Source organism: Lysinibacillus sp. SGAir0095, assembly GCF_005491425.1.
In the GTDB taxonomy this organism is placed as follows: domain Bacteria; phylum Bacillota; class Bacilli; order Bacillales_A; family Planococcaceae; genus Ureibacillus.
The window spans coordinates 586,372-641,642 of sequence record NZ_CP028083.1; the positions used below are offsets into that span (position 1 = coordinate 586,372).

Sequence of the window (55,271 nt, forward strand, 5' to 3'; positions counted from 1 at the left end):
GAGAGTATCAAAAAGCAGCTCTCGATATACTTGAAAAAGTAAAAAAGACGCTCACTCCTGAAGATATGCCATGGCTAAGCTCTTTAATCGTTAATAAGTCATGGTGGGATACAGTAGATGTGCTCTCTCCTAATATAATGGGCCATATGTTTAATTCTTTCCCGGAGCTAATCGCCCAATATGCAGACCAGTGGATGATGGATGAAAATTTTTGGCTACAAAGAGCGGCGATTCTATTTCAACTTAAGTATAAGAATAGAACGGATGAAAGTCGCTTGTATCGATACATTCTCTCTAGGGCTGATAGTGAGGAATTCTTTGTCCAAAAAGCGATTGGATGGGTGCTGCGGGAATATGCGAAAACAAACCCTACAAGTGTAAAAGTGTTTGTTATTTCAAACAAATTAAAGCCACTTAGCAAGCGCGAGGCGTTAAAGAATTTATGAGCTATGTAGTGTGTGGTGAGTTGAATATTAATGTTAAAATGGATGTATAAAAATAATTACTGGAAATGAATTTCAAGTAAAGAATAGTACAGAAAAGGGATAAAAATGACATTACAACAATTAAAATATGTAATAGAAGTTGCTAGAAGTCGGTCGATTAACAAAGCGGCACAAAACCTGTTTATTAGTCAACCAAGCCTTTCCAATGCATTAAAAGAGTTAGAGGAAGAAGTAGGGATTACAATTTTTTTGCGATCTAATAAGGGGATACAGATTACTCCTGAAGGATCGGAGTTTCTAGGTTACGCTAGGCAAGTAGTTGAGCAGGCAGAACTTCTGGAGAATCGTTATACGAAAACAAATTCTCCACAGCAACATTTTTCTGTATCTGCTCAGCACTATGCTTTTGCGGTTAGTGCCTTTGTTCGTCTATTAAAAGATTATGATATAGAGGAATACGAGTTTAGTCTACGAGAAACAAAGACATATGAAATCATTGATGATGTCAAGAATCTCCGAAGTGAGATTGGTATTTTGTATGTCAATGAATTTAATAAAAAGGTCATTCACAAATTTTTAAGAGAAGGAAATTTACAATTCCATGAGCTATTTACAGCAAAGCCACACGTTTTTATTAGCTCAGCAAATCCACTCTCTGCAAAGGAGTATGTTACCTTATCGGATTTGGATCCTTACCCGTATCTTTCATATGAACAGGGGGATTACAATTCATTTTACTTTTCGGAGGAAATTCTCAGCACTCTAACTAGGCCGAAAAATATCCGGGTTACGGATCGTGCAACTTTATTTAACTTACTGATTGGGTTAAATGGCTATACCATTTCAACAGGTGTTATCAGCCATAAATTAAATAGTAAAGACATTATAGCTGTTCCCTTAATGGTAGACGAGCGGATCCATGTAGGGTATATTACGCATAAAAATGTGACAAATAGTACGTTGGCGAATACTTATATTCAATATCTAAAAGAGTCGATTGAAGAAGAACTCCATTAGTTATAGGTAAAAGCTATAGTGAGGAATAGTTTTTATATGTTACATTATAATAATTTCCCTATGCTACACTAACCTTACCTTAAGAAAAGCGATTTTATAGAAGGAAAGAGGGAGATTAGTAATGACGAAAACACTAGTAAAAGCTCCATTTAGAGCAGATCATGTTGGAAGTTTATTAAGACCTGAAAGAATTCATAAGGCTAGAAAGGATTTTCAAGAAGGCATCATTACGAATCAAGAACTGCATGCAATCGAAACTGAAGAAATTACAAAAATCGTTGATAAGCAAATCGAAGTTGGACTACAAGCTGTTACGGACGGCGAATTCCGCCGCCGATTCTGGCATACAGATTTCCTTGAACATTTAAATGGGGTTGAGGGTTACATTCCAGAATCAGGCTTCGCATTCAAAGGGGAAGAAACAGAGCGATACGATGTACGAGTAATCGGGAGAATCTCGTTTAACCCAGATCACCCACATATCAAAGAATTTATCGAGTTTAAAGAAATTGTTGGTGACCGTGCTGTTGCAAAACAAACAATACCGAGTCCAAACCAATTATTTAACGCGGGTATTCGTAATCTAGAAATCTATCCGGACCTTGAAGAATATACAAAGGATGTCATCCAAACATACCGTGAGGCCATCAAGGCTTTCTATGATGCTGGCTGCCGTTATTTGCAGCTAGATGATGTCTATATTGCGGGTCTGAATGCTCCAGACATTCCATTCAATGATAGCGGCTATTCTCGTGAACAATTAATTGATTTAGCTCTTCGTGTTGCCAATGGCGTTCTAGAAGATAAACCAGAAGATCTAATCATTACGACTCACCTTTGCCGTGGGAACTATCGCTCTAAATGGGCATTTGAAGGCAGTTATGCGAAGATTGCGCCAACATTATTCGCAAAAGAGAAAGTAGACGGCTTCTTCTTAGAATATGATGATGATCGTTCTGGCGACTTCGGACCACTAGAACATATCCCAAATGGTGGCGCACAAGTGGTGTTGGGGGTATTCACATCCAAACACGGAGAATTGGAAGATAAGGAAAATATTAAAGCACGTATTGAAGAGGCAACAAAATATGTGCCATTAGAGCAATTATGCATCAGTCCACAATGTGGATTTGCTTCTACTCATCATGGAAATATTTTGACTGAGGATGAGCAATGGGCGAAGTTGAAGTATATTGTCGATATTTCGAAAGAGATTTGGGGATAAGCTTTTTAACTAAACTTCGATTCATCGCTGTTTTGGAAAATGAAATATGCTAGTCAGAATCCATTTTGATATTCTTTCAAAATGGATTCTTTTAATTTTCTGAATGCAGATTTAATACTGTATAATACTTAAACTCTACTTAAAAACTACCACTTGACCCTAAAAAGAAGGGGGTGTCACTGAAAAGAGAATACTGACTTGCTCGTCGGCAGGATTACTCCACATATGCAGAGCTTGGGCTGGAATTTTTACACTATCACCGGTCATTAAAGTATACTCATCTCCTAAAAGTGATAATTGGATAGGTCCTTTTACTACATAAGCAACTTCTTCTCCCTTATGAGACATGGGAGTTTCCGAAGAGGATTTACCTGGCTTTAAATGCATGATCGCAGTAGCTATCTGACTAGTAAAGTCAGGGGATACTAATTCATATTCTAAACCATCGATTATGATTTGCTTACGTTCCTCTTTTCTCACCACAAGCTCTCTTGTATCCAATTCGTCCATTAAAAATGTAAATACAGGTACATCTAATACCTTCGCAAGCGATTTTAATGTCTGTATCGATGAGTTACTATGTCCTTTTTCGATTTGACTCAGCATGGATGGCGTGATGTCTGCTTGCTTTGCTAGTTCTCTTAGGGAAAGCCCTGCATTCTTCCGATATTGTTCAACCTTTAATCCAATAAACGATTGACTCATTTTTACCTCCATTAATTAATGTAATTTTCTAATTTGTATTGTACTTATCACAGTTTAGATGTTAAATTTAATTTAACATATTAAATTAAAATGAACAATCGATTGGGGTGGAACTATGATTTCATTTATTTTAATGACATTATTTGTCGTGATGAGTCCTGGGGTTGATACAGCTTTGATTACAAAACGAACAATTTCAGGGGGGAAGAAAGAAGGCCTACTGATGGCTTTAGGAATTACGGCTGGTTCACTTGGTCATACGCTTGCTGCAACACTTGGGCTATCAGCTTTGGTTCTACAATCGGCAGTAGCTTTTTCTATTTTGAAGTGGGTAGGAGCAATCTATTTAATCTATCTAGGTGTTCAATCACTTATAGCTCGAAAAAGCCCAGAAAATGTGACGACTGCGGATCGTAATGCGAAAGGGTCACCATGGAAAGAAGGATTATTATCAAATCTGCTAAATCCAAAGGTTGCCGTCTTTTTCATCACGTTCTTGCCTCAATTTGTTAGCTCGAAAGAAAATGCGATGATGGAACTTCTTGCTATGGGATGCTTTTACTCGATATTATCGATTCTTTGGTTCGTCTTCTACGTTTTCTGTTTAACTTATATTCGTGAGTGGCTATTATCAGCGACTGTTCAAAATTATATGGAAAAACTAACAGGCATCGTACTCATTGGTTTCGGGGTAAAGCTACTGTTTACGCAGAATAAATCATAAAGATTTTTCTTAAAGAGGTGTATGAAAATGTACAAAACACTAAGTAAATTAGATTTTCAATATTTTATTGGCCAAGAGGTTACAGAGGTAAACACCGAAAAAAATTATCCATTTGGAGTGTCTTTTGAAAGAGGAGTTTTAACCATTGAATGCCCTTGGAGATTACGAGTTTCTAGCGAAGTGGCAATTGGATATTCAGATTGTCTGCAAGCACCAGGACAATACTCGCATAAAGATGTTGAAAAAATTCTCATGGGAAAACGAATAACGAATATCTTCCATTATGAAGAGATTTCAGATTTAGTGGTAGAATTTGAGGGCAAAATCTATCTTGAATTATTCCATGACAGCAATTATTTTGAGGGATGGCAGCTGCGAGGCGAAAATGGAATGTATGTATTCACCTTACCGGGAGGGGCTTATTCGGATTAGATAGCTTTTCATTTTTAAATTTTAGAAAAACCTTCTATAGAAAGTAACCGTATTTTTTAGAGTGCCTCATGAGCGTTAATTCAAAAAGGATTAAGGCTCTTTTTTGTTGAAGTAATTTAAAAGGTCCCTAAACATGGCCTTAAAAAACTACGGAATTGAAATAAGGGGCTTGGTTTATATGGGTTTTGAATCTTTTCGCTTTATTGTATTTGTTAATAGCATAATCCTTTTGTTAATTATGACACTGGTATTAAAAAAGCCCTTTCGAAAATGGGGCTTTGCTATTATGCTCGTTTTTACGATTGTCTTTGCTGCCATTGAAATAACAGCTCCGTTAATTAGAGAAAAAAACTATGAAGCTTTTCTAGTAGAGATTGAAAATCAATTGATTGAACAATATCCAACAAATAATTGGACTCTGAATAAAGATATTGATTTTTATAGTTTTCCTTATGATTTTTTAGTTGAGGTAGCATTTGAAGAGGATTCTAATGTGATATATGGATTTGTATTGGATGAAGATGGCAAGTTACATGAATATTATCGGAAAGAACAGGACTAGTTGCTTGGTATTATAGATGATGAATAAAAAGGAGCTAAACAATATGCAAGAATGGCAGGGTGCTTCAGGAGTTTGTATAAATGAAAATGGACAAATCTTAATGGTTTTACAAGGGAAGCCTGATGAAAAGAAGACTTGGTCGATACCTTCTGGTGGAAGGGAGAGTAACGAAACCTTTGAGCAATGCTGTATCCGGGAAGTTGCAGAGGAGACGGGATACAAGGTCGAGATTGTGAGAAAACTTCAGGTGAAAAAGAAAAGCTATGATGAAGCTAATATTTCCATTGAAGTTCATTATTTTCTAGTCAGGCTTCTTGGTGGAACTAAAACCATTCAGGATCCTGACAACTTGATCTATGATATTGCATGGAAATCTATAGATGAAATACAAGATTTAGAGCTTACTTTCCCTGAAGATCGAAGCTTTTTAAAGGACTACTTGGTGAACATTGTGTGAAAGCATCGTAGCTCTTTTGGGAATCTTTAGAGGAGTAACCTTCTTTGCTGTTCTTTAATAAAATAGCATAAGGAGGTGTTTTCACATTGACTAAAAATGCGAAATTACTTTACTGCCTATTGGGAAGTGCTGTACTGGCATTATTAAATAGTCCTATTCTTGGTTCAGCTTTAGTGGGCGTATTCAGCGGTGGCGGAGCTCTCGAAGAATTTATTTTGCTGGTTGCAGATATCTTGTCATTTGTCGGGTATATTCTATTAATCCTCTTCTCGCTTATGTTGATATATTATAATTCAAAATCAAAATTTAAAGGATAATATATACAATCAATTGAATATTAAGATACAGAGGACATTAGTGAAAATAAACTAATGTCCTTGTTTTAGCTAAGGTTAAAATTGTGGAGGGATAATTTATATTGAATCAAAAATTGATACGACGGATGATTCCTCATTAGAAATGTTAATGTTCTTTCTTTTTCTCCAGCACCAAAATTATTGACGTTTCAAAAGAAGAGGAATTACTGAAGAGGTGGACAATTTTGCTAACTAATTTGTACTTTGTACGACACGCACATTCTATATATACTCCTGATGAATTACGAAGACCTTTATCTGAAAAGGGATGCATTGACGCTGAAAAAATTAGACAAGCTCTTGAAAATGAAAACATAGACATTGTTATTTCAAGTCCTTACAAAAGGGCAATCCAAACTGTCGAGGGTATTGCAAATGTTATAAATATGGAAGTTATATTGGAAGAAGATTTTAAGGAACGGACGTTATCTATAGAACCTGTTGAGGACTTTAACCTAGCAATAACAAAAGTTTGGGAAAATGCTACGTTTTCATGGCCAGGTGGAGAGTCTAACATTATGGCACAAAAACGAGGGATAAGGGCTATGGATAAGTTGTTAAATACCTATGCAGGTAAAAACGTTGCAATAGGAACACATGGAAACATAATGGTACTAATTATGAACTACTTCGATAAAAAATATAATCTTAGTTTCTGGGAGAATCTTGATATGCCTGACATCTATAAATTAACTTTTGATAATAAAGTTCTAAAAGATGTTAAGAGGATTTGGAGTAGATCTTGTTAGAGAGAAAATTTTGTATAGGAGCTGCTACATATGGAGTTTTATAGATTTAATAAAGAATGTGGTAAGACAATCACACAATTTAATTCGAATTTTGTTATGTCACGTATTTTGCAAACGGAAAAAGGCGTGCACATAGGTTGTATGTACTTGGAGAAAAACGGTATTGTCGGTTTTCACCAAGCAGTTGTTCCTCAGCTTTTGTTAGTGTTGAATGGTGAAGGATATGTGCGGAATGAAAAAGAAGAGTACTATAAAATTCAGCCGGGTGATGCAGTATTTTGGGCAAAAAATGAATGGCATGAAACAAAGACTGAAACAGGATTAACGGCCATGGTTATTGAGAGCGAAGCTTTAAATCCATCCTCTTACATGCCATTAAAGAAAGAGTAGCTGTTTTGATAGAAGAAATGTGAAGGAACCTTAAACAAAAATGGTTCTTTTTTATTTTTCAAATTTATATTTTTTTCATATTTACAATTTACTTACTGAGGAGTAGAATGAATCCGAAATCAAATAATCAATGGCCAAATCTCTTAATGAGAACGGAGGACCCGATCTTTTGGGGTTAATTCTGCAGGTTGCAGAAAGGATGATTTTAAGCTTCTTCGCCATCCTACCCGTCAGCTAACTTCGTCGGCTAAAGCGGAGGAGGTCTATATGACCGCCTAATTCAAGGTGCCCTTTTGTTGGTAAACCCAACGAATAGCTACTTGTTTTAAATGCGGTCTTTTCTTATGGAGAAAAGTTAAATGTAATGGTAATAAGTAATTTATTTATGGGAAAAACAACCCTATAAAAGAAGTAGATTTTAAACTTCAAAAATTGAGGAGAAAGAACATGAAAAATATACTTTTAGAAGGACTAAATCCTTCTAAAATTTTAGTGCTAGGATTTGCTTTTGTCATCTTTGTAGGAGCATTTTTACTTACGCTACCTATAGCAACGGCAAATGGAGTCAGTTTATCTTTTTTAGATGCTTTGTTTACAGCGACATCGGCTACATGTGTTACAGGTCTTGTCGTTGTTGATACCGGTAATACATTTTCTATGTTTGGTGAGATTGTCATTTTGGTACTGATTCAAATTGGCGGTTTAGGATTTATGACCTTTGCGACGTTTTTATTTACATTATTAGGTAAAAAAATCTCACTTAAAGAAAGACTACTTTTAAAGGAAGCTTATAATGCAACATCTACTGCCGGTATGGTGAAATTAGTGAAAAGGATATTGCTATTTACCTTAGTTACGGAAAGTGTGGGAGCCTTTTTACTCGCAATGCGTTTTTCAATTGATATGCCAGTTGGTGAGGCAGTGTATTTCGGCATTTTCCATAGTGTTTCAATTTTTAATAACGCGGGCTTTGATATTTTAGGGGATTTCAATAGTTTTACGGGCCATGTGGATGACCCATTTGTTGTATTAACATTAAGTTCTCTCATCATTATTGGTGGTCTTGGATTTGTTGTAATCAATGAATTGTATGAATATCGTGAAACGCACAAACTTTCACTTCATACCAAAGTTGTCTTAACTACAACAATAATTTTGATTATAGGGGCTTCTATCTTAATCTTCTTATTTGAGTATGGAAACGATAAAACTCTGGGTCCTCTAAATTTAGGTGGAAAAGTACTAGGTGCTATTTTCCATAGTGTAAGTCCAAGAACAGCAGGCGCTAATACATTATCCATAGGTGATTTAACATATGCGACACTTTTCTTAACCATTTTCCTTATGTTTATCGGGGGAGGTTCAGGTTCCACAGCGGGAGGAATTAAAGTATCGACTTTTGCAGTTTTAATGGCGACAGTAATTTCTCAGATCAAAGGAAAAGATGATGTAGTTTTATTTAAACGTCGAATTGTTGAAAAAACAATATTAAAATCACTCACAGTTGCTGTAAGTGGAATGATGATCGTGATTACGGTTACTTTCTTACTTAGTATCACAGAGCATGGACATGATTTCATGATGTATTTGTTTGAAGCAACCTCAGCATTCGGAACGGTTGGTCTATCAATGGGCTTAACACCAGAATTATCGCCACTCGGACGAATCTTGATTGTACTAACGATGTTTATAGGAAGATTAGGACCGTTGACGCTTGGATTTGCTATTACGAAAAAGCAAACAAAAGAAGCGTATAAACGTCCAAAAGGAAATATGATGATTGGTTAATCCAAAATAGGGAGAGTTTAAAAATGGCAAAGTATCAATATGCAGTAATCGGCTTAGGGAGATTTGGAACAAGTATAGCAAGAAGATTGCATGAAGCTGGGCAAGAAGTATTAGGGATTGATCTTGATGAGGAAAGTGTGGGAAATGCAGAACCATACGTAACGGATAGTGCTATAGCAGATGCTAGTGAAGAAAAAGCACTTACTTCCTTAGGAATAACTAACTTTGATTGTGTCATTGTAGCAATTGGAGATGATATTCAGTCTAGTATTTTAACTGCAATGCTTCTAAAAAATCTAGGAATCAAAAAAATCATTGCAAAAGCTACGAGTAAGCGTCATGGGCAAGTGCTGGAAACGATTGGTGTACACTGGGTGATCTATCCTGAAAGAGATATGGGGGAACGTGTTGCCAATCAGCTGCTATCGCCAAACATGCTGAATTATATTGAACTATCCAAAGACTATAATATTGAGGAAGTACTTTTACCTAAGAAAATGGTAGGTAGAAGTTTAAAAGATCTTGATATTCGAGCAAGGTTTAAGGTCAGTGTCATCGCCATTTTAAGAAATAGCGAGATCATTGTTTCCCCATCTCCAGACGAATTACTTCAAAATGATGATATTCTAGTAACAATAGGAAATCGACAAGATTTAGCTAAGTTTGCTAGTTTGGAATAGATAAAGATGATTATAAGCTTAGAAAGAGGCCTCATCAGAGCGCCTCTTTTTTATCTATCGATAGAGAGGTTAAAAGAGTGACTGTGTAGAAACAATATTCATAAGACACAATTTGGGAGGACGAAATGAGCAAATTTAGTTTGTATGGCAAGTTTACGGTACAAGATGGGGAACGAGACACAATGGTAGAGATTTTGCTGGAAGCTGCAGAATCAATGGCTAATCTTGAAGAATGTGAGATCTATCTCGTAAATATTAATGAAACCGAACCGGATTCAGTGTATGTCTATGAAGTATGGAGTAGTGAAGAGGCACATCAAGCATCCTTATCGCTAGAATCCACTCAAAAATTAATTCAACGAGCAAAACCAATCATAACGGGTATGGATAGAGTTAGCACCCTAACAACAATGGGTGGAAAGGGTATTTCTTAGTTCTAAGAGTGCAAGTTTTTGTGAAAGGGGGGAGTTTTTTGAAGAAACTACCGTTGATATTGGGTGTAGTAATGGTTATTATCGCGGTATTTGTGTTTGTAAATAAACTATACTACCCCCCACTGCCGATAACGGGAGTGTCCCCAAAGGAAGCAATGGATGCCTTCAATGAATCCAATAGCAAAATTGTCCAAATAGCGGAGGAAGGTGGTAGTCTCTGGTATATAACAAAAACTGAAAACAATGGTATAGAGACTACTGATGCACACATAAAACAGTTGATAGCAGCTGAAGGATGGGAATTTAAAGAGAAAGAGGGGAGCGGTTTATTCTTTGAAAAAAACGGTGAAAGATTAATTGCCACTACTCAAATGTGGACAAAAAACTATGTCATCGTTAATATACCTGAGTTTAATTCTTCTACGAAAGAGTGATGAAAGTTGAAGACGAATTATCAAACACAAATAGAAAGAATCGTAAATGCATTATCAAAATCATGGTCCATCAAATCAAGTTCTAAGTGGAGTATAGAAAACCCGGCAAAGGGCCATTGCGGTGTTACCACTTTGGTTGTCAATGATTTATTGGGTGGGGAAATTTTGAAAACGAGTCTACCTGATGGATGGCATTTTTATAATTTTATTGATGGGAACAGATATGACTTTACATCATCTCAATTCATAGAACCTATCGCTTATTTGGATATTCCCTCAAATAGAGAAGAAGCATATTTGGATACGAATGAAAAGCAATACACTTTTTTAAAACAAAGGGTATTAATGAACTTGGATGCTTTAAAATCCGTTTGAATAAGAACAGTACTTATTTCTATCTTATCTGTTCACGAATTTTCTGAAGCTCCTCAAAAGATAGATCGCCAAGAGATTTTTTGATTTCTTCCTCGATCAGCTTCCTGTTTTTTTCTTGATATTGCTTACGCCACTCTCGAAGGCCTTCCGTTTTATCGAAAAGATATTCAATATCGATTTCTTCATTTTCTTCATCAGCCAAATAATCAAGTACCGCTGCTAGCATCCGTGAAACATTCTCCATTTCACTTTGCAGGTTATTTGGCACTTCTTCTATTTTCTCATTTTCTAATTCTTCGTTTGTTTGAGAAGACTTTCTTGGCATAGTGTCGCTCCTATTTTAAAGATTATCTAGCCTTAATATGCCCAAAAATTTGAACCTCATAAGCCTATAAGCTTTAATGTAATACAATATAAGAAAAAATCGTTTTTCTTGTAACGTAACGCTAGGTTGGGAGTTATATAAATGAGAGGAGGGAAAGGATGGAGTTTGAAGAAATCTATCGTGAATATTTTAAAGAAGTATACCTATATATCAAATCCCTAAGTCGCGATGAAAAAATAGCGGAAGAAATTACCCAAGAAGCATTTTATAAAGCGTTAAAAGCAATTGAAAAGTTTGATGGTTCCAAAGATATTCGAGCATGGCTTTTTACAATTGCCAAAAATACATACTTTTCTTACTACAAACGAAACAAAAAACAGATTGATTTTGATGATGAACCAGATACAGGAGTTCAATTTGTTAGCAATTTGATGGCTGAAGAAAGTGCTTTTACTGTTCACGAATTTCTTCACACGATGGATGAGCCGTACAAGGAAGTCTTTACACTGCGGACCTTTGGTGAACTGCCCTTTGAAAAAATCGGAAAACTCTTCGGAAAAAGCGCGGGGTGGGCCAGGGTGACTTTTTACAGGGCGAGAAAGCAAATATTGGAGCATATGGAGGCGATAGATCATGAAAGAGATTAAATGTACAATCATCCAAGATGTTTTACCTCTTTATATTGATGGAGTGGTGAGTCCAGATACAAAAGAGATGGTAGACGAGCATTTAAAGCATTGCGAGAAATGTCAAAAAGAGTTGGAGTCCATGAAACAAGAACTCTATTTACCTGTTGAAAATAAAGACTCTCTTCTAAAATCATTCAGTAAAAAGTGGCGCAATAAAAAAATAATGATTGCCCTTGGTTCCATTTTAGGAACGGCCATCCTTTTATTCGGTGCGTTCTCGTACGTCTTTTATTATGAAAAGGTTATACCCTATTCGGAAGATCTGATTAAAATCGAGGCTCCAAATAATCAACAATTGGTATTGCATTATTTTGGGAAAAGCTATGCTGGTGTACACGAAACACATCCCATGTCTCTTGAAATAGATGGGGAGAAAAAGAATGTGAGTTTTATTTTTTATACACAAACCATCGCGCATTCACCTACAAGAAATCTTTTGGATGATGATGGCCAAAATGAACACAACTATATCTCTGTACTTCCCGAGAGTGAAAAAATTGATGCTGTGTACTATGCTGGTTTTGATGTAGAAGACATTAGTTTTGGAAAAGATTCATGGGACGACATACTTGAAAGGGCTGATTTAATTTGGGAGCGAGAGTAATTTAGTAAATTGGTATGAAGGGATGATCCGAAAAGGATATCCTTTTTTTAATTTTTCATATAAAGCATGTTTTGTAAATGGTAAAATAGGTAAATAATGTTATTTTTTGAGGAGGGATTGGGTGATAAAACAGATATTAAATATTTGTATGGTTTTATTGTTGCCACCAATAGTTGTTCAATTGTTAGTGCTTATTTTTTTCAAGATAGAATTCAATTGGGAATATATGTACCTTATGACGCTATATACTCTAGTAACGTCCATTATTTTGATAAGAAAGCACGAAATAAATGAAAAAGGTAAAAAGCAGACTAGATTTAATTATGTTGCTTCAGTAAGAAGCGGCCCAATGATTTTTCTGCTTGTTATCTTTGTATTTAACACAAGTGTTACAGTCAGTGGTCTAGAAAAAGAGGCATTGGTAATAAGAATCGTCGCCATAGTAGCAATAATTATTTTGGCTTTTGTAAGATTCAAGTTCTACATCGAAGAAAACACACTTACCTATGAAATCATGCTCTTTACGATTCTACTTTATAAAAGAAGAGTTTTTCCTGATGACATTAAACATGTAAAATTTGTGCGAACTGGTTGGGCTAAAAAGGCCGCCATTATTAAAGTCAAAAAGGGAATCAACCTACGCATCATTAATTTTGAACCGACACATGTATGTCCGGACTTAAATAAGTTTACTGACAAACACTCAATCTCAATTTCAAAAACAAATGATTACATTTTATTAGATAAATCATCTCGTCAATCAGCCTTAAAGGGGAAAGAGGAAGTCTAATGTTTTTTTTACAAATGTTAGATACATATTTAGAAGATGTAATTGATTACATATTGGATAGGTGAAACTATCAAAAGCACTAGGAAGGTTAGGAGAAAACAATGGTTATTTATAAAAAATTAGTTCGAGATAAAATCCCTGACATAATTGAAAATAGTGAAAATACGTGTGAGGTTGCAACATTAAATCAAGAGAAATTTATCGTAGAACTTAAGAAAAAGTTGCAAGAAGAAGTTACTGAGTATCTAATTTCATCAACTGATGATCATGCAATAGAAGAACTTGCAGATATCTTAGAGGTAGTTCATTCGTTAGCTAAAACGCATCTCAGTACTATTGAAGAAGTTGAAAAAATACGCCAAAGCAAGTTTGAAGAGCGTGGGGGATTTGAGAGGAAATTTTTGTTGGTTAGTACAGGTGAAGAATAGTATTTTAGTTGTGATGTATTGTAAAATGGAGGAGAGAAGTTCAAATTAAATAAGGCAATAAAGCGTATCCATTTATAATAGGGAATACGCTTTTTATAATGAGCAGCTATGCTTCTGCTCGTTTAACTTTCTTCCACTTCGAGTATATTTCGAACACTGAAATTAGAATCATGACCCAAAGAGCTCCACTTTCAAAGGAAATGCCGGAAGAAGATTTGCCTCCTAAAAGCGGGAATAGTACCAATAATGCTAATATGTATAGTGTTAAAACTATTTGCCATTGAATATCTTTTTTAATGTCTGTAGCATCATGTTTTTTGAATACAAACCTAAATAAAAGGGCTCCTAAAATTAGGATAAGGAGGACTCCTGTGGGAATTGCATTAGCAAATGGAACCTCGGGGAAAAAGTCATAAACAAATAAAAGTGTTATAGCCAAAATGAAAATAGAGTCAAATGACTTGAAAAACTTCATTAGAATACCCCCTTTGTTAAATTATAGCATAAATCTCAATCGGTTTAATTGGATGGTATTACAATAATGGTAGTGGATAGACAAAAAATAAACCCAGGTTACTCATAATTAGTTTGAGTAACCTGGGCTATTTTTACTTATATCAGTCTATTCTGGTTGAACAGGTTCTTTCATTTGTCCTCCGAAAGGGAGCTCAACGCCGAGTTCAGCCAGTTGTGTTTGGGCTTCTTCTTGTGTAATTGTGCCGTTTCGTTGTTGTTCCATAATACTTTGGACTTTTGCTTTTGTTTCTTCATCCAAATCTGCAAACATGTCGCCACGGCCTCCACCTGGATTTTCGCCTGTGCCATCAGGACCACCCATTGCGCCATTACCGTCAGCGCCTTGTCCAGGTCCTCCCATTCCACCAAATCCATTGGAACCTGCTTCTGTAATCCCTGACTCATTTAGCCATGTCACTGTATCAGAGATTGTAAATTCGACTTCATTCGTTCCATCCTGATAGGCAGCATCCGTAAACAAGCCGTCATTTTCAGTTCCAGTTGCCGTTCCACCAGATTGAAGAGTGTAAGTAGCATCCTTAGTAACTAATGGCGAACTGATTAACACGGTTTGATAATCCTTGTCAGGTGAGAATGTTACCACTGGTTCACCATTGCTATCTTCAAGCTGAATGGCAGTTCCTGCCACTTGTGTTTCTGTAAAGGTCATCATAAGAGCATTTTGAGATGCATCTTCAGAAGTAGTCATGGCCATGCCTGAGCTTCCTGTAGCGATAAGTAAACCACCACTTATATCAAAGCTTTGATCATAGTCTAGAGCCCCGTTGTTATTATTGGTTGGACCGCTAACGATGACTGTTCCGTCCGTCATAGTAATCGAACCATTGGAATCGAGTCCATCCCCGGCAGAGTTTACATAAATATAGCCACCATTAATGGAAAGGACATTCTCTTCAGTGTCTTCTGTTGCTGCAAAGTCTCGACCTGAAGCATCATTTCCGCCACCAATGTTGATCCCGTCATCTGACGCATTTACATGAATCTCTCCATCAGCTATCGTGATGCTTTTACTTTCGATCCCTTCATAGCTTTTTGTAATATCGATTGTTCCACCTTTAGTTAAAATAGAAGTGTCTGCATGGATTCCATCATCACCTGTAGCTAAATTTAACTCTCCGCCAGTGATGGTAATTGAGTTATTACTGTGAACGGCATCATCCAAGGAATCAATTGTAAAACTTCCTCCACCTATTGCTACTTCAACAGCGGCTTTTAAACCCTTGGTACTTTCGGATTCATCTTGCGTACTTGTGCTCGTCGTAGTATTCGTTTCACCAGGCATGCCAGGCATTCGATTATTATCATTTGTGTCTACTGTTTCAGGGCTGCCTTCACCAGATGTAATCGTAAATTCCCCAGCGGCTATGAGAAGAGAAGTCTCTGCTTGAATTCCATCATTAGCTGACGTAATGTCAAAGGTACCACCTTCAATTGCAATAAGTGCCTTAGATGCATCCTTGTCATTTGTTGATTTGACTCCGTCGCCACCAGCAGTAATAAGAATTGACCCATCTTTTACGGCAACGAGATCTCGTCCCATTAACCCATCATCTACAGCATCAATTTGGATTGTCCCACCAGTAATTCTTAATTCATCTTTTGAAGCAATCCCATTGTTGTAATTTCCGTTTACCACTAAAGTTCCTTCTCCATTGATTGTCAAATCGTCTTTACTGAAAAGGGCTGCGTTGGGCTCATCATCCTCTGAATTTTCATACACATAATTTTCGCCATCTGTTAAAACATTTTCAGTTCCTTTTTCTAAGGAAACCACTGTCTTTTCTGCTTTTTCTACAAAAATAGGTGCACTAGTAGATGAATTGATTTCCACTCCATTAAGAACAAGTCGAACAGTTCCTTCATCTTCTGCATTCACGATAATTTGTCCATCATTGAGCTTTCCACTTATTTCATAGACACCAGAAGTTCGAATCGTGATTGTACTGCCATCAATGACAACACCACCGTTACCTTCAAAGCTTGCAGTTTCACCATCTAATTTAATAGAAGTAGCATTATCCCAATCTGTGTAGAAATCCTCATCCGAATAGGAAACTTTATCATTAATAACACTTAGTATCTCCTGATTGCCAATGGTACTTAAGCTCTCGGCTTGGACAACTGCAGGATCACTTGAAGACGCAACCTCCGCTGTATCATCACTACAAGCAAATAATAACGCACTACACATCATAAGAGGTGTTGCTACTTTTATAAGTTTAGAATTTTGTTTCTTCATAAAATTTTACTCCTTTTCATTTCTCATTTTTTAAGGCTGTTGTTGCGTATGAGCCTATTATTAAAGACCAACCTTAAATCAACCTTAAAAAAATAAAAATTTGCAATTCTAGAAAATGGACATATAATCAAACGTAGAAAATTAACAGAGAAAAGGGGGAGCGGATATATGAAGCTACTAATTATTGAAGATGATAAATATCTCTCAGATTCGATATGTGAAACAGTAAAAGACATGTTCATGGCAGAGCAGGCATTCGATGGGGAAGAGGGGTTATTTCTAGCAGAACAAAATATTTTTGACGTCATTATTTTAGATATTATGCTGCCTTCTATGAACGGATATGAGGTACTGCAAAATCTTAGAAAACAAAACATTATGACCCCTGTCATTATGTTGACGGCAAAAGATGGCATTGATGATAAGATTCAGGGATTTAAGGTAGGAGCAGATGATTATCTGGTCAAGCCATTCCATAGGGAAGAGTTGTTGCTCAGACTTGAGGCAATGGTCAGAAGGTCTGGTGGATTGTTAAAGGAGAATGTTATTACCTTTAAGGATTTAAAATTAAATATTAAAAATAAAACTGCGGAGCTTAATGGAGAAATTCTTAAACTTAATGGGAAACAGTTCGATCTTTTGGAGTACCTAATTAATAATAAAAATGCGATTTTAACTAAAGAACAAATCTTTGATCGAATTTGGGGATTTGAATCGGACACCTCGACGACAGTTGTGGAGGTGTATGCGAGTAATTTGCGGAAAAATCTTAAAAAATATGGCTATGACCAATTCATTAAAACGTTCCGAGGTTTAGGGTATATGCTTACGGATAGTGGTGAAGAAAATGTTTAACCAATCTATTTTTAGGAAGCAGCAATTCAAGTTTATGCTCCTTAACTTATTGGCCTTTACAGTTATTTTCACGATTTTTAGCTTCATCATTTTTGGCCAGGTCCAAAGTACATTATACTCGCAGGCGGATAAAGAACTAGAGTCATTTAAAGAGAGGCTTACGGACAATGTGAATGTGGGGGAAGATCACGGACCGCTGCCTGGAAAAGAAAATCAGGACTTTCCTCAAATTGATAATAAAAGAGAGAATCCGAATCCCCGAATCGTTGTCATTAATTGGGACAAAGCTGGCAATATTGTCAATGAACGAGAAATTGGCTCCTTATTTTATGAAAATTATCTGACTGATTACAAGCTTGATAAGACAAAAATAGATGAAATCACAATGACCTCAATTAATGAACAGTACGAATTTCGATATCTTCTTTTTGAAGATACAAATGAAGCGGATGATATTGCTTATACACAGCTTCTCATTAATGTGAATGCTGAACAAGCTATTATCTCCAATTTCGTCAGATTGGTCACGATTTGTTCGGTGATTTTCATTATTCTCTCTATATCAGCGAGTATCCTTTTATCTAAAAAGATGATGAAGCCAATTATTCAGTCCTGGAATAAGCAGGCGGAGTTCGTGGAAAATGCATCACATGAACTAAGAACACCCTTAACCATCATCCAAAATAAATTGGAGTTACTCCTTAGATCACCACAAGAAAGAATTGCTGATAAATTTGAGAACATTGCCCTGAGTCTTTCGGAAACACGCCGATTATCTAAGCTAACTACAGACTTATTAACCTTAGCCAGAGCAGATTCGGCAGAAACAGAGCTGACTCTGCAGAATGTCGAAGTGGATGCATTGGTACGAGATGTTTGTGCACCATACCAGGAAATTGCTGAATCGCAGGAAAAGCATTTTTGGCTAAATTTAAAATGTCCTATTTCCATAAAGGCAGACGCAACCCGTTTGCATCAGCTACTCGTTATTTTGCTTGATAATGCTCTAAAATACACAGGAGAAAATGATAGTATCGGTGTTAAAACATATATAGAGGATCAGCGAGTAGTAATCGAAATGAGTGACACGGGCATTGGGATAAAAGAAGAAAATATGCAGTATATTTTTGAACGTTTCTATCGTGAAGATCGAGCTAGATCCAGAGAAACTGGTGGGGTGGGTCTAGGATTATCGATTGCCCAATGGATAGTTAAAAAGCACAGAGGCTCCATTAAAGTAATGAAAAACCAAAATAAAGGAACAACCTTTATCATTAAGCTTCCGAAGTAGGAGATTGCAGCAATGCAATCTCTTTTTTTGTACTCGCTTATTTTTAGTGATCGAAATAAGCTCTAACGTAAAAAAGTGCTTGTCTATAAGAAGATTTGCTGTAAGCAAGTTGAAAAGTAGAATAGCCCCCATAATCGAAAATGTGTTGAACTTAAATCCGTTTCACCAAACAAATATTAACGAAGAATTTTATTTTTTTTTCTAACTGATTTTCTTTTAAGGTTTGTTTAAGGTTTGTCCTTAATAATGTGATTCATAAGATAACAAACAGCAAAGGAGAAAAGCAGATGGAAGGCAGACGCTTAAATGGTGTTATGGGGCGAACAGAACTCAAACATGAAATTACGAAGATGGATTGCTATCTTCTAAGAAATAAATTAAAGCATTTCATGAAAGTGGATCCTTACGCGAAGGAGGATGGTAAGTACCTAATTCGTAGTGTGTACTTTGATAACTTCGACAATAAAGTACTAACAGAGAAAAAAGAAGGTTTTTATCAACGGGACAAGTTTCGTGTAAGACTCTATGACTACAATACGAATTTCCTTAACCTAGAGAAAAAAAGTAAGAGAAATAATCTTACATATAAGCAAAAATGTACGATTACAGCAGAGGAATACGAAAAAATAAGAATCGGGGATATCGCTTGGATGGAGTACGATTCAAGATTACTTATTCAGGATTTGTACATGCAAATGACTTTGTTCCAAATCAAGCCCATGACGGTAGTGGATTATGTAAGGGAAGTCTTTATATACGACCAAGGGAATGTGCGGGTAACCTTTGACAGTGATATCAAAACTAGCTTTCGGAATCCAGATTTATTAAATCCAGATTTAGCAATGGTTGAAACAAACCCGGAAGTTGTCATTCTTGAGGTGAAGTATGACGAGTTTTTACCGGATGTCATTAAGTACTTATTGCAGCTTGGAAACCGAAAAAAAGGAACCTATTCGAAATATCAAATCAGCAGAATGTTCGGGTAATGTAGAAAGATAAATGGAGGAATTAAAATGGAAACTGTAAATTTTGATGATATTTTTAAATCAAGTATTTTAGAAAAAACAAGTAGTTTTTCAATCATTGATTCAGTTATAGGATTATTGGCTGCCTTTTTAATAGGATTGTTTATCTATTATGTATATAAGAAAACTTTCTCGGGCGTCATCTACTCACACACGTTTAATATTTCCTTAATTATTATGTCGATGACAACAGCTTTAATCATTATTGGAATCTCATCTAATGTTATGTTGTCACTAGGAATGGTAGGGGCATTATCGATTGTGCGTTTCCGTACACCAATTAAAGACCCAATGGATATCGTGTATCTATTTTGGGCGATTGTTGCGGGTATCCTATGTGGAGCTGGATTCATTCCACTAGTAATTATTGGTTCGATTTTAATTGGGCTAGTATTGATTCTTTTTGGTAATCGTATAAAAGTAGAAAATCCATATCTATTAGTCGTACGCTATGATGAAAAATCAATTGAAACATCAATGGATCACGTCATTTCGGAACATGTCAAAAAACATTCAATTAAATCAAAATCCGTCATGCCTGGAAATGATTTTGAAGTAACATACGAAATTCGTGTCAAAGAAAATGATATGAGTTTTATTAACAACATTTCAAGTATTGAAGGCGTAAAATCAGCCATCATGTTAAGCTATGACGGAAACTTCACGGCGTAAGAAAAGTAGAATCATCTCCACTTAGTAGGTGGGGGTGATTTTTTAATTGCGTAGTAATTTTTCAAATTAATCAATTATGTAATAAAATGTATTTCGTGTATAATTTATACATAAACGAAAAGAGAGTGAGGTACGATTCATGACATTTCCGATAAGAGTTAGGGCATGTGCACTCATTATTGAGAACGAAAAGATTCTATTAGTTGAATTTGAGGATGAACGAGGAGTGCATTATAACTTGCCAGCAGGTGGAGTTGAGGCGAACGAATCCGTGGTTGAAGCTGTTAAACGAGAAGCCTTGGAAGAGGCATCAATTGAGGTAGACGTAGGACCATTAGCTTTAGTCTTTGAGTATGCTCCCCACTTAAACGATTATAGATATGGAGAAACTCCCTCCTTGCAGTTGATTTTTGATTGTAAGATTAAAGATGGCATGGTTCCTAAATTGCCAATTAATCCAGATCCAAATCAAATTGCTGTGAGATGGATTCATTTAAACGAGTTGGATAAGATAGCTCTATATCCCAATATAAAAGAGCAAATTTTAACATATGCAAAAAGCCCACAAAATATAGAGTTTATTGAAGAACATCTCCTTGAACTATTAAGTTGACGGATATATTCTCCTATTCACGGATATTTAAAAAAGTGTAGATTTCTTATAAAGTCAAGTCTCCCATAATAAATAAAATCCCTATAACAGCATCAAATAACTAATTGCATAAACCGGTATCGCTATGGTCGTAACCAGATACATAGTCAGCTCACCTTTAGTAAGTTTTCTTTTCCATTTCGTTAGCTTCAGCTGTCTTCGATAAATAACGCAAGAAATAAATATTATTAGAGTAGCCAATTCCTTTATGTTTTCTAAAAAAGTTATTGTCATGTCATCTAAAGCTCCTATCTATCATCCTTAGTAGAAATTCTCTTGCCAATATATATGTAAGAAGCTTTGTTCCTATTCGTATATGGTTTTTTCTAAAGAGAAATAGCAAAAAGAGCAATTACAGTAAAAAGTAGTTGCTCTCTTTTAATAGACAGTGACCCCATTTTATCAATCCCTATGTGTTACACTTACCATCAAGAGGTGATTATCGGTATGCAACAATTACAATTTGAAGCATCTTGGGACAAAGCTTTGGCTGCTAAGGACCGACTAAATATAGAAAAAATTTTTGATGAAACTAAACACCAGGATTATTCCGGTGTTCTTTGTACCCCTATAAGAGAAGCCATCAACCATGAAGAGGCATTACTTGTGACTGTATTGGTCCATAATTTTACGGACGATCCGCTCCGGATAAACAACACAAGATTACTTTACAGCATTCATGGAGAGGCTATTGCTGACGAGGTTTTCACTCTACCTGCACTTACGATTCCGCCCAAGATGAGTATGCCCTGGACATTTATTTTTACAAAGGGTAGTTATAAACCACAATCTTCTTTTAAGGATGGGCAATTAGAAATCCTGTAAATCTTACAATATGGATTAGAGGATTTGTTTAAAATGGGAGAATATTATTAAATAATAAATTGAATATTCGTAAGAACTGATATATTCTTTTAATACTATTAACTATTAAAGTGAGGCAGTAAGATGCATCCCATCTATGATGATTCATCAGCTTTATTTGCAATATACAAATCCCTTTTTGAATCAAATCCTGACCCTTGCTATGCTTTAGATAGAAACGGAAAGTTTATTATTATCAATAAAATGGCGAGGGACTTAACAGGATATACAAATGATGAGTTTTCTGAATTTTATTTTGCGGAGATATTGGCAGATGAATACAGAAAGACCATGAGTGAAACGTTCGCAGATGTATTAGCCAATGGAACAAGAAAAAGCTTCGATGTTTCAATTAAACATAAAACAGGTAAAATAATTGAATTGTACGGAACCTCAGTACCTATCATTGTGGAAAATCAGATTGTAGGTGTTGCGGGCATCGTAAAAGATATGACCCATAAAAATCAGATGCAAAGAGAGTTAGAGAAAACAAAATTCGAATTAGAAAGCGTATTCAATAACATCGATATCTGTGTATGGTCAAGTGATTATAAACATGAAAAGCTTTTTCAAATCTCTTCAGCATGTAAGAAAATATACGGCTACTCTCAGGAGGAGTTTATAAAAAATCCGAATCTCTGGCTGGAAGTTATTCATCCGGATGATCTTTCTGACGTTGTGAAGATGCAACCTAAGTTAGCTGAGGGGAAGACCCTTAATCTAGAATATCGTATAATTGATGCCCGCCAAAATGTAAAATGGGTGTCGAACTATACAACGCCTATCTTCGACGAATCAGGAAAGATTATAAGGCTTAATGGAATCGTTGCAGATATTCAACAACGACGTAAAGCAGAAGAACAACTTGAATTTATGGCTTTCAATGATGAACTCACGCAACTACCGAACCGCAGGCGTTTTGAACAGCTTTTAAATGAATCAATTTTGAATGCTAAAGAAATGGGAACCAAAATGGCAGTGCTATTTTTTGATCTTGATCAATTCAAATGGATTAATGATACACTAGGTCATACCATAGGGGATAAAGTATTAAAGATAATAGCTGGGCGGTTGAGGGATTTTATAGGAGAAGAAGGCATTGTTTCAAGAGTGGGTGGGGATGAATTTATCATCCTATTACCTGATATTGAAGAATCTAAATTAGTGGAAGAAAAAGCTCAAAACTTAATTGATGAGATGGTTCAACCTATTATTTTAGGGGAAAGAAGTTATATCTTGACTGCAAGTATTGGAATAAGTATGTTCCCGGATGATACAAGTGAGGCAGAAAAGCTGATAATATATGCAGATCAGGCGCTGAATGCGGCGAAAAAAGATGGTAAAAACACCTATAAAGTGTATCATACTGACTTTTCAGAGGGAATAGTCAGAAAATTGGATATCTTACAGGCGCTGCGACAAGCGATAAAAACCAATGATTCTTTAACATTAAACTATCAGCCGATTGTTGATGCGCGTGAAAACAGAATTGTGGGCTTCGAGGCACTTCTAAGATGGCATGATCCAGCATTAGGCGTTCTTTCTCCTGCAGAATTCATTCCGATAGCAGAAGAATCGGGCCTTATTATTCCTCTTGGTGAGTGGGTTATCAAAGAGGCTTGTACGAAATTTAATGAATTATACAAGAGTAGTGAGTACTCGCCGTATCTATCTGTAAATGTATCTACAAGACAATTTGACAATGAGCAATTCGTTACCAAGCTATTAAAGATTCTAGAGGAGACGAATTTTAATCCTGAATATCTTAAAATAGAATTAACGGAAAGCATTATGATGAAAGATGTAGAGAATATTATTGAAAAGCTAAATCAACTAAGAGCATTAGGAGTTGGCGTATTTCTTGATGATTTTGGAACAGGTTATTCTTCACTCAGCTATCTGGGGATACTACCAATTAATACCCTTAAAATCGATCAATCCTTTATACAAAATATCAATGGTAAATGTCAGGAGGCCATTGTACGTACGATTATCTCGATGGCTGACAGTTTAGAAAAAGGAATAATAGCTGAAGGTGTTGAGGAAGAGCACCAATTAGCATATTTGCATGGACTTGGCTGTCATCAGATCCAGGGCTATATCTTCGGAAAACCGGTACCTTTTGAGAAAATTCCTGAAATATTAAAAAATCTCTCATAAAAGATAACTATCTTATAGAACTCTAAAAGTGGCGGGTGCATGAAAAGTGCAGTCGCCACTTTTTTTGTTAAAGAAGGATTTATAAAGATTGAAAGAGAAGTTCTAAATATTGGATAATTAGATTCCTAGGAGGGGGATTTGGTGGAATATACATTAGTTAAGAAGAATTTTAAAGTAGTGGGTATTAAAGGGAATGGAGCCTTTGAAAATTTTTCCGAGGAAGTCCCGGCATTAGCGAGGCAAGTACTGAGTCGGTCAAACGAAATAGCTAATCATTTGGGGATAGAAGTAGCGCTATTCGAACCTAAAAGGGAAAGTGCTCATCTAGTAGGGGAATATATTGTAGGGTTACTTGTAAATGATGCCTTAAGCGCAGTACCTGACGGAATGGAGTTTGTTGAAATAAATCAACAGTTTGTCTCTGCTAGAGATAAAGTATCGAATATTAGTAGCCTTCACTCAAATTTATTGAAATGGGGGGACGAAAAAGGGTATACGAGAAACCTAGAGTCGTATATTGTAGAGACATATCACCCGATTGAAGAAGCGGAGGAAGAAGTACAGATCTATTTGCCGATTTTTTAGAACTTGGTACTTGGTGTAGCACTTTGGATTGAACTATTGATTGCTCAGCCAATACGGATAGTTTCCTTTAAAAAATGCACGAAAGACAGACATCCCAACAAGAGAACTGAAATTGTAGCATCTGGATTTGTGTTATAAACAAAGGCAGATGCTTTCCATTGTTTAATGGATTGTACATGACATAAAGGAACGATAGAAATATCGAGTGAACTGGGAAAAGGTAGTACGCTCCTTGCTAATATACCCCAAAACATGTGATAGGTTATTTAGCGTTGATCCCGAGAAAAAGGGATCAACGCTTTTTTGTTGAAGTTATTGGGCGGACGAGTTATCAGATCATAATCACAGCTTACTTCTTACTATCATGTGGGGAATTTTAGTGAAACAAATCATACATTAAAAGAAATAATAGGTTTGACGGAGCCAAAAGACATGATGCCGATTAAAATTATGCTTAAACGATTTTTAAGTGAGCCATTGTGGTTTAAATTAATATCTCTACAGCCTTACTAAATTGAGTTGCAGCTGTATTCTTTTTGGCTACGGTATTAAAATGATTTTATATCCTTGGCATCTATGTGATCTCTTCTAGCTATCCTCGAATTTTATTGGTGACATAACTTTGAATGATAGTATCATGGTATAGCGTATCCTTTAATTTTTTGAAGTTTAAGAATACCGGAGCAAAGTAGAAAAGGAGATGTTGAAATGGCATTTGGTGTAGCGATTTTCATCTTAATTGTAGGATTGGTATTAGCTTTTTACTTTACGTTAGGTAAGTCGATTAAAAGGAAATTTATCATTTGGGGCATAACAACAATGTTTGCCATAGCCCCTTTTTTCACATGGTTAGTCAGTATCAGCTTTGCCATTATGGTCGGAGATGGATTTGCTGGAATCGGTTTAATGCTGATTATGTTTCCGATTATACTTTTGATCGGGATTGTTCTGCTTTTAGTAGGGATTTTTATTAAACCTAAACAGCTGCAACTAAAAGAGCTTTAATTCGTTGGAATCAGCATTACCTGTTTTACTCTTTCACACGGTCAAACAAGTTAATTTTTAACGGTAGAGAAATTAAACAATTTCATGATATATTATTTAAATATACTTTATATAGAGGTTGGACTAACCAATGTCTAGCTACAGCGGCTAGCCTCTCGCGTCACTTCAATTCCACATAAGAAGACAAAAAGCGCCTTCATATGTGGAATCTCCAGTGCGTGTCGAGTCTGAACGAGCCGCTTACGCTTTTCTTGTCTAGCTACAGCGGCTAGCCTCTCGCGTCACTTCAATTCCACATAAGAAGACAAAAAGCGCCTTCTTATGTGGAATTTCCAGTGCGTGTCGAGTCTGAACGAGCCGCTTTCGCTTTTCTTGTCTAGCTACAGCGGCTAGCCTCTCGCGTCACTTCAATTCCACATAAGAAGACAAAAAGCGCCTTCTTATGTGGAATCTCCAGTGATTGTCGAGTCTGAACGAGCCGCTTTCGCTTTTCTTGCTATCAGGGATATCCTGCAAATATAAATGATAGGTGGACAAATATGAATTATCGAATTTTATTATATTATCATTACACAACAATTGAAGATCCTACCCATTTTGCGGCAGAACACTTGCAAGCATGTAAGGAGCTAAACCTAATGGGGCGTATTATTGTTGCATCTGAGGGCATAAACGGAACGGTATCAGGTACGATGGAAGAGACAAATGCTTATATGAATATGATGAAGAGTCATCCGCTATTTGAAGGGATTGTTTTCAAAATCGATGAGGCAGATGGGCATGCTTTCAAGAAGATGCGTGTACGTCCGCGTCCAGAGCTTGTAAATTTAAGCTTGGAAGATGATATTAACCCCCATGAAATAACGGGACGCTACTTAACTCCGGTTGAATTCATGGAAGAAATGCAAAGAGAAGACACGGTTGTCCTTGATGTACGTAACACGTATGAGTACGATGTAGGTCACTTTCGAGGAGCAATACGTCCAGAAGTAGAAACATTCCGTGATACACCGGCATGGATACGTGCGAACAAAGAGATATTTGAAGGAAAGCGAGTACTTACATACTGTACAGGCGGCATTCGCTGCGAAAAATTCTCTGGCTGGTTAAAGGCTGAAGGTATTGGCGAGGATGTTGGCCAGTTGCATGGTGGAATTGCAACTTATAGTAAAGACCCGGTGGCAAAGGGTCAGCTTTGGGACGGGCAAATGTATGTATTTGATGAGCGGATTACAGTGCCGATTAACCAAGTAGAGCATGTAGTTGTTGGGAAGGATTATTATGATGGCACTCCGTGTGAGCGTTACGTGAAGTGTGCCAACCCTGAATGCAATAAACATATTTTAGCATCAGAAGAAAATGAAGCGAAACATCTTGGTGGCTGTACGCTTGAGTGTACAAAACATCCTCACAACCGCTATATTGTAAAGCATAATTTATCAGAAGAACATGTACGAGCGGTCATTTCGGAATTGGAAAAGAACCAACAGCATAGCTAATAAAACCAGGAGTATGAATCACGGATTCATACTCTTTTCCATATGCTAAAGTGGGCGAGTTAGGGAGTGAACTGTAAGTTGGGTATGGTAGATAGTTGTATAAATGCATTATAGATAAAAAAAACACTTAGCAGAACAAAACATCTAGAGGAAGTACATTCTTAAGATATTCCTTTGTAAGTAGGATGCCTAATTCCACCCCTCTAAATATCAATCAGATTTCGAAAACTTAATATTATTTTAGAATCATGTCTATTTTGTGAAAAATCGCAACTCTTGTCGAAAAGGTAGCTTTTAGTATTGTTTCTACGGGTCTTTTCATGCTACGCTTGTTAAGAAATCGAAATAATTTTAGGGTAAAAAGAACGGGAAATTGCTCTTGAAAATGCAGATTTGCGTATTTTTATTCGAATAGGATTTTTTGGGCTTTAGTTGTGAAATGAAGGAGATAGAAAATGAGTTGGTTAAGGGATAAAGTAAATTTAAAGTGGATCATTATGATTTTCATTATCGGTCTCCTGTACTTTTTTGCGAATGCATTAAATTTTTTACTGTTAACATTTATTATCACATATTTAGCCTATACGATATTTGTAAAGGTACTACATATCTTACCTGAGCCATTAAAACGGCCGAAACTATTATTAATGCTCATGTATTTGCTCATTTTAGCTGTCGTTGGCACAACGGGATATCGTTATTTACCTTCTGCCATGCACCAATTGTCTGCAATCATTGTTCAAAGCTCTTCCTTCAATATTGAGTTGTACCGGGACATCATTCCCGAAAAAATTTATGGTTTTATACTGAACCTTGATATGGAAGGGATTTTAAAGGATATTGGTGGAACCATTCTAGATAAAATAGGGGATATCAGTACATTTTTATTGGAAGCATTTATGGCACTGTTATTAAGCTTCTTCTTTATTTTAGAGATTGATAAAATCAAAATTTTTTGTAAGTCCTTTAAAACCAATCAAACAGAAAAAGTTTATAACCAAGTTGTTCTTTTTGGGAATAGTTTTTTAAATACTTTTGGTCTAGCTATTAAAGTACAAATTATGATTTCAACCATAAACACTGTATTAACAGTTATTGGTTTATTAATACTAGGGTTTCCAAATATCTTAGGATTAGCAATCATGATTTTCTTCTTGGGCTTGATGCCTGTTATTGGGGTAGTCATCTCACTCATCCCGCTTTCAATCATCGCTTTCCAAATCGGTGGATTTATATATGTAATCTACATCTTCGGAATTGTGATGATTATCCATGCGATTGAATCCTATATCTTAAACCCAAAACTCTACTCTATCACAATGAAATTACCGATTTTCTTTACGTTCATGGTTTTGATGGTGGGGGAATTATTATTCGGTGCATGGGGATTAGTCATAGGAATCCCATTATTTGTCTTTATTGTTGAAATGATTAAAGGCTCAACAGATTTAAAACCCATTTTAAAGAAATAAAATGTTTACAGAGGGACGTTAATCCATTAGGATTGCGTTCCTTTTTAATTTATATGGGAGCTTTTCTTCATAAAAGCTTAAAATAAACCATCATAATGTTTGTAATTAAATGGTAAAATATAAAAATACATATTTAAGGAGTTGATCAGCTTGGTAAATGCTGCAGAAAAGAGTGGTAAGAGAATTCTTGTAACACTTGGGTGGCTATCAGTAGTATTGTTAACATGTAACTTAATGGCACCGTTACTCATGTTTATCCCCATATGCATTGGAATCGTATTAAGACGTGACTATGAAGCGGATTCTCAAGGTCTGGCACTAATAGTTTCGGGAATAGTAAGCGGGATTTTAGGGTGGATGATCGGAATGTATCTTGTGAGTTTCCTATAATAAAACATAGCAAATTAAAAGTCGTTTATAAAAGAAAACGACTTTTTAGTTTGCTTTAGTCATGCAATCTAATTAAACGGTGAAATTGCGCTTATTGTCCATTCATCTTTAAACAGAAAAACCCCTCATCCTCAACCCACTCGGCATACAATGCGTCTTCAAACCTGGTGATATCTCTTTTTTTTAGCTGATTAAGAAGCCATTCTTCATCGTGTCCAGATTCTCTTAGGTTATCTAGAACCACTTTGCCGTCACTTATTAATGTAATTGGGAGATACACAGGCTTTTGTTTTAAGCTCAAATCTTCAAGCGTAGGCGATTCATATTTTGGCTTCCGCAGTACACTGATTTGTCCATTAGGCTCTAAAATCAAATAATCAACTTCTCTAATGGAGAAAATATCTTTTTGCTGTCTAAGCATTTGTTGCAATTGGTCAATATCCAAGTGATTGTGTTTTAACTGCTGTCGATCAATTTTTCCTTGTTTAATGAGGATAGATGGATTGCCTTCAAAGGTTCTTCGTATTCCTCTGTACTTTTGTGTCAATTTTTCAACTGTATAAATTAAGATGGTCCATAAAATTAGGGCGTATAGTATCGACCAGATTTTTACGTGAGAATCATACACACTGTTTCCAACTAATTCTCCTAGGACTATGGCCGAGATAAAATCGAAGGGAGTTAGTTGGGAAATCTGTGTCTTTCCTAAAATCTTGGTAGCAATTAATAATGCGATAAATCCAAAAATAAGTTCGACTGTTGTTTGTCCTAAATGTAACACATCTGTTTCACCTCTTAAATAAAGCATTTCTTACGAGTATAGCCAACAAAACCTTTAGAAAAACGATTTTTAATGGAATAACCAATGGAAATCAAAATTACTCAATGACTTTATGCCTAAACTTAACGCCAGCGTAATGAAATGGATAATAGACAACAATCCAAATTCTGTACTTTTGATTTAAACTCAAGCTCTAAACCATCTGGATTGTAATTGATTTTTAAGTCGGATGTGATGCCAACTGAATGGATTAGACGCTCCACCTCTTGAGTATTGGAATGTTGGGCAACGTCCATTAATCTTGCACCAAATTCTTTTGATGAAGCTAATTTATCAAGAACCAAACTGGCTTCTTTCATAAGCTTATTCGATTGTTTGGCAGATTCGTATAAAAGCTCAGGATCTACAGGTGGATACGGGGATCCATTTGGTGGTTGTTGATTTTGCCTACGTTGCTGAGGCAAGCCATTGTGTTGTGCAATATATTGCGAATAGTTCGGATGCATTGGATTAGAATGCTGAGCCCCTTGATGATATATAGGACTATGATTAACCATTGAAGCTCTGACAATAGGCTGAGCCGCAATTTGGTTATAAGGCGATGGATGGTAGCGGGGCTGATAATAATAATACAAAATAGACACCTCCTAAGTGGTTCATACAACTAACTATCCTTAGAATATGGGTACTCTTCCTTTAAGAGTAGGTAGGTGACTAGATAAAGCAATTCTCATTGCTTGCTTGAAAGTCTACTGTAAAAATTATCAAGCTACTTATTTATTTACAAGTACCTAAGCTTCATGTATTATCTGAACGTAACTCAAGATATAATGGGTGTATTCTCAATGTCTTGGAAAAAAGAGAAGTAAAACAAAGAAGGATAGAAATCCATGAACATATCAGGAAAAGTAGTAACCAGTACAATAGCAGTAGTAGCAGTTGTAAATCTTGTCTATTTTTTTTCACTAACAAATTCCGTTTCTATAACGGGTTTATTTTTCACTATATTAATAATATTCTTTTCCTGGGATTTTGGTAGAAAGTATGATACAACGATTAAACTTTATGACTCGATAAAAGTTGTCAATGAAAAATTACAAAAAGAGAAATTAGAGTTAACGATTAAATACGAGGATTATGAGCAATTTTTTACTAGTTTTGATGAAGCGATATTTTTTTCTTATAACTATAATAATCATCAAGCCATGTTTTCAAAAGGGATAGAAAAATTAATCGGCTATACTCAAACTGAATTCAATAATAATAAAGATATATTAAAGCAAATCGTTCATAACGAAGATTTTCTTGAATTCAATAAAGCTCTAAGAGAGTTGAAACATGGGAAACCTGTTCGAAAAGAATTGAAGATTATTCATCCTAAAATCGGAGAGAAGTGGGTTCTATTTAAAGCCCAGCCCTTTAGAAATATGGATGGTATGCTGGAGAAAATCAATGGTCAGTTTGAGGATATAACGAGACAGAAAGAACTAGAGTTAGAACTGCAGCGAATGGCGTTCTTCGATGAGTTAACAGACATACCGAATCGAAAGATGTTAGACAGACAAATTCAAAAAGCACTCGTTCGTTCAAAGCGTCATCAGCATAATTTTTCGATTATGTTTATTGATCTTGATGATTTTAAAAAGGTTAATGATACGCTGGGACATGATGCGGGTGATCAACTGTTAATCGATGTGGTTTCAAGAATAAATCAATGTATAAGAGAAGAAGACCTGATTTCTCGAATTGGCGGTGATGAATTTATCGTAATGTTCGAAGAAACGGGTAAAGACGAAATCGAACAAATAGCAGAACGAATTATTAAGTACGTTGCCGAGCCTTATAAAATCAACGATTATAGTGCAAACATTTCCTTAAGCATTGGGATTAGCATGTATCCGAATGATGGAGAAGACAAAGAAAAGTTGATAAAAGCAGCAGATAAAGCGATGTATTATGCTAAAAATAATGGGAAAAATAACTATCAAATTTACACGGAAGACCTAAATGATGTAGAGATCAATGATAAAGGCATTTTTAATAAATGGATGGAAGTGTTATGAATTCCATATTAATAAAAACAAATAAGCAATAAAAGAGCATTAAAAAGAACCCCAATACTCAAATTCATGTTACAGTTAGAGAGAAAATTTTAAAGATGATTAGGAGAACAAAATGATTGAGGTAAAAACCTCTCCATTAAGTGATGGAGAATTTAACAGAGGCGTATTTGCTAAACAGGATATTAAAAAGGGTGAGCTTTTTCATGAGGCACCTGTTATCGCCTATCCCAACGAGCAGCATGAACACATTGAAAAAACTTTACTAGCTGACTACGCTTTTGAGTATGGGATTAATCATACGGCGATGCTTCTTGGCTATGGCATGTTGTTCAACCATTCTTATGAACCAAATGCTATCTATGAAATCAATTTTGACAATCATACTTTTGATTTCTTTGCTTATACAGATATAAAAGCTGGAGAGGAAATTCTCATTAATTATAATGGGGATGTCGATGACAAAGATCCATTATGGTTTAACAAGGAATAAGGTAAACCTTTTTAAAGTAAGATAAATAGGGATAGTAGGAGTCAAGCTTCTATTAAAGTGCGTTAATCTAAAGTAGATTGACGCATTTTTTTATGTAAAATTCTGGTTTATTCAATCTCTTTAAGGGTATCATTTCCATAATAGGAGCTATATAGGAATTGATAAGAAGGTCTTCTTATATTTTTACGCTTACAAAATATAGAAATAAGAATGTATGGTGATATTCATTTCTGATTTTTTGGTAGATAATTATATTAAAATTGATTCGATATAATAGTTATATGTTGCGTTGGGTTGAAAAATAAAAGTTGGAGGGAATTAATATGGGAAAAGTAGCGATGTCTTTGGTAGATTTAAAGGTTGAAATTGAAGCTCTACAGAATCGTATGATCGATATTGGATTATCAAAAGGGTTGACTCATCCAGATACCGTTAAATGTAGTCAAGAATTAGATGTAGTCCTAAATTACTTCCAACAAATTAACTCACAACAAAATACTTATGTTTCGTAACTAATTGCCAGTCTTTTTTGAAGATAAAATGAAAGATGTCTCAAAAGAGTACTTCAAGACATCTTCATTTCATTTAAATTCCATAAAATCTTTTTGTATTTTCATATAAAATTTTCCTTGTTTCTTCAACAGAGCGTTGTTGAAGACGGGCAATTTTTTCAATTGATTGAACCATCATTTTTGGTTCTGTTCGTATATTGGTAAAAGGTCCTTCAAAGGGCCAGGGTCCATCTGTTTCTACCATCATTAATTCAATAGGGTATTTACAAATAAGTTGTTGAATTTCATCCTCATATAAACAATCAGGCGTAGTTGAAATAAAATAGCCATTTTCTATCATCCGCTTTAATACTTTATCATCGCCCTTAAACCAATGAAAATGAGCTTTGGTCACTTGATGCTTTTCAAGTAAATCACATGCAATATGTGCATCTTCATATACGGCATGGAGAACAATAGGTTTCTTCCATTTAACAGCAAACGCTATAAATCGCTCTAGTAACTGAATATAAGGTTCATAGTCTAAAGGTTCTTGACACTCTACTTTCTTATAATAAGGTAATCCGACTTCACCAACTGCCACCATATCGTCTACATGCTCTTCCATCCATGAAAATAACTGCTCGATTTCCTCAAATGAAGGAATGTCCTGCTCGGGATGAAAACCGAAAGCTGATTTTATGCGGTTATCTACTAGAGAAAGGCCATGATTTCTGATGCAAGAGGCCAAGTCAAAGGACACAGCCACCAAAGCTTCCACATGATGTACCCTAAGCCCGTTTAATATCTCATCAATATCTTTCTCTTCATAATGGTCAAGGTGGATATGTGCATCAATCATCATTGGTGATTTCCTCCTTCATGTACTTGAAAATTTGTCGCTTTAATTGGAAGAATTCATTTGCTTCGAGTAAACGCTCATCTCTTGGACGTGAAAAGGGGACAATGATTTCTGCTTTTACATGTGCCGGCCTTTTGGATAAGACATAGATACGGTCTGCTAAAAATAATGCTTCCTCAATACTATGAGTAATAAACAAAATAGATTTTCGGTTTTCTTCCCAAACAGAAAGCAGCCATTTTTGCATCTTGATTCGCGTAAATTCATCTAATGCTGAAAATGGTTCATCTAAACAAAGAAGGCTTTGTTTGCTGAGCAACGCTCGAATAAATGCGATTCGTTGCTTCATCCCTCCGGATAATTCACTTGGATAGGAGGATTCAAACTCTGATAATCCAGCCTTTTCAAGCAACTGTTTTGCTTCCTCATAATCTGGTTTTTCCTTCAACTCTGCTGCTAGTACTACATTTTCTAGCACTGTACGCCATGGGAATAGGGAGGGGTGCTGAGGCATGTAACTAATCGAGCCCTTTTTTCCATTTATCGTTTCACCGTTCAGCTGAATCGTTCCATAATCAGGAGTTAGAAGACCACCAATGAGCTGAAGAAGTGTGCTTTTTCCACTGCCGGAAGGTCCAAGAATGGCAACAAATTCATGGGTTTTCACCTGCAAATTCATTTTTTCTAGTACTGGTAGATGTCCAAAGGCCATGTTCAATTCAGTTATTGTAAGACTCATTTTATTCCCTCATTTCGTCCCTTAACTACTAGTTTTTCCATAAGACGGATTACCCCGAATAAGCAAATACTTAATAACATGATAAAGCCTATTGCAACGAATACGCGATCAATGCGAAATGACGATTGAGCAAGTGTCATATAAACGCCAATCCCTTTTTTGGCACCAAGCCACTCTGAAATTACAGCGCCCATTACACTGTATGTGGCTGCGATTTTTAAACCAGAAAAAATGGAGGGAAGGGCATGTGGAAGCTCCAGTTTCCAAAAGATTTGTTTATTTGTTGCCCCAACCATCCTCATATAATGCTTTAGCTCAGGTGCTGTTTGCCTAAAACCATCCATGCTTGCTACAACAATGGGGAAGAAGCAAACAAGACTAATGATAATAAGCTTAGGGAATAGACCAAAGCCAAACCAAATAATAAGTAACGGGGCCAACACGATCGTCGGGATATTTTGCGATAAAATCAAAAGTGGATAAAGGACTTCATTTACTTTTGGCAATCGATGGAGAATAGTGGAAATGGAAATTCCGACACTGCAGCCAATAACCAGACCAATAATCGATAAATAAATGGTAGCAAGTAAATGCCCATAAAAATCACTAAAGAAAGTAGTAGCCTCTATAATAACATCGCTTGGAGCAGGCAATAGCCATTTTGGTGTCTCTGTTATTCGTATGAGCAGCTCCCAAAGCAGAAATAAAAAGAGGAGGAAGAAAAGCGACCTTCCTCCATGCATACCCATCTTTTGCATTAATGATATTTCTCCGTTAATGTCTCCATCGAAATTCCAGTTGGTTGGTACAAAATTTTCATCTGAGTAATTACATTGACACTACCTAATTCAATCATTTTTTCATTCATTTTTTTTATGATAAGTAAAAGCTCTGAAAGTTCCCCCTCCATTGTTGTCTCTAAGGGCTGAACTTTATATTTCACACCAGCTGCATCGATAATTGCGATTGCTGCATCAACAAATGGGATTACATCTTCAAGTTCTTTTGTTTTTGGAATGATTTGTACACTAATTAATGAATTTGCCATTTTTATTCTCCTTTTTCCGGTAGGAATTCATTTGTAAATGCTGTTTCAGGGGTAAATTCACCTTCTAAAACACCGTTTTCTTTCATCCAATCCGCATAATTTTGCCAAACTTCAAGTTTTTGCTCGCCAAAGCGCGGTGCATCATCCTGATATTTGTCTGCAAGCCATTTTTGACTTTCTAGTACAAGCTCAGTATCTAATTCAGGAGCTGCTTTAGAAAGGATAGCTGCTGCATCCTCCGGGTTTTTAATTGCAAATTGATATCCTTGAGAGGCTGCCGTTACAAAGGCTTTCACCGTTTCCGTTTTTTCTTCAATCATATTTTCGTTTGTTGCAAGGACTGGAGTATAGTAATCCAGTTTTTCACTATAGTCTGTTAAATACACCATATTGATGTCTTCTCCCCGAAGTTCAGCTTCAATGCCTGTCCACGCGTAATAAATCCAAGCAAAATCAATTCCTTGATTAGCCATTGTGAAAAAGTCGGCATTACCCGAATTGACGATATCTAGCTTATCGATATCTGCTTTTTCAGTGTTCATTAGTGTTTCCAACACGGCTTGTTCGATAGGGGAGCCCCAACCGCCATATACTCGATTTTCAAAATCCTTTGGCGAATCAATATTTTTGTCTGCTGGTGAGGCAAAACCGGATGTATTGTGCTGAATCACAGCTGCAATGGATACGATAGGGACATCCTGTGTTCGAGCGAGCGTAATCGATTCTTGGTAGCTTACACCAAATTCTGCTTTACCTGAAGCTACAAGCTGATCGGCACCTGCATCACCTGGTTGAATGATTTCAACTTCTAAACCTTGTTCTTCAAAATAGCCATTTTCTTTGGCGACATAAAGTCCAGTGTGGTTCGTGTTAGGTGTCCAATCCAACACAACGGTTACTTTTTCTAAATTTTCCTTCGGTTGCTCGTTAGAAGCGTTCGAGTCTGTTTCTGTTTCGTTCGATTGGCAGCCAACAAGCGCGAAAACTGCCATCATTACTAAGATGTAAAGTCTTTTCATGGGAATCCTCCAATAGAATGAATTAATCCATAAAAAGAAGAAATAAAAAACGCCCAGGATCAAAATCATCCCAGACGTAACCAACATTCATTTCAACATGAAAGAAAATCAAATTGAAGCCAATGTTCCCTACGCTGGTGTTAACCAAATCAGGTTCAAAGGGTTAGTATCATACGGATACAGTCTCAGCTGGCTAAACCAGCCCCCCTACATTCTTCTTGATATGAACTTACATTTCCTATTTTAGACATAATTGTGATAAAAGTTCAATATTATTCTAAAATATGATAGAGAATAATAGAATTGGCGGCAAACTTCTAGCGTCAGCCCGAACATAATTAGAATTCTAAGTGTTGACCATGTTACAGGAATAGAAGAGTTTTGATATAATTAAAAAAGAGAATCTATAGCTTAAAAAGAAATAACTTAGGAGAGAAAAACAGTGCCAATAGCTATCATTATATTAGTACTCGCCATCGTATTGGCAGTTTATATTAGTCGCAACAAGGCCACGAAAAAAAAGCTTTTAATATGGGGTGTAGCGGCCATCGTTGCCATCGCACCTTTACTGTCTTGGATTGCGGGGATTTTATTTGGGATGGATGAAGGGGACGGTTTTGTAGGATTTACAGTGATGATCTATAGCTTTGTTTTACTGGAAGTTATCGGATTTGTTCTTGTATATCTCGGCATTTTTAAGAGAATGAGAAGATAAGTGTTTCTACAAGTTTAGAAGCACTTTTTCTTTTGCAAATCTTTGTGAAAGATTTTATTGTAATCCGGTGTAAATAGAATTAACATGAATTTAAAACTTGGAAGAGGAGATTTTATGACACTAGAAATTACATTTCGCGACGCCACATTAGAAGATTTACCGAAAATTGTAGAGATTTATAATTCAACGATTTCAGGCAGAATGGTCACAGCAGACACTGAGCCGGTAACGGTTGAAGATCGATTGAAGTGGTTCCATGAGCATACCCCTTCTAAAAGACCTCTATGGGTAGTGGAAACAAGTGGGGAAATCTGTGGATGGGTTAGCCTTCAAGACTTTTATGGAAGACCTGCCTATCAAGCAACTGCAGAGGTTAGCATTTACCTAGATGAAAATTTTAGAGGACATGGCCTTGGAAAAACAGTATTATCCAAAGTAATAGAGGTCGCGCCAAGCTGTGGAGTTGAGACTTTACTAGGTTTCATCTTTGGCCATAACGAACCAAGTCTTCGCTTATTTGAAAAATTTGGCTTCGATAGATGGGCGCATCTCCCGGAAGTGGCTACTTTGGACGGAGTAAAAAGAGATTTAGTAATTTTGGGAAAGAAACTATAAAATTAAATAAAGTACTATATTTCAATTAAAAAGAGTTGTCTCAAACTACATATGAGGCAACTCCTTTTTTTGTTGAACAAATAGCAGAAGAAATTTCTTTGGAAAACTAATGTAATTTGTAGTTAACTTTTTGTATGGTTCAACATACAATATGTATAACAAACTTTACATGATGTAAAATGAAGTATACATGGGAGGTGAAGAGATGACCTATCAAGAAAAGAAGAGCATCGTATCATTGATTAGTGCCATCCTTATTTTTGTATCCTATTGCTTGTATATGTACCCGCGTTACCCTGAAGAGGGTCTGGAGTCGATGGAAACCTTTCATTATTGGAGTTCTTTCGTACTTATTCTGACAGTGTTTTCAATCGTGGCACATATTATCATCAGTATTCTTTTTAATATTGTCTTTAGAATGACAACAAAAGAGAGGGAACCAAAATTTGCAGATGAACTGGATAAGTTAATCGAATTAAAAGCGTTCCGGAATTCATTTTTTGTGTTTATCTTAGGCTTTATTCTTGCCATGGGTTCACTGATTATCTATCAGCCATTACAGGTGATGTTTGTTATCCTAATTGCTTCTGGATTCATATCTGATGTAACTGGATCTGCTACAAAACTATATCACTATAGGAGAGGAGTATAAGATGGGCAAAAATCTTGTCGGCAATCACATACGAAAATTACGATTCAACCATGACGAAATGACACAGCAGCAATTGGCTGACAAGGTGGGTGTAACAAGGCAAACAATCGTGTCTCTCGAAAAGGGAAATTACTCGCCATCTCTAGAACTGGCATTTCGTATTGCTAAATCCTTTAATTTACCATTGGAAGAAGTATTCTTCTATGAAGAGGAAACAAAGTAGAAGAACTTTGATTGATAGGGTTTACCGTTTTGATTTTATTCGACAAAGGGGATAATAGATGAGTTCAGATAAGAAAACGGCAAAAATTGTAGGAGTTCTGTTTTTACTTGCAGCCATTACGGCGGTAATTGGTCTTAATTTATATGATCCTATATTAAATGGAACAGACTATCTAAATAGAGGCACCGAACATGCAAACCAGGTAATACTAGGTGCAATTATGGAGTTGATTCTTGTGGTTTCAGTAGTTGGTACTGCAACAACAATGTTTCCTATTTTAAGAAAGTATAATGAAACCATAGCTCTTTGGCATGTTTGTTTTAGGTTCCTTGAAGCTGTTATCATCACTGTGGGGATAATAAGCGTTCTTTCACTATTGACGATAAGTCGGGAATTTGTTGCAGGTGGATCTCAGAATGCTGCCTACTATCTAGCTTCAGGGACTCTTTTAAAAGCGATACATGACTGGACATTTTTACTTGGCCCTCTTTTCATGCTTGGTATAAACACAATAATGTACAGTTATATATTTTACAAGACTAAGCTGGTACCTAGATTCATATCAACGCTGGGTATAACAGGAGCAATACTAGTTTTCATTTGTGCTTTCTTAGTCATGTACGGTGTATTTCCACAAGTTTCACTATGGGGTGGAATTTTTGCGTTACCAGCCATTTGGCTTATCGTTAAAGGGTTCAATAAATCTGCTATTGCTTCCATATCTGTTCAATCAGAACACGACCAGATAGCATAAACCTTTTAAAGATAGCCAAGGATATAAAGCTCACTAGCGAAAATTTGTTTTATGGCAGGCTATAAAAACGGTGATTTTTTAGGGGAAAATGCGCCTCCAATTGTTAGTTACATCTAACATTGGAGGTGCATTTTTATATTCGTCAATTTCCCTCTGAAGGAGAAATAAATAGAGAGCAGCTGAAGTTTTTTGCGTAATATCCAACTCTAATTTTATATGTACATAATAGTCGGAAAATTTGGTATACTGATAAACGATTCCCTTTCTTTGGAAATATAGTAGTTTTATAGAAACAATATTAATAGGAGGTTATCTATGTGGAAGCTGTTAAAGAATGATTTGATTATAGAAAAAACAAATAAGAAAAATATAATTGCTTGTATCGTAGTGGCAATATTCGTTTTTGGACTATTTTATTATGTGAAAGTTGAAAATTCACAAAAACTTATAGATGAAAAGGCAAGTGAATATCAATCTGTCGCATCAGCCCTGACAAAGTTTCAAACGGCAGATGCCATGGATTACGGGAATGGGAGCGATTTGTATTATAACTTGCTCCAACAGCAACGCCATGTTGTGAATCAAAGTATGGCTCTAAAAATAGACCGTCCACAGTTATATTTGGATACGGGTATTAAGCTGGCAGAGTTAAGAGCAAATGCTTTTGAATTAGAAGGCTATGAAAAGGTTGCGACGAATCTTCCGACAAAAACAGAGAATCAATTGGATTCCATACTCTATGAATTCATGGACAAAACAGGAATCTTGGTCTCACAGGAGGCGTTGTCCTTCTTTCCATTTCTCGTAAATCTATTTATGATGCTAGGTTCTTTTTGGTTTATTTTTATCAGTATTTTTTCATGTGGAATTTTAATTGAAGAGTTTCGTCATACTTCATTAATAAAAGGATATCCTGTTTCCTTTGATCAATATGTGCTGGCAAAATCTACTTCAGCAATGCTCATTGTCTGTATTTTTATAGTAGAAATAATTATTTGTAGTTTGCCCTTCATCTACTTTTATGGGGTAGGGAACCCAAAGTATCCGATTGCTATTTATGATGGCAGTTTCAAAGTAATCACAACTTTCGAATACATAGGAATTGCCTTAGTCTATATGATTTTTATATCGATTTTTACCATTTTGTTATCCGTTATTCTAAATGTGATATTAAGAAATATGTATTTAACTTTGTTTGTTCAATTGCTGTTGTTTATTGCTCCTTCTTTATTTCCAGCGTTAGTTAGCCTTGTTCCATTTAATCCATTTAACTATATGAACTTTACTAATCTATTAAATGGACAAAGCCTCGAGCTTGCAAAGCCAATCGGATTAGAAATAAGCCATGGGTTAATCTATCTCGGAGTCAGTATTGTGCTGATGCTGATTGCTGTAAAGCTATTCTTTACTACTGGAAAACTAAAAAAAGTATAGGAGGGGAACTATGCGAGCCTATTTTAAGTTTGAATTTATTCAATTTTTGTTCAATAAGAAGAATATCGCCATCTATGTCATTCTACTGTTTTTTGCATGCTTCTACGCATTGAAAATTGCGCCATCCTATGACCCGATTGAGAAGGTTGATAGAGATGAGATTGAAGCAAGATTCCTAACAAGGGAAGATTTTCTTAACAACGTAGTCATTGATGAGAATACATATCCTTTAACACAATTTGCTGCTGCCATTTTTCCTGAATGGAATGAATATGATCAACAACGGTTGGATGCCTTAGATGACAATGATATGAAGAAGTACGCAGAGGCAACTTATAAGTGGTATGAGTACTCGGATTTTATGATTTTTAGAAATGGGAAGGGGTTTCTTTATTACAATTCCCGTTATTATACTGCAGGAAACCTGTATGCAACTGAAGATGGACATTATGCCTATATGTATTCTGCTAGTCGTTTTAAAGGTTATGCCGATGGAAGTTCTGATCTATCGATAAATGTTTTCGAGGAAAGGACGGCTTTGCAAACATTGCAACGGCTACTCCATGGATATTTACCTTTGATTCTTTTAATCGGTTGTATTCTCTTTACTGCTGATATCGTATTAAAAGATAAACGGAATCCAACGTTAATAAAGGGGTTCCCCATATCAATCTGGAGTAGGCTTCTTGTAAAAGGTGGGGTTGCTTTAATAGGGAGCATCCTAACTGTTATCCCATTGTCTGTTGGGTTCTTCCTAATAGCAATTCAAAATGGGTTAGGTGATTTTAATTTACCGGTACCGATTTTTAGTTATGAGGCAAAAGCCTTTACGTCGATTGCAATGGGAGAATATCTATTCCAGAATGCCTTATTAATTCTTTTTTGGTTTGTTTTGTTGATTTCTTTGCTATTGCTGGTAAGTGTTCTCGTTAGAAATGAGTTTGCTAATTTAGTAGTAGGATGTGTCGTGGTTTTTGCCGAATTTTATTATTATGTGAGAGGGCTTGGGTTTGTAAAGGATATACAATGGTACCCATCGAGCTATGTTCAGGTTGGGCAGATCATTGCAGGGTATCGTGAGTATCTCAATAATTCGGTAGCGCTAACACTGGCAAATGGTCTTCTTGTGATGTCTTTATGTACAGTCATTTGTCTCCTTATCACATTCATAGTTAGTAATCATAGAAGGTTTAAGTTATTTTGATGAAACAGGAGGAAGCGGTATGATTGAGCTAAAAAATATAGGTGTAAATTTTTCAGGTAGAGATATTTTAAAAGAGGTTTCAATCACTTTCCACCCTGGAGAAATTATCGGTCTAGTGGCTCCCAATGGAACAGGAAAATCTACGCTGATGAATGTCATCATGAACTATCTTCGACCAACTACTGGGAAAGTGCTTGTTAATAATGAACTGGAGTATACAACGAAAAAGAATGAAGTGAAAATTCACAAGCTCGTTTCGATGATGCCAGATCAGAGTGATTTATATAATCATCTTTCTGGGAAGCAGCATCTTAAAATTTATTCTTCCATGTGGAAAAGCAACCCGGCATTGATTGAGAGCACGATTACAGCACTTGGAATGGAATCATATATCAATAAAAAAACTGGGACCTATTCATTGGGGATGCGTCAGAGACTTTGCTTTGCTATGCAAATTGTGTCAGATACGCAAATCATGCTAATGGATGAAGTAATGAATGGCTTAGATCCTACGCAAGTAGAAATTATTTCGCAAATCCTGGTAAAGAAAAAAGCGGAAGGAAAAACGATTATCATTGCTTCTCACTTACTGGAAAATTTGGAGAAATACGCAGATCGTATTTTCTTTGTGAAAAATGCGAAGCTAGATTTAATTGAGGATATCTATAAGGACTTAGGAATCAACGGAAATATTGTGATTCGTGTAACAGAGGGGACGCCGGAGTTAAATGAAAAACTATCGCAAGCCTTCCCAGAACTGAATACCCAATTGCTGGCCAGTGGCGTAACACTAATTGACTTTCCCAATAATGATTCTGGAAAATTGGAAAGTATTTCAGCTTTCCTAAGTGAACATCATAAACAAGAATTTAGTGTAGGAAAAATGACGCTTGGCGATCTTTATTCAAAATATTATCACGAATAGGGAGACCTCAGACAGGTTTCAACAGTAATTAAGAGATACTAAAAAAATCGATTTGGCACAATAATTGTGAGCAAATCGATTCTTTATTTTAGAAGTGGAAAATTGTCCACGAGATTTGAGATTGTGGAAAAACATTTGGGAAAGGCGAAAAAATTGTCCACGAGAAGTGGGATCGTGGACAAATATCTGGAAAAGATGAAAAAATTATCTGCGATAAGGATCCTCGTGGACAAATATCTGGAAAAGACGAAAAAATTGTCTGCGAGAAGGAGCCTCGTAGACAAATATTTAAATAATATGGGAGACTTGTCCTCGCCAAACAATCTCTCGGCTATTCCAATATCAAAAGGAGCTGTACTCGAGTCTAATTGACTCCAGAACAGCTCCTTTTTAATGATTAATGGAATAGCTTTTCTACACGTTCGCAAACCTCATCAGCAGAAAGACCCGTTGCATCGATAACAGGTCCTTTAACTGTAGTGTCGCTCATGCCCATCATATTGTCATCTTGACCTGTAATTACACAAGCATCGCAATTTTTTGCATCTGCTTCACTACGAATTTGGATTACTTCATAGCCTTTTGCTTTCAAGGCTGCTTCCACGTTTGATAGTGATTGTTCTACACCAATTGTATTCGCCATAATTCTTACACCTCCCATAAGTAATGTGCCAAAACAGAAGATGAATTATTCATTCAATCTAAAAAAATAAGTTAGCTAAAAAAAGATATTACACTTTGAATCAAGTGTAATACCCTGAAGTGGTTCTAAGCTAAAAGCTGCTCAGTTTCTTTGCATGCTTTTTCTTTAAACCGCGTCTATGCATTTCGAGTTTAATAAGGGATAAGGCTTTTTTGCACTCAAAAAAATGATTTAAATCATATAACGACTGTCGTTTTTTTTGTTTATACAGTTTCTTTTCCTTCTTGTACTTCATATACAAATCGGCCAGTTCTTTATCTGTTAACTTCATTATTTTTCACCTATCTTTATATAAACAAATAGTAGTTAATTTTTTGAATTTGTCCTCGGCAATTTGTTTAAATCGCTGTGACTAATGAAATACCACCAAGCACAAATGATAAACCAAGTATAGCCAAGTGACCACCCGGCTAATACATCAGATGCAAAGTGACGTCCTTCTGTTACTCGTGAAAGGCCAATTAGTACAAAAATAATAATGGCCATAATCCAGCCTACTTGGGAAGCCTTCTTTGATTTAACCAATCGGCTAAATACAAAGGCAAGGGTCAAAAGAAATAAAATTCCATGGGTTGCATGACCAGAAGGGAAGCTAAATGTGGTGAACTGATCGACAATTTCGGGACGTGGTCGTTCAACGACACGTTTTAAAAATTGATATAATCCGTATCCAATTCCGATTGTTAGAAATACGAAAAACATTAAATTGTAATCACGGAGGCGAACCCAAATCATCACGAGAACAATGAGTGAAACGCCAAAAATCACCTTTGTCTCACCTAAATAGTGAAACCATGTGATGGAATCAATACCGAACAATAAGTCAGACGCTCTTTGGTCGAAAGCCTTGATGGCATCCGTCTCATACGTCATCCATAAAATACAGAACACAACAAAAGTAAACAGTGCAAAAATATAGTGAACTTTATTCATTGTTTCATTCCCTCTGGTTAACAATTCTCATTTGAAATTAAAACGTACCACACTTTGAAAATGGAAGGCAACTTGGAACTTAATAAAATATACCCTAAAAGGATTAATCTAATCTTAGTCGAATTGTTTTTATTATAAAGCTGATTTGAATCGAATTTTAAAATGGAGGTGAAATGTCTTGAGAATATCAACCAATGTGACATTAGAAGGAAATACCGTTAACCTAGTTCCTCTTGAGATGGGGCATATAGAAGAATTATATGAAGCCTTAAAGAATCCTGATGTATGGGAATATACATGGAGGGAAGTTAAAACAATAGAAGACCTAGAACAAATTTTATCCATAGCTATTAAACATAAAAATGACGGTACTCAAATCCCTTTTATTATAAAAGATAAATTATCAGGTGAAGTACTGGGGACTACTCGCATTGGTGACATTGATCTAGTAAATCGTAATGTGGAAATAGGCTGGACATGGCTTTCTCCTAAAGTTTGGAGAACTAGGGTAAATACAGAATGCAAATATTTGTTACTCGATTATTGCTTTGAACAACTAAAAGTTTTGCGTGTCCAATTTTCGATTAGCGGACAAAACAAGCGCTCTCAAAAAGCAGTAGAACGAATAGGCGCCATAAAGGAAGGTACATTTCGAAAACATCGAGTGAAGGCTGATGGTACCATTCACGACAATGTCTTTTACAGTATTCTTGATAGTGAATGGAATGATGTAAAAGAAAAGTTAATGGGTTTACTAGAGGAAAAATACAATGGTGGATGATAGTGGGAGTTAATTGAAATGAAAAAACCGTCTCTAGTGAAAGAGACGGTAGAAAAGATAATATTAAACATCAGTTTCCTTAACTATTGGTGTGTGTGTTTGTGATACTAAAACTTTAGCTAAGATTACAAGAATACTTACAATGGCGATCCAAACTAAAACAGAAGATGAGCTGTTCCATGATCCTCCACCAAAGAAGAGAATTTCACGAACCCCTTCAACCATAAAGCGCATAGGTAGCCATGGGTTTATCCAATCACTATAAAACTCTGGAAGCATTTCTGGGGCTAGCTGCAGTAAAGGTGCACCAAAGAACATTAATAGAGCGAATATGCCGACTCCAGCCATTCCTATCCATGCCATTACGGCAGTGATTAATAAGATAAAACTGATACAAGTGATGGATAAGAAGACAGCGACTGCATGGAAGCTTTCAAACGAATAGTCTAAAATAAACGTTGTATACCAAGTTAAGCTGTAGCCCGCTACAAACCCTAATGGGATGGCAACTAAAATTTGAATTAATCTTAACTTCAATTGATCGCCCTTCGTTTGGAAGACTCTATTTTTAGCAGCAAAGAATAACATAACTGCACTTAAAAGGCTTGCCATCCATAATGGTTGGAAAAGGGAAACAGGTGCGTTTCCTAATGTACCTGTAGGATGTAGCATCGTTGTTGTACTGCTAATTGGTGAAGTAAATAAACGTGCTTGATCTACAGTGAGTGTCATGTTATTTGAAGCCATTGCCGTTAATAGTTGTTCGCTCATCATAAGATTCATTTGTGTAACCATTCCAGTTAAAGTCTGACTTACAACATTGGCTACAGTTGCATTTTTCCCTTGGTTGATAAAAATCTCAATTTCAGGGGGAGTAGGTGTGGCGGTTTGTAAAGACCCAAACTCTTGTGAGAAATCGGCTGGAATGACAAGGGCACCATAAATATTTTGGTCAGCCATTTCTTGTTCCATATCGTCTCTAGTATTTAGAACTACCCATTTAATCATTGGCTCGTTGTCCGTTTGCATCGCTTTGGATTTTTCCTGAATTGTTGTAAGTAAGGTCTGACCCATTTCACCTGTATCTTCAACAACAAGGGCAATTGGAAGATTTTTTACTGCTTGTCGAGCAGATGGAATCTGTGTAGTCACAAAAATAAATAATAAAGCTAATACGGCTATAAAAGGGATAATGAAGAATTTGTTATTTTTCATTTTATCTTTCAAAATAATACCTCCTTAAAATTTAACATTGTGTTGATTTTCTCTCGATATTCATTATATTTTATAATCATGGGGCAAACGATAGTCAATGATGCTAGATGTGTTGAAAATTCAACATATAAGCTAATTGTGTCTAGAAAGAATAAGGAGGGGAAAAAGTGATGGAAAATAAGAAATATGAGCGTAAAACAACACAAACTAAAAATGATATTAAACAGGCGTTTATTTCTCTATTGGAGGAAAAGAATTTTCATGCAATTACAGTACGGGATATTACAAGCCATGCTCATATTAATAGGGGAACATTTTATCTCCATTATTTAGATAAGTATGATTTACTGGAAAAATGCGAGCAGGAGATTCTTCAGCAATTAGAAGAAAACGCTAGAGAAATGCTCCCTGCAAATATGAAGCAATATTTAATATCGGACGAGCCACATCCATTTATCATCAATATATTTACATATTTCCAAGAGAATGCTCCATTTTTAAAGGTAGTACTTGGACCGAATGGGGACCCATCTTTTGAGGAAAAGATAAGAAAACTTATTATCCAAAAAATGTTTAAAAACGTTTCAGATTTTAAGCGTGTTGAGGATCTGAATATGCCATTTGAAGTCATTACACAATTCATCTCATCGGCGATCGTAGGGGTAATCCGTTATTGGTTAAATTCTAATATGCAGCAATCGCCTAAGGAAATGGCTAATATCATGTTTCAAATTATGTCGAAAGGTCCGCTAGAAGCAATTGGTTTGAAAGGCTATATACTTAAAGAGTAAGGAGGAAGGTAGGGGGAATTCAATAAGGAACCACAAAATGGACTAAGTAAATCAGCGCATTGATTTACCCGTTTCATTTGGTATGGTTCCTATAGTGCTTCATTTAGTTTAGTTGTTCAATAACCATTACTAGCTTTTTGTTTTTTAATCATTATCATAGCGTAAGATGCAAAATATACTGATAAGTCCAATAAAAAGTAATAATCCTTAGACATATATTTCACGTCTAAACATATAACTGGCTATAAATTATTTAAAACACTTTCTTCTAAAACTTCTGATTTATTTCCATAAACCTTCATAATGTGATTGTCTCCCCAATTACATAAAGCGTTTAAAATGCCTTCTAAGCTTTTTCCATATTCACTTAGCTCGTATTCTACCTTTGGAGGTACTTGATTATAGACGATGCGATTAATGACGCCATCTTCTTCAAGTTCGCGGAGCTGTTGTGTCAGCATTTTTTGTGTAATGCTCGGCATTAATCGTTTCAATTCACTTGTTCGTTTCTTTCCATGAGTAAGGTGGCAAAGGATTACACATTTCCACTTACCCCCGATTACTTCTAAAGTAGCCTCAACTGATATATTGTATTTCTTTTTCTGCATATAAGTATCCTCCAATCTATGGGCACTAAAAAGTACCTATATTACTTTTTTGTATCTATATTACTTCAAAGTGCGTACTTTTATTTGTGATCTCTATATCTCATAATAACATTTGCCGGCTGATTCTTACTACACTTTCTTTTAATTACCAATATGGAGAGTGTTTAGATGAATTGTACTACTAGAGGAGGAAACATAATGGCTTTAAGTAAAAAGCAGAGTACGTTAGCATTACTAGCATTAGCAGTTAGTGCGTTTGCTATAGGTACTACTGAATTTATCAGTGTTGGTTTATTGCCACTGATAGCGGAGGATTTAAATATACCGGTAACAACTGCAGGGTTAACGGTTTCTTTATATGCATTAGGAGTTACTTTTGGGGCGCCAATCTTAACTTCTTTAACATCGAACATACCACGTAAGACGTTATTGCTGTGGATTATGCTGATTTTTATTGTTGGTAACAGTCTTGCTGCATTTTCTACGTCTATTGGCGTGTTGCTTGTCGCACGTGTTATTTCCGCGTTATCCCATGGTATCTTTATGTCGATTGGGTCAACAATTGCTGCGGACTTAGTTCCGGAAAACAAAAGAGCAAGTGCGATTTCAATCATGTTTACGGGTCTTACGGTCGCAACCGTAACAGGTGTACCATTTGGAACATATATCGGACAGCAGCTCGGTTGGAGAGCGGCGTTTATTGTGATTGTAGTGATTGGTATTATTGCCTTAATGGCAAATAGTATCCTGGTCCCGTCTACTTTACGTAAAGGGACAAAGACAACATTTCGAGATCAATTTAAGCTCTTAAAAAATGCTCGCTTATTGCTTGTGTTCCTTATTACAGCATTAGGCTATGGTGGGACGTTTGTTGTCTTTACTTATTTATCACCTTTACTTCAAGAAATAACAGGCTTTAAAGAAGAAACGGTAGCAGTTCTCTTACTGGTTTACGGAATTGCCATTGCAATAGGGAATACGATTGGTGGAAAACTATCCAATCGTAATCCAATCAATGCTTTGTTCTTTATGTTTATTGTACAAGCCATCATTTTATTTGTATTACTGTTTACGGCACCGTATAAAATAGCTGGGTTAATTACAATACTTTTCATGGGTCTCTTTGCCTTTATGAATGTGCCAGGTTTACAAGTATATGTTGTCATGCTCGCAGAACGATTTGTACCGAGTGCAGTAGATGTAGCATCAGCTATCAACATTGCTGCATTTAATGCAGGGATTGCGATAGGGTCATTTGTTGGAGGACTAGTTACAGATTCGATCGGACTGATTCACACATCCTGGATTGGTGCACTAATGGTATTGGCAGCTGTCATTCTAACAGGTTTTAGTAGGGCAATGGAGCGTAAGGATCAAGTAAAAAATGCTTAATAGAAGAGTTTTAAACTTAAAAAAATTTGGAGGAATAAAAAATGATTAATAATTTACAAGATACAACAACTTTGAATAATGGCGTAGAAATGCCTTGGTTTGGACTGGGAGTTTTTAAAGTTGAGGAAGGTCCTGAGCTAGTGAACGCTGTGAAATCAGCCATTAAAAACGGGTACAGAAGTATTGATACAGCAGCGATTTATGGAAATGAAGAAGGGGTAGGCAAAGGAATTCAAGAAGGCTTAAAAGAGGCTGGAATATCAAGAGAAGAGTTATTTGTCACTTCGAAAGTTTGGAATTCTGACTTAGGATATGAAGAGACTCTTGCTGCATATGAGACAAGCTTAGCCAAACTAGGGTTAGAGTACCTGGATTTATATCTTATTCACTGGCCAGTGGAAGGTAAGTACAAAGATGCTTGGCGAGCACTTGAAACACTTTATAAAGAAGGTAGAGTAAAAGCGATAGGTGTTAGTAATTTCCATGTTCATCATCTTGAAGAGTTGATGAAGGATGCTGAAATCAAACCAATGATTGACCAAGTAGAATTCCATCCACGATTAAGTCAAAAAGAGCTACAAGCCTTTTGCAAGAAGAACGATATTCAGCTTGAGGCATGGTCACCATTAATGCAAGGACAATTACTGGATAACGAGACGCTAAAAGAGCTTGCTACTAAATATAATAAGTCCGTAGCACAAATTATCCTGCGTTGGGACTTGCAAAACGGTGTAGTGACAATTCCGAAGTCAACAAAAGAGTACCGAATTAATGAAAATGCGAATGTATTTGATTTCGAATTAACGAAAGAGGATATGGACGTCATTGATGGATTAAATCAAAATCATCGAGTAGGTCCAGATCCAGATAATTTTGATTTTTAAAAGGTAGAAATAGTTAAAGCTGTATCTAATTAGATACGGCTTTATTTTTTTGAAGAATTAACTACTATAGGGTTGCTAATATGTATGAAATAAAAATTAAAGCATAAAGAATAGAACAATTAAACCAAAGCACATGTTATAATGAGGAACTTATGTAGTAGAATGGAAGCGCTGAAAGTCTGGCGTGTATTCGAGAAAATAGAGGTGTAAGAAATGAATAAAAGATGGACGATTGGAAAAATTAAAGAATTCGTTGAGAATAATTCGGAGAGTAAGTTGCTAACGACAGAGTATCACGGATTTTCTCAAAAATTACTATTTAAATGTTCATGTGGCAGCAATTTTGAAAAAACATTTACGAAATTTAAAAATAATAACCAACGTAAATGTGACGTATGCCAACCACCTAAAGCTTCACGTTAAACAAATCTAGTGCCGATTTCTATTTAATAGAGGTCGGCACTTTTTTTTAACAATAATTTGCTTGCCAATAAAACATCATTTATTCACAAGGGATTTTTAGAAATATGTGGAAGTCTATTACAAATATACTGTGCAAGGAGAGAGTGAAATGGAGGTTCGAAAAGCTACTTCGAAAGATATAAATGACTTAGCATCTTTGATGGGAGACCTTGGCTATCCAACATCTCAAGAGCAGATGAAGACTAGGTTTAATAATATGGAAGCTGCAAGGAACCACCATACTTTAGTGGCTGACGATGAAGGAAAAGTTGTGGGGATGATTGGATTTCATACAGGTGTCCTGTATAGCGAGGATGGCATTTATGCTCGGATAATTGCTTTAGTAGTAGATGCCAACTACCGGAATAAGGGGATAGGTAAGCTATTATTATCTGAAGCTGAAAATTATGCTAGAAATCTGGGAGCAACAGGAATTGGATTAAATAGCGGTAACCGAGCTGAACGGGTTCATGCCCATCAATTTTATAAAAACATGGGGTATGTAGCTAAAAGTACAGGATTTGCCAAGAGTCTACTTTAATTAATAGGTGAAAACATTATTTACTGATTCAAATAGGGGGATAGAAAGTTGAAAATACACATAACAACTGCAAATGTTGAGGATTATGAAGAGGTCAATTCAATTGTTAGGGAGGGGCAAGACGAACATTCTGAAGTACTGCCTCATATTTTTAAGAAGGTCGATGAAGCAATCCCCGAAGCTTATTTTCGTGAACTATTGGAAGATCCTAAAAGTGGATTTCTGATTGCGAAAATTAATGAGGAAATTGTCGGTTTTGCTGTGATGGAATTAAAAGAATCACCACCATTTGATACGATGACACCAAGAACTTATGCATATATGAACGATTTTGGTGTGAAAAGTACTCACCAAAGAGCGGGGATAGGCACCGATTTATTTAAAGCTTGTATGGAATGGTCTAAAAATAATGGCGCAACCTCGTTAGAACTGAATGTCTGGGAATTCAATCAAAAAGCAATTTCATTTTATGAGAGATTTGGGATGAGTAGTGTGAGTAGAAAAATGCAGATAAATATATAAATTAAAGTCTTAGAATAAATCCCTTTCTATAGCCTTTGATATCCAATAGAAGCTATTTCCTGCGTAACGGTGCACAAATGGTCGGAATTCTATTGATATAAAGGGAGAGATGATTTTTTAATTGGATATTTATGTTAAAATTGTTATTAACAATATTTTCAAAAAATGAGGGGATTTCAACCAGGAAGGATGTTTTTTTTGAATAAAGAACAGTTACAGGAGCGAGCAAAATCATTAGTCCAACTTCCTAAGTACTTTCAACCTGTTATAGAAGAATATTTTGGGGACGAGAATGGCGAAGGTGAGGCGATCTTTACATGGTCAGATGAACAACAAGAGGAAGGAATCTCCGTTACACTTGACCTTGCTGGAAATTTGATAAGTTTATCTGTTGAATTAAACAGAACAGACTCGAATACAGATTTTCTAAATGCCAGTGAATTGGAGGCGCAAGCAAGAGCATTTTTGGACAGGCATTATCCTCATGCTTTACAAAATCTAACATTATATGAAACAAAAAAATTAACAACGGCATACCGATTTTACTATGAACAAATCGTGATGGACTTGCCATTACCACATGCTGGCTGCTTTATCGATGTTGAACCTGGCGGAGAGATTGTTAATTTTAAATATTATGGAATACAGCCAAAACCAATAATACCAAAATCAATGATTGAAAAAGAAAAATTAATTGACCATGTCCAAAATAGAATGGATTTTCAAATGACAATAGCCAATTTGAATCCTGAGCTGCATGATATAGATGAAGGTGGACTGCATCTAGTATATGATGTCGATCTTTTCATGGAGTACCAAACAGACACTGTCGAACCAACTTTAACGATTGTTCATGAAGAAGATATTCCAAGCAAATATAGTTCACTTCCAACGCCAACCGACCAAGTAAAAAAAGAGTCTTCAATAGAAGTAAGCATTGGTATTACCGAGGACATGGAGGTTATTCGGGAAGTGGATTTAGGGGGAGAAACAGGGATTGTCTGGCGTAGTAAGGAATGGAAGTTGGATGAAACCGATTTATCGATGAATAGTTTTTTACAAAGACATAATGAAGATACTGTTAAAGCTTTCATTTCGAAAAAAACGGGGAAAGTTAGAAGCTTTATGTGGTTTAAGGAACGCAGTGGCGACCTTTGTCTCAATCGTGAAAATTGCTATCAGATAGCAATTGATTTTATACAAATGATTGCTCTAGATGATTACCGATTTTTACAATTGATAGTAAATGAAAATGATGATGAACTTGATGAAGATAAAATGAATGAGGTCTTTACTTTCCAGGTGCATAACGGACAGGGGATAAGGATTTATTTAGAGCGTGTCAGAGTTTCCGTAAATCGACAAACTGGCCTAATTGATTATTACAGTGGTCCTAGTTTTGATTTTGAAAAGCTTAAGTCGATTCCATCTGAACCTGTTATTACACAAAATAAAGCACATGAAATTTTTCTAAGTTCTTTGGATTTTGAATTAGCATGGAGCAAAAGCTATGAAGAAGATAATGGAGAGTACTATATGCTCGTCTATCAAGCATGCGAACGGGATAAAAGAAAAGCTATCCGATACATTGATGCATTAACAGGAGCAGTTATCACCGAAAAAGGATGATAGTTACCTTTAAATGAAAGGGACATAAAATTGATACTTGAAACTAATAGATTACAAATAATACCTTGTACAATAGAAACGGTTCAAATTACTATAAATCAAAACTATTATAATGGCCCACATATTTCCAGTTATTTAAAAGATTTAACAAAAGATCCATCCTTACTTTATTGGGGGTGTTGGATAGTTGTTCGAAAATCAGATGAGAGAGTGATTGGAGACATAGGTTTTAAAGGGAAGCCAGACGAGAAACAAACAGTTGAAGTGGGCTATGGTTTCCTTGAAGAGTTTTGGAATAAAGGCTATGCAACAGAAGCTGTAGAGGCTTTAATTGGGTGGGCTTTTAATACATCAAAAGTAGAGAAAGTAAAAGCTGAAACACTAAAAGATAATTATGGCTCTATGAGTGTACTAGCAAAGCTGGGTATGCAAAGAATCAATGAGACAGAAACAATGATTAACTGGGAACTAGACAAGGAATTCTATCAATTTTAACAACTATATGACTCTATTTTTAGTATTAAAGGGTGAAGTGTATTGTTTGAGACAAATAGATGCTTGATTCAAACCTTTGGAAAATTTGATTTTAAAGATGTGAGAAAATTGTATCTCAATCCAGAGGTAAGAAAATTTCTTGGAGGCATAAAGCAGGAAGAGTCCATTCCTAAGGTATTAGAATATATGTTGAATCCAGATGCGGACTCATATTATTGGGTTGTTAGAGAAAAAGACACAGAGCTTTTCATGGGTTTGGTTTCTCTAGATCCTCATCATGATGGCGATTACCTTGAGATATCCTATCAATTTTCACCTGGCTGGTGGGGTAGAGGATATGGAGCAGAGGTAGTGGAAAGAGTTATTAATTATGGATTACATGAATTAAAACTGTCAAAAGTTGTTGCTGAAACTCAAACTGCAAATATTGCCTCATGCAGACTGCTGGAAAGTTTAGGCATGGACTTAGAACGAACGATTAGTAGATTTGGAGCTGAACAAGCAATTTATTCTATGAAATCATCTATATAAACAAGGAATTTAATATAAAGTATTCGAATTATTTATTAGATTTAACTTATCGAAAGGGGATGCACTATGAAAGAACGACATCAAATCCTTTTTAATCAATTACAAGCTTATAGAGAATATGTTCTTCATGTTCTAAACGATGTCACAGCAGAAGCAGCAGAAATCGTTCCGAATCATTTCCGTAATAATATTAGATGGAATATGGGCCATATTTATCTCGATCAATACTTATGGATTCAAGCTTTGACAAAGGAAAAAACAGAGGCACCTGAGGAATTTATAAAGTGGTTTGGATACGGAACAACGCCAGAGCATTTCACGGAGGAAACTCCCTCTTTTGAAGAACTTCGGAAATTGCTGAAACAACAACCAGCAAGATTGATGGAAACATATGGAAAACGTTTGGAAGAGAAGTATCCTTCAACTGAAATGGGCATGCACACAATCGAGCAAGTACTAATTCGAACTATCTTTCATGAAGGCATGCATTTACAAGCAATTCTAGATATTAAAAAAAGTTTACAATAATAAGTTATGGCGCACCATCCAAGGAAAGCATTTCTAATGAGAAGGAGATGCTTTTTTTATTGAAGGAATCATAAGAAAAAGAAAGGAAGGGGAGACCCAATGTTTCCAGTGTTAGAAACTGAAAGACTAAATTTGCGTGAAATAACAAAAGAAGATACTGAAGGGATTTTTGCTTGCTTCTCAAATGAGAATGTCACTCGTTATTATGGGGAGGAAACGTTGCATCATCTAGGGCAAGCAGAAAAATTTGTTGATTTCTTCTCAAAAAACTTTGAAGCAAAGAGAGGGATACGATGGGGAATGGAGATCAAAGGGACTAAAGGAATCGTCGGAACAATTGGATTTAATGCTTGGTCATCCAAACATAAACGGGCAGAAATCGGTT

General features: G+C 36.0%; 72 protein-coding genes and 2 riboswitches (2 of these 74 only partly in view). Of the genes, 55 read left to right on the forward strand and 17 right to left on the reverse strand.

Annotated features, from left to right (window positions below; genetic code table 11):
• The 3 genes from C1N55_RS02905 to C1N55_RS02915 form a co-directional block, all read left to right on the forward strand.
• Positions 1–446: the 3' portion of a DNA alkylation repair protein gene (locus C1N55_RS02905; protein WP_137727409.1), read on the forward strand. The gene continues 280 nt to the left of window position 1, outside the view; 446 of the gene's 726 nt are visible here — the last part of the coding sequence; the start codon falls outside the window, past its left edge; its stop codon occupies positions 444–446.
• 105 nt (positions 447–551) lie between these two features.
• Positions 552–1,463 carry a LysR family transcriptional regulator gene (locus C1N55_RS02910; RefSeq protein WP_137727410.1) on the forward strand — a complete coding sequence of 304 codons (912 nt, stop codon included), beginning with the start codon at positions 552–554 and terminating at the stop codon, positions 1,461–1,463.
• A gap of 121 nt (positions 1,464–1,584) precedes the next feature.
• Positions 1,585–2,688: a 5-methyltetrahydropteroyltriglutamate--homocysteine S-methyltransferase gene (locus C1N55_RS02915; RefSeq protein ID WP_137727411.1), complete on the forward strand. Its 1,104-nt coding sequence runs from the start codon at positions 1,585–1,587 to the stop codon at positions 2,686–2,688.
• Between the two features lie 159 nt (positions 2,689–2,847).
• Here the strand turns inward: C1N55_RS02915 and C1N55_RS02920 are convergent, their stop codons facing one another.
• Complete coding sequence (locus C1N55_RS02920; RefSeq protein ID WP_137727412.1) at positions 2,848–3,393, reverse strand: helix-turn-helix domain-containing protein; 546 nt, start codon at positions 3,391–3,393, stop codon at positions 2,848–2,850.
• 115 nt (positions 3,394–3,508) lie between these two features.
• On the opposite strand from C1N55_RS02920, the gene C1N55_RS02925 reads away from it, so the two are divergent.
• The 12 genes from C1N55_RS02925 (at position 3,509) to C1N55_RS02980 (ending at position 10,774) form a co-directional block, all read left to right on the forward strand.
• Positions 3,509–4,117, forward strand: a complete 609-nt coding sequence (locus C1N55_RS02925; protein ID WP_137727413.1) for a LysE family translocator — start codon at positions 3,509–3,511, stop codon at positions 4,115–4,117.
• Between the two features lie 27 nt (positions 4,118–4,144).
• A complete protein-coding gene (locus C1N55_RS02930) occupies positions 4,145–4,549 on the forward strand; it encodes a DUF6188 family protein (protein WP_137727414.1) in 405 nt (134 codons plus the stop codon).
• 178 nt (positions 4,550–4,727) lie between these two features.
• Positions 4,728–5,111, forward strand: a complete 384-nt coding sequence (locus C1N55_RS02935; protein ID WP_137727415.1) for a hypothetical protein — start codon at positions 4,728–4,730, stop codon at positions 5,109–5,111.
• 43 nt (positions 5,112–5,154) lie between these two features.
• Positions 5,155–5,568, forward strand: coding sequence for an NUDIX hydrolase (locus C1N55_RS02940; protein WP_137727416.1), 414 nt, complete (start codon positions 5,155–5,157; stop codon positions 5,566–5,568).
• Between the two features lie 86 nt (positions 5,569–5,654).
• Positions 5,655–5,885, forward strand: coding sequence for a hypothetical protein (locus C1N55_RS02945; protein WP_137727417.1), 231 nt, complete (start codon positions 5,655–5,657; stop codon positions 5,883–5,885).
• Between the two features lie 224 nt (positions 5,886–6,109).
• Positions 6,110–6,673, forward strand: a complete 564-nt coding sequence (locus C1N55_RS02950; RefSeq protein WP_137727418.1) for a histidine phosphatase family protein — start codon at positions 6,110–6,112, stop codon at positions 6,671–6,673.
• A gap of 30 nt (positions 6,674–6,703) precedes the next feature.
• A complete protein-coding gene (locus tag C1N55_RS02955) occupies positions 6,704–7,063 on the forward strand; it encodes a cupin domain-containing protein (RefSeq protein ID WP_137727419.1) in 360 nt (119 codons plus the stop codon).
• A gap of 122 nt (positions 7,064–7,185) precedes the next feature.
• A riboswitch (cyclic di-AMP (ydaO/yuaA leader) is annotated at positions 7,186–7,326 on the forward strand.
• A 184-nt stretch (positions 7,327–7,510) separates the two neighbouring features.
• A complete protein-coding gene (locus C1N55_RS02960) occupies positions 7,511–8,851 on the forward strand; it encodes a TrkH family potassium uptake protein (protein WP_137727420.1) in 1,341 nt (446 codons plus the stop codon).
• 23 nt (positions 8,852–8,874) lie between these two features.
• On the forward strand, positions 8,875–9,531 hold the full coding sequence (locus C1N55_RS02965; RefSeq protein WP_137727421.1) for a potassium channel family protein: 657 nt from the start codon (positions 8,875–8,877) through the stop codon (positions 9,529–9,531).
• Positions 9,532–9,656: 125 nt separating this feature from the next.
• Positions 9,657–9,965, forward strand: coding sequence for a putative quinol monooxygenase (locus C1N55_RS02970; RefSeq protein WP_137727422.1), 309 nt, complete (start codon positions 9,657–9,659; stop codon positions 9,963–9,965).
• Positions 9,966–10,003: 38 nt separating this feature from the next.
• Positions 10,004–10,399: a hypothetical protein gene (locus C1N55_RS02975; RefSeq protein WP_137727423.1), complete on the forward strand. Its 396-nt coding sequence runs from the start codon at positions 10,004–10,006 to the stop codon at positions 10,397–10,399.
• 6 nt (positions 10,400–10,405) lie between these two features.
• Positions 10,406–10,774, forward strand: coding sequence for a YunG family protein (locus tag C1N55_RS02980; protein ID WP_137727424.1), 369 nt, complete (start codon positions 10,406–10,408; stop codon positions 10,772–10,774).
• Positions 10,775–10,793: 19 nt separating this feature from the next.
• On the opposite strand, the gene C1N55_RS02985 is transcribed toward C1N55_RS02980, so the two are convergent.
• Positions 10,794–11,099 carry a hypothetical protein gene (locus C1N55_RS02985; protein ID WP_137727425.1) on the reverse strand — a complete coding sequence of 102 codons (306 nt, stop codon included), beginning with the start codon at positions 11,097–11,099 and terminating at the stop codon, positions 10,794–10,796.
• A 158-nt stretch (positions 11,100–11,257) separates the two neighbouring features.
• Here C1N55_RS02985 and C1N55_RS02990 point away from each other — a divergent pair, with 158 nt between their 5' ends.
• From C1N55_RS02990 to C1N55_RS03005, 4 genes are all read left to right on the forward strand, one after another.
• The gene (locus tag C1N55_RS02990; RefSeq protein ID WP_137727426.1) at positions 11,258–11,746 is read left to right on the forward strand and encodes an RNA polymerase sigma factor; all 489 of its coding nucleotides are present in this window, start codon (positions 11,258–11,260) and stop codon (positions 11,744–11,746) included.
• The gene (locus C1N55_RS02995) at positions 11,733–12,392 is read left to right on the forward strand and encodes a zf-HC2 domain-containing protein (protein WP_137727427.1); all 660 of its coding nucleotides are present in this window, start codon (positions 11,733–11,735) and stop codon (positions 12,390–12,392) included. Before C1N55_RS02990 ends, C1N55_RS02995 begins: the two co-directional genes overlap by 14 nt.
• A 121-nt stretch (positions 12,393–12,513) precedes the next feature.
• Positions 12,514–13,182 (forward strand): hypothetical protein, encoded by a 669-nt coding sequence (locus tag C1N55_RS03000; RefSeq protein ID WP_137727428.1) that lies wholly within the window; start codon positions 12,514–12,516, stop codon positions 13,180–13,182.
• A 101-nt stretch (positions 13,183–13,283) separates the two neighbouring features.
• Positions 13,284–13,610: a nucleoside triphosphate pyrophosphohydrolase gene (locus C1N55_RS03005; RefSeq protein ID WP_137727429.1), complete on the forward strand. Its 327-nt coding sequence runs from the start codon at positions 13,284–13,286 to the stop codon at positions 13,608–13,610.
• A 106-nt stretch (positions 13,611–13,716) separates the two neighbouring features.
• On the opposite strand, the gene C1N55_RS03010 is transcribed toward C1N55_RS03005, so the two are convergent.
• Entirely contained in the window at positions 13,717–14,085 is a 369-nt protein-coding gene (locus C1N55_RS03010) for a hypothetical protein (RefSeq protein ID WP_240758366.1), read from the reverse strand.
• 147 nt (positions 14,086–14,232) lie between these two features.
• A complete protein-coding gene (locus C1N55_RS03015; protein ID WP_137727430.1) occupies positions 14,233–16,386 on the reverse strand; it encodes a carbohydrate-binding domain-containing protein in 2,154 nt (717 codons plus the stop codon).
• Positions 16,387–16,554: 168 nt separating this feature from the next.
• Between C1N55_RS03015 and C1N55_RS03020 the strand changes: the two genes are divergently transcribed.
• The 5 genes from C1N55_RS03020 to C1N55_RS03040 all read left to right on the forward strand — a co-directional run bounded on the left by C1N55_RS03020 (position 16,555) and on the right by C1N55_RS03040 (position 20,842).
• The gene (locus C1N55_RS03020; RefSeq protein WP_137727431.1) at positions 16,555–17,241 is read left to right on the forward strand and encodes a response regulator transcription factor; all 687 of its coding nucleotides are present in this window, start codon (positions 16,555–16,557) and stop codon (positions 17,239–17,241) included.
• Complete coding sequence (locus C1N55_RS03025; RefSeq protein ID WP_137730516.1) at positions 17,234–18,532, forward strand: sensor histidine kinase; 1,299 nt, start codon at positions 17,234–17,236, stop codon at positions 18,530–18,532. Before C1N55_RS03020 ends, C1N55_RS03025 begins: the two co-directional genes overlap by 8 nt.
• Before the next feature lie 287 nt (positions 18,533–18,819).
• Positions 18,820–19,518 (forward strand): polyphosphate polymerase domain-containing protein, encoded by a 699-nt coding sequence (locus C1N55_RS03030; protein WP_137727432.1) that lies wholly within the window; start codon positions 18,820–18,822, stop codon positions 19,516–19,518.
• 27 nt (positions 19,519–19,545) lie between these two features.
• The gene (locus C1N55_RS03035) at positions 19,546–20,229 is read left to right on the forward strand and encodes a DUF4956 domain-containing protein (protein ID WP_137727433.1); all 684 of its coding nucleotides are present in this window, start codon (positions 19,546–19,548) and stop codon (positions 20,227–20,229) included.
• 139 nt (positions 20,230–20,368) lie between these two features.
• A complete protein-coding gene (locus C1N55_RS03040) occupies positions 20,369–20,842 on the forward strand; it encodes an NUDIX domain-containing protein (RefSeq protein WP_137727434.1) in 474 nt (157 codons plus the stop codon).
• Between the two features lie 81 nt (positions 20,843–20,923).
• On the opposite strand, the gene C1N55_RS03045 is transcribed toward C1N55_RS03040, so the two are convergent.
• A complete protein-coding gene (locus C1N55_RS03045) occupies positions 20,924–21,115 on the reverse strand; it encodes a hypothetical protein (protein ID WP_137727435.1) in 192 nt (63 codons plus the stop codon).
• A gap of 213 nt (positions 21,116–21,328) precedes the next feature.
• Here C1N55_RS03045 and C1N55_RS03050 point away from each other — a divergent pair, with 213 nt between their 5' ends.
• From C1N55_RS03050 to C1N55_RS03080, 7 genes are all read left to right on the forward strand, one after another.
• On the forward strand, positions 21,329–21,706 hold the full coding sequence (locus C1N55_RS03050) for an SLAP domain-containing protein (protein WP_137727436.1): 378 nt from the start codon (positions 21,329–21,331) through the stop codon (positions 21,704–21,706).
• Positions 21,707–21,829: 123 nt separating this feature from the next.
• Positions 21,830–23,905: a sensor domain-containing protein gene (locus C1N55_RS03055; protein WP_137727437.1), complete on the forward strand. Its 2,076-nt coding sequence runs from the start codon at positions 21,830–21,832 to the stop codon at positions 23,903–23,905.
• 141 nt (positions 23,906–24,046) lie between these two features.
• On the forward strand, positions 24,047–24,490 hold the full coding sequence (locus C1N55_RS03060; protein WP_137727438.1) for a GyrI-like domain-containing protein: 444 nt from the start codon (positions 24,047–24,049) through the stop codon (positions 24,488–24,490).
• A 708-nt stretch (positions 24,491–25,198) separates the two neighbouring features.
• Positions 25,199–25,495, forward strand: coding sequence for a hypothetical protein (locus tag C1N55_RS03065; RefSeq protein ID WP_137727439.1), 297 nt, complete (start codon positions 25,199–25,201; stop codon positions 25,493–25,495).
• Between the two features lie 539 nt (positions 25,496–26,034).
• Positions 26,035–26,994, forward strand: coding sequence for an oxygen-dependent tRNA uridine(34) hydroxylase TrhO (locus C1N55_RS03070; RefSeq protein WP_137727440.1), 960 nt, complete (start codon positions 26,035–26,037; stop codon positions 26,992–26,994).
• Between the two features lie 455 nt (positions 26,995–27,449).
• Complete coding sequence (locus tag C1N55_RS03075; protein ID WP_137727441.1) at positions 27,450–28,466, forward strand: AI-2E family transporter; 1,017 nt, start codon at positions 27,450–27,452, stop codon at positions 28,464–28,466.
• Between the two features lie 150 nt (positions 28,467–28,616).
• Positions 28,617–28,856, forward strand: coding sequence for a hypothetical protein (locus C1N55_RS03080; RefSeq protein WP_137727442.1), 240 nt, complete (start codon positions 28,617–28,619; stop codon positions 28,854–28,856).
• Between the two features lie 91 nt (positions 28,857–28,947).
• On the opposite strand, the gene C1N55_RS03085 is transcribed toward C1N55_RS03080, so the two are convergent.
• Complete coding sequence (locus C1N55_RS03085) at positions 28,948–29,637, reverse strand: DUF421 domain-containing protein (protein ID WP_137727443.1); 690 nt, start codon at positions 29,635–29,637, stop codon at positions 28,948–28,950.
• A 122-nt stretch (positions 29,638–29,759) separates the two neighbouring features.
• Positions 29,760–30,272, reverse strand: coding sequence for a YuzC family spore coat inner layer protein (locus C1N55_RS03090; RefSeq protein ID WP_168193791.1), 513 nt, complete (start codon positions 30,270–30,272; stop codon positions 29,760–29,762).
• Between the two features lie 255 nt (positions 30,273–30,527).
• On the opposite strand from C1N55_RS03090, the gene C1N55_RS03095 reads away from it, so the two are divergent.
• The 3 genes from C1N55_RS03095 (at position 30,528) to C1N55_RS03105 (ending at position 32,702) form a co-directional block, all read left to right on the forward strand.
• On the forward strand, positions 30,528–31,700 hold the full coding sequence (locus C1N55_RS03095; RefSeq protein WP_137727445.1) for a sensor domain-containing diguanylate cyclase: 1,173 nt from the start codon (positions 30,528–30,530) through the stop codon (positions 31,698–31,700).
• A 112-nt stretch (positions 31,701–31,812) separates the two neighbouring features.
• Positions 31,813–32,190, forward strand: coding sequence for an SET domain-containing protein (locus C1N55_RS03100; RefSeq protein WP_137727446.1), 378 nt, complete (start codon positions 31,813–31,815; stop codon positions 32,188–32,190).
• Positions 32,191–32,513: 323 nt separating this feature from the next.
• A complete protein-coding gene (locus C1N55_RS03105) occupies positions 32,514–32,702 on the forward strand; it encodes an aspartyl-phosphate phosphatase Spo0E family protein (protein WP_240758367.1) in 189 nt (62 codons plus the stop codon).
• A gap of 73 nt (positions 32,703–32,775) precedes the next feature.
• Here C1N55_RS03105 and C1N55_RS03110 read toward each other — a convergent pair whose 3' ends face one another.
• Genes C1N55_RS03110 through C1N55_RS03130 form a run of 5 tightly spaced genes read right to left on the reverse strand, consistent with a single transcriptional unit; the run spans position 32,776 to position 36,349 of the window.
• A complete protein-coding gene (locus C1N55_RS03110; protein WP_137727447.1) occupies positions 32,776–33,546 on the reverse strand; it encodes a TatD family hydrolase in 771 nt (256 codons plus the stop codon).
• Entirely contained in the window at positions 33,536–34,282 is a 747-nt protein-coding gene (locus C1N55_RS03115) for an ABC transporter ATP-binding protein (RefSeq protein ID WP_137727448.1), read from the reverse strand. Before C1N55_RS03115 ends, C1N55_RS03110 begins: the two co-directional genes overlap by 11 nt.
• A complete protein-coding gene (locus C1N55_RS03120) occupies positions 34,279–35,040 on the reverse strand; it encodes an ABC transporter permease (protein WP_137727449.1) in 762 nt (253 codons plus the stop codon). The genes C1N55_RS03115 and C1N55_RS03120 overlap by 4 nt, the downstream gene beginning before the upstream one ends.
• Positions 35,040–35,330 (reverse strand): thiamine-binding protein, encoded by a 291-nt coding sequence (locus C1N55_RS03125; RefSeq protein WP_137727450.1) that lies wholly within the window; start codon positions 35,328–35,330, stop codon positions 35,040–35,042. The genes C1N55_RS03120 and C1N55_RS03125 overlap by 1 nt, the downstream gene beginning before the upstream one ends.
• Before the next feature lie 2 nt (positions 35,331–35,332).
• Positions 35,333–36,349: an ABC transporter substrate-binding protein gene (locus tag C1N55_RS03130; protein ID WP_137727451.1), complete on the reverse strand. Its 1,017-nt coding sequence runs from the start codon at positions 36,347–36,349 to the stop codon at positions 35,333–35,335.
• 109 nt (positions 36,350–36,458) lie between these two features.
• A riboswitch (TPP riboswitch) is annotated at positions 36,459–36,568 on the reverse strand.
• A 223-nt stretch (positions 36,569–36,791) separates the two neighbouring features.
• Here C1N55_RS03130 and C1N55_RS03135 point away from each other — a divergent pair.
• The 9 genes from C1N55_RS03135 (at position 36,792) to C1N55_RS03175 (ending at position 43,243) form a co-directional block, all read left to right on the forward strand.
• Entirely contained in the window at positions 36,792–37,064 is a 273-nt protein-coding gene (locus C1N55_RS03135; protein ID WP_137727452.1) for a hypothetical protein, read from the forward strand.
• A gap of 114 nt (positions 37,065–37,178) precedes the next feature.
• Positions 37,179–37,679 (forward strand): GNAT family N-acetyltransferase, encoded by a 501-nt coding sequence (locus C1N55_RS03140; protein ID WP_137727453.1) that lies wholly within the window; start codon positions 37,179–37,181, stop codon positions 37,677–37,679.
• Positions 37,680–37,884: 205 nt separating this feature from the next.
• Positions 37,885–38,331 (forward strand): hypothetical protein, encoded by a 447-nt coding sequence (locus C1N55_RS03145; RefSeq protein ID WP_137727454.1) that lies wholly within the window; start codon positions 37,885–37,887, stop codon positions 38,329–38,331.
• A 1-nt stretch (position 38,332) separates the two neighbouring features.
• Positions 38,333–38,554, forward strand: coding sequence for a helix-turn-helix transcriptional regulator (locus tag C1N55_RS03150; protein WP_137727455.1), 222 nt, complete (start codon positions 38,333–38,335; stop codon positions 38,552–38,554).
• Between the two features lie 58 nt (positions 38,555–38,612).
• Positions 38,613–39,308: a DUF4386 domain-containing protein gene (locus C1N55_RS03155; protein ID WP_137727456.1), complete on the forward strand. Its 696-nt coding sequence runs from the start codon at positions 38,613–38,615 to the stop codon at positions 39,306–39,308.
• 315 nt (positions 39,309–39,623) lie between these two features.
• On the forward strand, positions 39,624–40,742 hold the full coding sequence (locus C1N55_RS03160) for an ABC transporter (protein WP_137727457.1): 1,119 nt from the start codon (positions 39,624–39,626) through the stop codon (positions 40,740–40,742).
• Between the two features lie 10 nt (positions 40,743–40,752).
• Positions 40,753–41,946, forward strand: a complete 1,194-nt coding sequence (locus C1N55_RS03165; RefSeq protein WP_137727458.1) for an ABC transporter permease — start codon at positions 40,753–40,755, stop codon at positions 41,944–41,946.
• A gap of 19 nt (positions 41,947–41,965) precedes the next feature.
• Positions 41,966–42,871, forward strand: coding sequence for an ABC transporter ATP-binding protein (locus C1N55_RS03170; protein WP_137727459.1), 906 nt, complete (start codon positions 41,966–41,968; stop codon positions 42,869–42,871).
• 123 nt (positions 42,872–42,994) lie between these two features.
• Positions 42,995–43,243 (forward strand): hypothetical protein, encoded by a 249-nt coding sequence (locus tag C1N55_RS03175; protein WP_168193792.1) that lies wholly within the window; start codon positions 42,995–42,997, stop codon positions 43,241–43,243.
• 25 nt (positions 43,244–43,268) lie between these two features.
• Here C1N55_RS03175 and C1N55_RS03180 read toward each other — a convergent pair whose 3' ends face one another.
• The 3 genes from C1N55_RS03180 to C1N55_RS03190 all read right to left on the reverse strand — a co-directional run bounded on the left by C1N55_RS03180 (position 43,269) and on the right by C1N55_RS03190 (position 44,507).
• Positions 43,269–43,514 (reverse strand): YkuS family protein, encoded by a 246-nt coding sequence (locus tag C1N55_RS03180; RefSeq protein WP_137727461.1) that lies wholly within the window; start codon positions 43,512–43,514, stop codon positions 43,269–43,271.
• Positions 43,515–43,644: 130 nt separating this feature from the next.
• Positions 43,645–43,845: a hypothetical protein gene (locus tag C1N55_RS03185; protein ID WP_137727462.1), complete on the reverse strand. Its 201-nt coding sequence runs from the start codon at positions 43,843–43,845 to the stop codon at positions 43,645–43,647.
• Between the two features lie 35 nt (positions 43,846–43,880).
• The gene (locus C1N55_RS03190; RefSeq protein ID WP_137727463.1) at positions 43,881–44,507 is read right to left on the reverse strand and encodes a phosphatase PAP2 family protein; all 627 of its coding nucleotides are present in this window, start codon (positions 44,505–44,507) and stop codon (positions 43,881–43,883) included.
• 178 nt (positions 44,508–44,685) lie between these two features.
• Between C1N55_RS03190 and C1N55_RS03195 the strand changes: the two genes are divergently transcribed.
• The gene (locus C1N55_RS03195) at positions 44,686–45,288 is read left to right on the forward strand and encodes a GNAT family N-acetyltransferase (protein WP_137727464.1); all 603 of its coding nucleotides are present in this window, start codon (positions 44,686–44,688) and stop codon (positions 45,286–45,288) included.
• Positions 45,289–45,351: 63 nt separating this feature from the next.
• Here C1N55_RS03195 and C1N55_RS03200 read toward each other — a convergent pair whose 3' ends face one another.
• On the reverse strand, positions 45,352–46,515 hold the full coding sequence (locus C1N55_RS03200) for a YhgE/Pip domain-containing protein (RefSeq protein ID WP_137727465.1): 1,164 nt from the start codon (positions 46,513–46,515) through the stop codon (positions 45,352–45,354).
• Positions 46,516–46,673: 158 nt separating this feature from the next.
• Here C1N55_RS03200 and C1N55_RS03205 point away from each other — a divergent pair, with 158 nt between their 5' ends.
• Positions 46,674–47,294: a TetR/AcrR family transcriptional regulator gene (locus C1N55_RS03205; RefSeq protein ID WP_240758453.1), complete on the forward strand. Its 621-nt coding sequence runs from the start codon at positions 46,674–46,676 to the stop codon at positions 47,292–47,294.
• Positions 47,295–47,536: 242 nt separating this feature from the next.
• On the opposite strand, the gene C1N55_RS03210 is transcribed toward C1N55_RS03205, so the two are convergent.
• On the reverse strand, positions 47,537–47,902 hold the full coding sequence (locus tag C1N55_RS03210) for a winged helix-turn-helix transcriptional regulator (protein ID WP_137727467.1): 366 nt from the start codon (positions 47,900–47,902) through the stop codon (positions 47,537–47,539).
• Between the two features lie 198 nt (positions 47,903–48,100).
• On the opposite strand from C1N55_RS03210, the gene C1N55_RS03215 reads away from it, so the two are divergent.
• The 10 genes from C1N55_RS03215 to C1N55_RS03260 all read left to right on the forward strand — a co-directional run.
• Positions 48,101–49,294 carry an MFS transporter gene (locus C1N55_RS03215; RefSeq protein WP_137727468.1) on the forward strand — a complete coding sequence of 398 codons (1,194 nt, stop codon included), beginning with the start codon at positions 48,101–48,103 and terminating at the stop codon, positions 49,292–49,294.
• A 41-nt stretch (positions 49,295–49,335) separates the two neighbouring features.
• Positions 49,336–50,178 (forward strand): aldo/keto reductase, encoded by an 843-nt coding sequence (locus C1N55_RS03220; protein ID WP_137727469.1) that lies wholly within the window; start codon positions 49,336–49,338, stop codon positions 50,176–50,178.
• 213 nt (positions 50,179–50,391) lie between these two features.
• Positions 50,392–50,601: a hypothetical protein gene (locus C1N55_RS20730; RefSeq protein WP_137727470.1), complete on the forward strand. Its 210-nt coding sequence runs from the start codon at positions 50,392–50,394 to the stop codon at positions 50,599–50,601.
• 148 nt (positions 50,602–50,749) lie between these two features.
• The gene (locus C1N55_RS03230) at positions 50,750–51,181 is read left to right on the forward strand and encodes a GNAT family N-acetyltransferase (RefSeq protein WP_137727471.1); all 432 of its coding nucleotides are present in this window, start codon (positions 50,750–50,752) and stop codon (positions 51,179–51,181) included.
• 48 nt (positions 51,182–51,229) lie between these two features.
• Positions 51,230–51,703 (forward strand): GNAT family N-acetyltransferase, encoded by a 474-nt coding sequence (locus C1N55_RS03235; RefSeq protein WP_137727472.1) that lies wholly within the window; start codon positions 51,230–51,232, stop codon positions 51,701–51,703.
• 189 nt (positions 51,704–51,892) lie between these two features.
• Positions 51,893–53,332, forward strand: a complete 1,440-nt coding sequence (locus C1N55_RS03240) for a YcdB/YcdC domain-containing protein (RefSeq protein WP_370452573.1) — start codon at positions 51,893–51,895, stop codon at positions 53,330–53,332.
• A gap of 30 nt (positions 53,333–53,362) precedes the next feature.
• A complete protein-coding gene (locus C1N55_RS03245; protein ID WP_137727474.1) occupies positions 53,363–53,827 on the forward strand; it encodes a GNAT family N-acetyltransferase in 465 nt (154 codons plus the stop codon).
• A 42-nt stretch (positions 53,828–53,869) separates the two neighbouring features.
• Complete coding sequence (locus tag C1N55_RS03250; protein ID WP_137727475.1) at positions 53,870–54,358, forward strand: GNAT family N-acetyltransferase; 489 nt, start codon at positions 53,870–53,872, stop codon at positions 54,356–54,358.
• A 66-nt stretch (positions 54,359–54,424) separates the two neighbouring features.
• A complete protein-coding gene (locus tag C1N55_RS03255) occupies positions 54,425–54,886 on the forward strand; it encodes a DinB family protein (RefSeq protein WP_137727476.1) in 462 nt (153 codons plus the stop codon).
• 99 nt (positions 54,887–54,985) lie between these two features.
• Positions 54,986–55,271 carry the 5' portion of a GNAT family N-acetyltransferase gene (locus C1N55_RS03260; RefSeq protein WP_137727477.1) on the forward strand. The gene runs 248 nt beyond the window's last position, so the window shows 286 of its 534 coding nt (coding positions 1–286); it begins with the start codon at positions 54,986–54,988; its stop codon lies beyond the right edge, outside the window.

What these genes read in the sequence shown, in the direction of transcription:
- C1N55_RS03115 (WP_137727448.1), bottom strand. Translation starts at nt 34,282, where the DNA reads ATGAGTCTTACAATAACTGAATTGAACATGGCCTTTGGACATCTACCA.
- C1N55_RS03015 (WP_137727430.1), bottom strand. Translation starts at nt 16,386, where the DNA reads ATGAAGAAACAAAATTCTAAACTTATAAAAGTAGCAACACCTCTTATG.
- C1N55_RS03070 (WP_137727440.1), top strand. Translation starts at nt 26,035, where the DNA reads ATGAATTATCGAATTTTATTATATTATCATTACACAACAATTGAAGAT.
- C1N55_RS03105 (WP_240758367.1), top strand. Translation starts at nt 32,514, where the DNA reads ATGGGAAAAGTAGCGATGTCTTTGGTAGATTTAAAGGTTGAAATTGAA.
- C1N55_RS02970 (WP_137727422.1), top strand. Translation starts at nt 9,657, where the DNA reads ATGAGCAAATTTAGTTTGTATGGCAAGTTTACGGTACAAGATGGGGAA.
- C1N55_RS03140 (WP_137727453.1), top strand. Translation starts at nt 37,179, where the DNA reads ATGACACTAGAAATTACATTTCGCGACGCCACATTAGAAGATTTACCG.
- C1N55_RS02920 (WP_137727412.1), bottom strand. Translation starts at nt 3,393, where the DNA reads ATGAGTCAATCGTTTATTGGATTAAAGGTTGAACAATATCGGAAGAAT.
- C1N55_RS03055 (WP_137727437.1), top strand. Translation starts at nt 21,830, where the DNA reads ATGCATCCCATCTATGATGATTCATCAGCTTTATTTGCAATATACAAA.
- C1N55_RS03075 (WP_137727441.1), top strand. Translation starts at nt 27,450, where the DNA reads ATGAGTTGGTTAAGGGATAAAGTAAATTTAAAGTGGATCATTATGATT.
- C1N55_RS03095 (WP_137727445.1), top strand. Translation starts at nt 30,528, where the DNA reads ATGAACATATCAGGAAAAGTAGTAACCAGTACAATAGCAGTAGTAGCA.
- C1N55_RS03005 (WP_137727429.1), top strand. Translation starts at nt 13,284, where the DNA reads ATGGTTATTTATAAAAAATTAGTTCGAGATAAAATCCCTGACATAATT.
- C1N55_RS02930 (WP_137727414.1), top strand. Translation starts at nt 4,145, where the DNA reads ATGTACAAAACACTAAGTAAATTAGATTTTCAATATTTTATTGGCCAA.
- C1N55_RS03160 (WP_137727457.1), top strand. Translation starts at nt 39,624, where the DNA reads ATGTGGAAGCTGTTAAAGAATGATTTGATTATAGAAAAAACAAATAAG.
- C1N55_RS02995 (WP_137727427.1), top strand. Translation starts at nt 11,733, where the DNA reads ATGAAAGAGATTAAATGTACAATCATCCAAGATGTTTTACCTCTTTAT.
- C1N55_RS03205 (WP_240758453.1), top strand. Translation starts at nt 46,674, where the DNA reads ATGGAAAATAAGAAATATGAGCGTAAAACAACACAAACTAAAAATGAT.
- C1N55_RS03020 (WP_137727431.1), top strand. Translation starts at nt 16,555, where the DNA reads ATGAAGCTACTAATTATTGAAGATGATAAATATCTCTCAGATTCGATA.
- C1N55_RS20730 (WP_137727470.1), top strand. Translation starts at nt 50,392, where the DNA reads ATGAATAAAAGATGGACGATTGGAAAAATTAAAGAATTCGTTGAGAAT.
- C1N55_RS03185 (WP_137727462.1), bottom strand. Translation starts at nt 43,845, where the DNA reads ATGAAGTTAACAGATAAAGAACTGGCCGATTTGTATATGAAGTACAAG.
- C1N55_RS03130 (WP_137727451.1), bottom strand. Translation starts at nt 36,349, where the DNA reads ATGAAAAGACTTTACATCTTAGTAATGATGGCAGTTTTCGCGCTTGTT.
- C1N55_RS03145 (WP_137727454.1), top strand. Translation starts at nt 37,885, where the DNA reads ATGACCTATCAAGAAAAGAAGAGCATCGTATCATTGATTAGTGCCATC.
- C1N55_RS03010 (WP_240758366.1), bottom strand. Translation starts at nt 14,085, where the DNA reads ATGAAGTTTTTCAAGTCATTTGACTCTATTTTCATTTTGGCTATAACA.
- C1N55_RS03170 (WP_137727459.1), top strand. Translation starts at nt 41,966, where the DNA reads ATGATTGAGCTAAAAAATATAGGTGTAAATTTTTCAGGTAGAGATATT.
- C1N55_RS02925 (WP_137727413.1), top strand. Translation starts at nt 3,509, where the DNA reads ATGATTTCATTTATTTTAATGACATTATTTGTCGTGATGAGTCCTGGG.
- C1N55_RS02910 (WP_137727410.1), top strand. Translation starts at nt 552, where the DNA reads ATGACATTACAACAATTAAAATATGTAATAGAAGTTGCTAGAAGTCGG.
- C1N55_RS03110 (WP_137727447.1), bottom strand. Translation starts at nt 33,546, where the DNA reads ATGATGATTGATGCACATATCCACCTTGACCATTATGAAGAGAAAGAT.
- C1N55_RS02985 (WP_137727425.1), bottom strand. Translation starts at nt 11,099, where the DNA reads ATGCCAAGAAAGTCTTCTCAAACAAACGAAGAATTAGAAAATGAGAAA.
- C1N55_RS02990 (WP_137727426.1), top strand. Translation starts at nt 11,258, where the DNA reads ATGGAGTTTGAAGAAATCTATCGTGAATATTTTAAAGAAGTATACCTA.
- C1N55_RS03030 (WP_137727432.1), top strand. Translation starts at nt 18,820, where the DNA reads ATGGAAGGCAGACGCTTAAATGGTGTTATGGGGCGAACAGAACTCAAA.
- C1N55_RS02955 (WP_137727419.1), top strand. Translation starts at nt 6,704, where the DNA reads ATGGAGTTTTATAGATTTAATAAAGAATGTGGTAAGACAATCACACAA.
- C1N55_RS03215 (WP_137727468.1), top strand. Translation starts at nt 48,101, where the DNA reads ATGGCTTTAAGTAAAAAGCAGAGTACGTTAGCATTACTAGCATTAGCA.
- C1N55_RS03150 (WP_137727455.1), top strand. Translation starts at nt 38,333, where the DNA reads ATGGGCAAAAATCTTGTCGGCAATCACATACGAAAATTACGATTCAAC.
- C1N55_RS02960 (WP_137727420.1), top strand. Translation starts at nt 7,511, where the DNA reads ATGAAAAATATACTTTTAGAAGGACTAAATCCTTCTAAAATTTTAGTG.
- C1N55_RS02935 (WP_137727415.1), top strand. Translation starts at nt 4,728, where the DNA reads ATGGGTTTTGAATCTTTTCGCTTTATTGTATTTGTTAATAGCATAATC.
- C1N55_RS03045 (WP_137727435.1), bottom strand. Translation starts at nt 21,115, where the DNA reads ATGACAATAACTTTTTTAGAAAACATAAAGGAATTGGCTACTCTAATA.
- C1N55_RS03025 (WP_137730516.1), top strand. Translation starts at nt 17,234, where the DNA reads ATGTTTAACCAATCTATTTTTAGGAAGCAGCAATTCAAGTTTATGCTC.
- C1N55_RS03125 (WP_137727450.1), bottom strand. Translation starts at nt 35,330, where the DNA reads ATGGCAAATTCATTAATTAGTGTACAAATCATTCCAAAAACAAAAGAA.
- C1N55_RS03230 (WP_137727471.1), top strand. Translation starts at nt 50,750, where the DNA reads ATGGAGGTTCGAAAAGCTACTTCGAAAGATATAAATGACTTAGCATCT.
- C1N55_RS03040 (WP_137727434.1), top strand. Translation starts at nt 20,369, where the DNA reads ATGACATTTCCGATAAGAGTTAGGGCATGTGCACTCATTATTGAGAAC.
- C1N55_RS03165 (WP_137727458.1), top strand. Translation starts at nt 40,753, where the DNA reads ATGCGAGCCTATTTTAAGTTTGAATTTATTCAATTTTTGTTCAATAAG.
- C1N55_RS03100 (WP_137727446.1), top strand. Translation starts at nt 31,813, where the DNA reads ATGATTGAGGTAAAAACCTCTCCATTAAGTGATGGAGAATTTAACAGA.
- C1N55_RS03240 (WP_370452573.1), top strand. Translation starts at nt 51,893, where the DNA reads ATGTTTTTTTTGAATAAAGAACAGTTACAGGAGCGAGCAAAATCATTA.
- C1N55_RS03050 (WP_137727436.1), top strand. Translation starts at nt 21,329, where the DNA reads ATGCAACAATTACAATTTGAAGCATCTTGGGACAAAGCTTTGGCTGCT.
- C1N55_RS03065 (WP_137727439.1), top strand. Translation starts at nt 25,199, where the DNA reads ATGGCATTTGGTGTAGCGATTTTCATCTTAATTGTAGGATTGGTATTA.
- C1N55_RS02915 (WP_137727411.1), top strand. Translation starts at nt 1,585, where the DNA reads ATGACGAAAACACTAGTAAAAGCTCCATTTAGAGCAGATCATGTTGGA.
- C1N55_RS03255 (WP_137727476.1), top strand. Translation starts at nt 54,425, where the DNA reads ATGAAAGAACGACATCAAATCCTTTTTAATCAATTACAAGCTTATAGA.
- C1N55_RS02940 (WP_137727416.1), top strand. Translation starts at nt 5,155, where the DNA reads ATGCAAGAATGGCAGGGTGCTTCAGGAGTTTGTATAAATGAAAATGGA.
- C1N55_RS02965 (WP_137727421.1), top strand. Translation starts at nt 8,875, where the DNA reads ATGGCAAAGTATCAATATGCAGTAATCGGCTTAGGGAGATTTGGAACA.
- C1N55_RS03120 (WP_137727449.1), bottom strand. Translation starts at nt 35,040, where the DNA reads ATGCAAAAGATGGGTATGCATGGAGGAAGGTCGCTTTTCTTCCTCCTC.
- C1N55_RS03190 (WP_137727463.1), bottom strand. Translation starts at nt 44,507, where the DNA reads ATGAATAAAGTTCACTATATTTTTGCACTGTTTACTTTTGTTGTGTTC.
- C1N55_RS03180 (WP_137727461.1), bottom strand. Translation starts at nt 43,514, where the DNA reads ATGGCGAATACAATTGGTGTAGAACAATCACTATCAAACGTGGAAGCA.
- C1N55_RS03155 (WP_137727456.1), top strand. Translation starts at nt 38,613, where the DNA reads ATGAGTTCAGATAAGAAAACGGCAAAAATTGTAGGAGTTCTGTTTTTA.
- C1N55_RS03220 (WP_137727469.1), top strand. Translation starts at nt 49,336, where the DNA reads ATGATTAATAATTTACAAGATACAACAACTTTGAATAATGGCGTAGAA.
- C1N55_RS03035 (WP_137727433.1), top strand. Translation starts at nt 19,546, where the DNA reads ATGGAAACTGTAAATTTTGATGATATTTTTAAATCAAGTATTTTAGAA.
- C1N55_RS03210 (WP_137727467.1), bottom strand. Translation starts at nt 47,902, where the DNA reads ATGCAGAAAAAGAAATACAATATATCAGTTGAGGCTACTTTAGAAGTA.